Annotated in this window: 50 protein-coding genes, 1 tRNA gene and 1 riboswitch (1 of these 52 only partly in view); of the genes, 17 read left to right on the forward strand and 34 right to left on the reverse strand. The window is 63.3% G+C overall.

Features of this window, described 5'->3' with window-relative positions:
• Nucleotides 1–172, reverse strand: the start of a protein-coding gene (locus HDC29_RS09795; protein WP_179496663.1) for a 2-oxoacid:ferredoxin oxidoreductase subunit beta. 866 nt of this gene lie to the left of the window's left edge; the window shows 172 of its 1,038 coding nt (coding positions 1–172); its start codon is at nt 170–172; its stop codon lies beyond the left edge, outside the window.
• Nucleotides 169–2,034 (reverse strand): 2-oxoacid:acceptor oxidoreductase subunit alpha, encoded by a 1,866-nt coding sequence (locus HDC29_RS09800; protein WP_179496665.1) that lies wholly within the window; start codon nt 2,032–2,034, stop codon nt 169–171. The genes HDC29_RS09795 and HDC29_RS09800 overlap by 4 nt, the downstream gene beginning before the upstream one ends.
• Before the next feature lie 184 nt (nt 2,035–2,218).
• Between HDC29_RS09800 and HDC29_RS09805 the strand changes: the two genes are divergently transcribed.
• Nucleotides 2,219–3,166, forward strand: coding sequence for an alpha/beta hydrolase (locus tag HDC29_RS09805; RefSeq protein ID WP_179496667.1), 948 nt, complete (start codon nt 2,219–2,221; stop codon nt 3,164–3,166).
• Entirely contained in the window at nt 3,163–3,639 is a 477-nt protein-coding gene (locus HDC29_RS09810; protein WP_179496669.1) for an RNA pyrophosphohydrolase, read from the forward strand. The genes HDC29_RS09805 and HDC29_RS09810 overlap by 4 nt, the downstream gene beginning before the upstream one ends.
• On the opposite strand, the gene HDC29_RS09815 is transcribed toward HDC29_RS09810, so the two are convergent.
• Nucleotides 3,600–4,289 carry a uracil-DNA glycosylase gene (locus tag HDC29_RS09815; RefSeq protein ID WP_179496671.1) on the reverse strand — a complete coding sequence of 230 codons (690 nt, stop codon included), beginning with the start codon at nt 4,287–4,289 and terminating at the stop codon, nt 3,600–3,602. The two genes, HDC29_RS09810 and HDC29_RS09815, sit on opposite strands and share 40 nt — an antisense overlap.
• Before the next feature lie 23 nt (nt 4,290–4,312).
• On the opposite strand from HDC29_RS09815, the gene folK reads away from it, so the two are divergent.
• The 3 genes from folK (at nt 4,313) to HDC29_RS09830 (ending at nt 6,140) form a co-directional block, all read left to right on the forward strand.
• Nucleotides 4,313–4,834 carry a 2-amino-4-hydroxy-6-hydroxymethyldihydropteridine diphosphokinase gene (gene folK, locus HDC29_RS09820; protein ID WP_179496673.1) on the forward strand — a complete coding sequence of 174 codons (522 nt, stop codon included), beginning with the start codon at nt 4,313–4,315 and terminating at the stop codon, nt 4,832–4,834.
• A gap of 43 nt (nt 4,835–4,877) precedes the next feature.
• Nucleotides 4,878–4,953, forward strand: a tRNA-Lys gene (locus HDC29_RS09825).
• 161 nt (nt 4,954–5,114) lie between these two features.
• Nucleotides 5,115–6,140 carry an NAD-dependent epimerase/dehydratase family protein gene (locus HDC29_RS09830; protein ID WP_179496675.1) on the forward strand — a complete coding sequence of 342 codons (1,026 nt, stop codon included), beginning with the start codon at nt 5,115–5,117 and terminating at the stop codon, nt 6,138–6,140.
• Between the two features lie 6 nt (nt 6,141–6,146).
• Here the strand turns inward: HDC29_RS09830 and HDC29_RS09835 are convergent, their stop codons facing one another.
• The 6 genes from HDC29_RS09835 to HDC29_RS09860 are packed head-to-tail and all read right to left on the reverse strand — an operon-like array spanning nt 6,147 to nt 9,633.
• Nucleotides 6,147–6,794, reverse strand: a complete 648-nt coding sequence (locus HDC29_RS09835) for a DUF1109 domain-containing protein (RefSeq protein ID WP_179496676.1) — start codon at nt 6,792–6,794, stop codon at nt 6,147–6,149.
• 1 nt (nt 6,795) lies between these two features.
• Nucleotides 6,796–7,317, reverse strand: a complete 522-nt coding sequence (locus HDC29_RS09840) for a sigma-70 family RNA polymerase sigma factor (RefSeq protein WP_179496678.1) — start codon at nt 7,315–7,317, stop codon at nt 6,796–6,798.
• Nucleotides 7,314–7,772 (reverse strand): DoxX family protein, encoded by a 459-nt coding sequence (locus HDC29_RS09845; protein WP_179496680.1) that lies wholly within the window; start codon nt 7,770–7,772, stop codon nt 7,314–7,316. The genes HDC29_RS09840 and HDC29_RS09845 overlap by 4 nt, the downstream gene beginning before the upstream one ends.
• Nucleotides 7,773–7,775: 3 nt before the next feature.
• Nucleotides 7,776–8,474: a DNA-binding domain-containing protein gene (locus HDC29_RS09850; protein ID WP_179496682.1), complete on the reverse strand. Its 699-nt coding sequence runs from the start codon at nt 8,472–8,474 to the stop codon at nt 7,776–7,778.
• Nucleotides 8,467–9,330 (reverse strand): DUF692 domain-containing protein, encoded by an 864-nt coding sequence (locus tag HDC29_RS09855; protein ID WP_179496684.1) that lies wholly within the window; start codon nt 9,328–9,330, stop codon nt 8,467–8,469. Before HDC29_RS09855 ends, HDC29_RS09850 begins: the two co-directional genes overlap by 8 nt.
• 6 nt (nt 9,331–9,336) lie before the next feature.
• Nucleotides 9,337–9,633 (reverse strand): DUF2282 domain-containing protein, encoded by a 297-nt coding sequence (locus HDC29_RS09860; protein ID WP_037556955.1) that lies wholly within the window; start codon nt 9,631–9,633, stop codon nt 9,337–9,339.
• Between the two features lie 168 nt (nt 9,634–9,801).
• On the opposite strand from HDC29_RS09860, the gene galE reads away from it, so the two are divergent.
• Nucleotides 9,802–10,818 (forward strand): UDP-glucose 4-epimerase GalE, encoded by a 1,017-nt coding sequence (gene galE / locus HDC29_RS09865; protein ID WP_179496686.1) that lies wholly within the window; start codon nt 9,802–9,804, stop codon nt 10,816–10,818.
• Here the strand turns inward: galE and HDC29_RS09870 are convergent.
• From HDC29_RS09870 to HDC29_RS09895, 6 genes are all read right to left on the reverse strand, one after another.
• On the reverse strand, nt 10,815–11,387 hold the full coding sequence (locus HDC29_RS09870) for a TMEM165/GDT1 family protein (protein ID WP_179496688.1): 573 nt from the start codon (nt 11,385–11,387) through the stop codon (nt 10,815–10,817). The two genes, galE and HDC29_RS09870, sit on opposite strands and share 4 nt — an antisense overlap.
• 14 nt (nt 11,388–11,401) lie before the next feature.
• Nucleotides 11,402–11,580: riboswitch (yybP-ykoY riboswitch) on the reverse strand.
• On the reverse strand, nt 11,559–11,777 hold the full coding sequence (locus HDC29_RS09875; protein WP_179496690.1) for a hypothetical protein: 219 nt from the start codon (nt 11,775–11,777) through the stop codon (nt 11,559–11,561). Its footprint overlaps the riboswitch before it by 22 nt.
• Nucleotides 11,777–16,009 (reverse strand): translocation/assembly module TamB domain-containing protein, encoded by a 4,233-nt coding sequence (locus HDC29_RS09880; RefSeq protein WP_179496700.1) that lies wholly within the window; start codon nt 16,007–16,009, stop codon nt 11,777–11,779. Before HDC29_RS09880 ends, HDC29_RS09875 begins: the two co-directional genes overlap by 1 nt.
• The gene (locus HDC29_RS09885; RefSeq protein WP_257018138.1) at nt 16,009–18,306 is read right to left on the reverse strand and encodes an autotransporter assembly complex family protein; all 2,298 of its coding nucleotides are present in this window, start codon (nt 18,304–18,306) and stop codon (nt 16,009–16,011) included. The genes HDC29_RS09880 and HDC29_RS09885 overlap by 1 nt, the downstream gene beginning before the upstream one ends.
• A gap of 178 nt (nt 18,307–18,484) precedes the next feature.
• Nucleotides 18,485–19,678 carry a nucleotide sugar dehydrogenase gene (locus HDC29_RS09890; protein WP_218844317.1) on the reverse strand — a complete coding sequence of 398 codons (1,194 nt, stop codon included), beginning with the start codon at nt 19,676–19,678 and terminating at the stop codon, nt 18,485–18,487.
• A gap of 69 nt (nt 19,679–19,747) precedes the next feature.
• The gene (locus tag HDC29_RS09895) at nt 19,748–21,211 is read right to left on the reverse strand and encodes a YdiU family protein (protein WP_179496704.1); all 1,464 of its coding nucleotides are present in this window, start codon (nt 21,209–21,211) and stop codon (nt 19,748–19,750) included.
• Between the two features lie 174 nt (nt 21,212–21,385).
• On the opposite strand from HDC29_RS09895, the gene HDC29_RS09900 reads away from it, so the two are divergent.
• Complete coding sequence (locus HDC29_RS09900; protein ID WP_179496706.1) at nt 21,386–23,152, forward strand: right-handed parallel beta-helix repeat-containing protein; 1,767 nt, start codon at nt 21,386–21,388, stop codon at nt 23,150–23,152.
• Nucleotides 23,153–23,195: 43 nt separating this feature from the next.
• Here HDC29_RS09900 and HDC29_RS09905 read toward each other — a convergent pair whose 3' ends face one another.
• The 19 genes from HDC29_RS09905 to HDC29_RS09995 all read right to left on the reverse strand — a co-directional run bounded on the left by HDC29_RS09905 (nt 23,196) and on the right by HDC29_RS09995 (nt 47,330).
• Complete coding sequence (locus tag HDC29_RS09905) at nt 23,196–24,404, reverse strand: DegT/DnrJ/EryC1/StrS aminotransferase family protein (RefSeq protein ID WP_179496708.1); 1,209 nt, start codon at nt 24,402–24,404, stop codon at nt 23,196–23,198.
• Between the two features lies 1 nt (nt 24,405).
• Nucleotides 24,406–25,038: an acetyltransferase gene (locus HDC29_RS09910; protein ID WP_179496710.1), complete on the reverse strand. Its 633-nt coding sequence runs from the start codon at nt 25,036–25,038 to the stop codon at nt 24,406–24,408.
• Nucleotides 25,035–25,631, reverse strand: coding sequence for a sugar transferase (locus tag HDC29_RS09915; protein ID WP_306455569.1), 597 nt, complete (start codon nt 25,629–25,631; stop codon nt 25,035–25,037). The genes HDC29_RS09910 and HDC29_RS09915 overlap by 4 nt, the downstream gene beginning before the upstream one ends.
• Entirely contained in the window at nt 25,628–26,848 is a 1,221-nt protein-coding gene (locus HDC29_RS09920) for a glycosyltransferase family 4 protein (RefSeq protein ID WP_179496714.1), read from the reverse strand. Before HDC29_RS09920 ends, HDC29_RS09915 begins: the two co-directional genes overlap by 4 nt.
• Nucleotide 26,849: 1 nt before the next feature.
• Nucleotides 26,850–28,676: a heparinase II/III-family protein gene (locus HDC29_RS09925; protein ID WP_179496716.1), complete on the reverse strand. Its 1,827-nt coding sequence runs from the start codon at nt 28,674–28,676 to the stop codon at nt 26,850–26,852.
• Nucleotides 28,673–30,802 (reverse strand): bi-domain-containing oxidoreductase, encoded by a 2,130-nt coding sequence (locus tag HDC29_RS09930; RefSeq protein WP_179496718.1) that lies wholly within the window; start codon nt 30,800–30,802, stop codon nt 28,673–28,675. Before HDC29_RS09930 ends, HDC29_RS09925 begins: the two co-directional genes overlap by 4 nt.
• Nucleotides 30,799–31,347, reverse strand: coding sequence for a DapH/DapD/GlmU-related protein (locus HDC29_RS09935; protein WP_179496720.1), 549 nt, complete (start codon nt 31,345–31,347; stop codon nt 30,799–30,801). Before HDC29_RS09935 ends, HDC29_RS09930 begins: the two co-directional genes overlap by 4 nt.
• A 73-nt stretch (nt 31,348–31,420) precedes the next feature.
• On the reverse strand, nt 31,421–32,533 hold the full coding sequence (locus tag HDC29_RS09940; RefSeq protein WP_179496722.1) for a hypothetical protein: 1,113 nt from the start codon (nt 32,531–32,533) through the stop codon (nt 31,421–31,423).
• Entirely contained in the window at nt 32,530–33,675 is a 1,146-nt protein-coding gene (locus HDC29_RS09945; protein ID WP_179496723.1) for a hypothetical protein, read from the reverse strand. The genes HDC29_RS09940 and HDC29_RS09945 overlap by 4 nt, the downstream gene beginning before the upstream one ends.
• 67 nt (nt 33,676–33,742) lie before the next feature.
• Entirely contained in the window at nt 33,743–34,645 is a 903-nt protein-coding gene (locus HDC29_RS09950) for an O-antigen ligase (RefSeq protein WP_179496725.1), read from the reverse strand.
• Between the two features lie 358 nt (nt 34,646–35,003).
• On the reverse strand, nt 35,004–36,272 hold the full coding sequence (gene wecC / locus HDC29_RS09955) for a UDP-N-acetyl-D-mannosamine dehydrogenase (protein ID WP_179496727.1): 1,269 nt from the start codon (nt 36,270–36,272) through the stop codon (nt 35,004–35,006).
• Nucleotides 36,269–37,426 (reverse strand): non-hydrolyzing UDP-N-acetylglucosamine 2-epimerase, encoded by a 1,158-nt coding sequence (gene wecB / locus HDC29_RS09960; RefSeq protein WP_179496729.1) that lies wholly within the window; start codon nt 37,424–37,426, stop codon nt 36,269–36,271. The genes wecC and wecB overlap by 4 nt, the downstream gene beginning before the upstream one ends.
• A gap of 219 nt (nt 37,427–37,645) precedes the next feature.
• Complete coding sequence (locus tag HDC29_RS09965) at nt 37,646–39,577, reverse strand: nucleoside-diphosphate sugar epimerase/dehydratase (RefSeq protein ID WP_257018139.1); 1,932 nt, start codon at nt 39,575–39,577, stop codon at nt 37,646–37,648.
• A 246-nt stretch (nt 39,578–39,823) separates the two neighbouring features.
• Entirely contained in the window at nt 39,824–40,381 is a 558-nt protein-coding gene (locus tag HDC29_RS09970; RefSeq protein ID WP_179496733.1) for a hypothetical protein, read from the reverse strand.
• Between the two features lie 694 nt (nt 40,382–41,075).
• On the reverse strand, nt 41,076–43,262 hold the full coding sequence (locus HDC29_RS09975; RefSeq protein ID WP_179496735.1) for a GumC family protein: 2,187 nt from the start codon (nt 43,260–43,262) through the stop codon (nt 41,076–41,078).
• Between the two features lie 19 nt (nt 43,263–43,281).
• Nucleotides 43,282–43,917: a polysaccharide biosynthesis/export family protein gene (locus HDC29_RS09980; RefSeq protein ID WP_373562779.1), complete on the reverse strand. Its 636-nt coding sequence runs from the start codon at nt 43,915–43,917 to the stop codon at nt 43,282–43,284.
• A 170-nt stretch (nt 43,918–44,087) separates the two neighbouring features.
• Nucleotides 44,088–45,449, reverse strand: coding sequence for an O-antigen ligase (locus HDC29_RS09985; protein WP_179496739.1), 1,362 nt, complete (start codon nt 45,447–45,449; stop codon nt 44,088–44,090).
• 224 nt (nt 45,450–45,673) lie between these two features.
• Nucleotides 45,674–46,279, reverse strand: coding sequence for an FkbM family methyltransferase (locus HDC29_RS09990; RefSeq protein WP_179496741.1), 606 nt, complete (start codon nt 46,277–46,279; stop codon nt 45,674–45,676).
• A gap of 265 nt (nt 46,280–46,544) precedes the next feature.
• Nucleotides 46,545–47,330 carry a metallophosphoesterase family protein gene (locus tag HDC29_RS09995; protein WP_179496743.1) on the reverse strand — a complete coding sequence of 262 codons (786 nt, stop codon included), beginning with the start codon at nt 47,328–47,330 and terminating at the stop codon, nt 46,545–46,547.
• A 232-nt stretch (nt 47,331–47,562) separates the two neighbouring features.
• Between HDC29_RS09995 and HDC29_RS10000 the strand changes: the two genes are divergently transcribed.
• From HDC29_RS10000 to HDC29_RS10045, 10 genes are all read left to right on the forward strand, one after another.
• Nucleotides 47,563–48,369, forward strand: a complete 807-nt coding sequence (locus HDC29_RS10000) for a class I mannose-6-phosphate isomerase (RefSeq protein ID WP_179496745.1) — start codon at nt 47,563–47,565, stop codon at nt 48,367–48,369.
• Between the two features lie 55 nt (nt 48,370–48,424).
• Nucleotides 48,425–48,991 (forward strand): ATP-dependent protease subunit HslV, encoded by a 567-nt coding sequence (gene hslV, locus HDC29_RS10005; RefSeq protein ID WP_179496747.1) that lies wholly within the window; start codon nt 48,425–48,427, stop codon nt 48,989–48,991.
• A 17-nt stretch (nt 48,992–49,008) separates the two neighbouring features.
• Nucleotides 49,009–50,094 carry an FAD-dependent oxidoreductase gene (locus HDC29_RS10010; protein ID WP_373562780.1) on the forward strand — a complete coding sequence of 362 codons (1,086 nt, stop codon included), beginning with the start codon at nt 49,009–49,011 and terminating at the stop codon, nt 50,092–50,094.
• Nucleotides 50,095–50,155: 61 nt separating this feature from the next.
• Nucleotides 50,156–51,457, forward strand: a complete 1,302-nt coding sequence (gene hslU, locus HDC29_RS10015; RefSeq protein ID WP_179496749.1) for an ATP-dependent protease ATPase subunit HslU — start codon at nt 50,156–50,158, stop codon at nt 51,455–51,457.
• A 320-nt stretch (nt 51,458–51,777) separates the two neighbouring features.
• Nucleotides 51,778–52,623, forward strand: coding sequence for a helix-turn-helix domain-containing protein (locus tag HDC29_RS10020; RefSeq protein WP_179496751.1), 846 nt, complete (start codon nt 51,778–51,780; stop codon nt 52,621–52,623).
• 140 nt (nt 52,624–52,763) lie between these two features.
• Complete coding sequence (locus HDC29_RS10025) at nt 52,764–53,708, forward strand: hypothetical protein (RefSeq protein WP_179497438.1); 945 nt, start codon at nt 52,764–52,766, stop codon at nt 53,706–53,708.
• A complete protein-coding gene (gene tilS / locus HDC29_RS10030) occupies nt 53,662–54,666 on the forward strand; it encodes a tRNA lysidine(34) synthetase TilS (protein WP_179496759.1) in 1,005 nt (334 codons plus the stop codon). The genes HDC29_RS10025 and tilS overlap by 47 nt, the downstream gene beginning before the upstream one ends.
• An 84-nt stretch (nt 54,667–54,750) precedes the next feature.
• Nucleotides 54,751–56,694 (forward strand): ATP-dependent zinc metalloprotease FtsH, encoded by a 1,944-nt coding sequence (gene ftsH / locus HDC29_RS10035; RefSeq protein WP_179496761.1) that lies wholly within the window; start codon nt 54,751–54,753, stop codon nt 56,692–56,694.
• Nucleotides 56,695–56,755: 61 nt separating this feature from the next.
• On the forward strand, nt 56,756–57,145 hold the full coding sequence (locus HDC29_RS10040) for a hypothetical protein (protein WP_179496763.1): 390 nt from the start codon (nt 56,756–56,758) through the stop codon (nt 57,143–57,145).
• A gap of 38 nt (nt 57,146–57,183) precedes the next feature.
• Nucleotides 57,184–57,669, forward strand: a complete 486-nt coding sequence (locus HDC29_RS10045) for a hypothetical protein (protein ID WP_179496765.1) — start codon at nt 57,184–57,186, stop codon at nt 57,667–57,669.
• Nucleotides 57,670–57,671: the final 2 nt, after the last annotated feature.

A 57,671-nucleotide genomic window follows, 5' to 3' on the forward strand; every position in this document is an offset into this window, starting at 1 on the left:
CGATGCCGCTGACGAACACGGTATTCTCGGGCGCGGTACCGATTTCGGGCATCGTGCGCTGCACCGCCTTCAAAATCGCATAATCGCCGCAGCCGGGGCACCAGCGGACTTCCTGATCGGTTTCCCAATCCTTGAGCGTCGTCGTCCGCGCGATGGTCGTCATCTCGTTCACTTGAGTGCCTCCTCGATGGCGGCTTCGATTTCCGCGATGGTGAAGGGCTGGCCCGACACCTTGTTCACCGGCTTGGCATCGACCAGATACTGGTCGCGCAGCACGGTCTTGAGCTGCCCCGTGTTCATTTCGGGCACGATCACCTTGTCATAGCTCTTGAGCAGCTCGCCCAGATTGGCGGGCAGCGGCCAGATGTGGCGAATGTGAACATGGCTGACATCCGCACCTTCGGCGCGCTTGCGGCGCACCGCCTGATGGATCGGCCCGAAAGTCGATCCCCAGCCGACAACCGCGAGCTTGCCGCCCTCGGCGCCCAGCTCGACGACCTGATCGGGGACCTTGATGCGGTCGATCTTGTCCTTGCGGATGTCGGTCATCGCCTGATGGTTGCCCGGCGCATAATTGATGTGGCCGGTGTCGACTTCCTTCTCGATACCGCCGATGCGGTGGAGCAGGCCGGGGGTGCCAGGCTTCACCCAGGGACGCTTCAGATTTTCGTCGCGGCCATAGGGCTTGAAACCGCCTTCGGGCACGTTGGTCAGGAACTCGACCGGGAACGCCTCATAGGTCGTGAGGTCGGGCACCGCCCACGGCTCCGCAGCGTTGGCGATATAGCCGTCGGTCAGCAGCATCACGGGGGTCATATATTGCACGGCGATCCGTACCGCCTCGATCGCGCAGTCGAACGCGTCGCCGGGCGAGCGCGCGGCGATCACCGGCATCGGCGCGTCGCCGTTGCGGCCATAGACCGCCTGATAGAGGTCGGACTGCTCGGTCTTCGTCGGCAGCCCGGTCGAAGGGCCGCCACGCTGCGAATTGACGATAACGAGCGGCAGTTCGGTCATGATCGCAAGGCCCATTGCCTCGCCCTTCAAAGCGATACCCGGACCCGACGACGAAGTGACGCCAAGCGAACCGCCATAGCTCGCGCCGATCGCCGAACAGATGGCTGCGATTTCGTCCTCGGCCTGGAAGGTCGTGACGTCATATTCCTTGAGCCGCGACAGATGATGCAGGATCGCCGACGCCGGCGTGATCGGATAGCCGCCAAAGAACATCGGCAACTTGGCCAGTTGCGCCCCGGCGACGAGGCCGAGCGCGACACCCTCGGCACCCGTCAGCGTACGATAGAGGCCCGGCGCCGCCGGCGCGGGATCGACATGATGCTGCTTGAGCGGCCCCGCAAGCTCGGCGGTCTCGCCATAAGCGTGTCCGGCGTTAAGGGCCGCGACGTTCGCCGCTGCCAGATCGGGTGCCTTGGCGAACTTCGCATTGAGCCAGTCGATCAGCGGCTGGCGGTCGCGATCGAACATCCAGAGCGCCAGCCCCAGCGTCCACATATTCTTGCAGCGCAGCGCTTCCTTGTTGCCAAGGCCGAAGGGCTTGACCGCATCCATCGTCAGCTGGCTGATGTTGAGCTTCAGCAGCTGCCATTTGGCGAGGCTGCCGTCGTCGAGCGGGTTCGCGTCATATTTCGCCTTGGCGAGGTTGCGGTCGTTGAACTCGCCCTCGTCGGCGATGATCAGTCCGCCCGGCTTCAGCTGCGGCACATTTGTCTTGAGCGCCGCGGGGTTCATCGCGACGAGCACGTCGGGGGCGTCGCCCGCGGTGTCGATCGCAGAGGATCCGAAATTGATCTGGAAGGCCGACACGCCGAACAACGTGCCTTGCGGCGCGCGGATCTCGGCCGGGAAATCAGGGAAGGTCGCGAAGTCGTTGCCCGCGAGCGCCGACGAAAGGGTGAACTGACCGCCGGTCAGCTGCATCCCGTCGCCGCTATCGCCGGCAAATCGAACAACCACTGCATCCGAAAGGGGGGACTGCCGCTCGCCGTCGGCCCGGTCCTCTACCGCTGTCGCCATGTTTTCCTCTGCCTCAAATCTTGCGAACCTCTGACATGGGCGTAGGCCTCTGCGCCACAAGCCGCAATTGAGAAAAAATTGTGCGCCGCAAAGGGCGAAGCGCAAGTGGGTTTCATTTCGGGATTGAATTTGGCCCGCCGATACCGAATAGCATGGCGGAAATATCGATCAGGGAGAGACGCGAATGACCGACGGCACCACCCCTTATACGCGCCCCGATGTGGCGGCCTTCCTTGCCTTTCTGAACGCGCAGGAAGGTCCGAAGATGGAGGAAATGCCGCCCGAAGGCGGGCGCGAGATGTTCCGGGTGATGGGCCAGCTCGCCGACGTCCCGCGCGGCGACATCGCGCATGTCGAGGATCGGACGATTCCCGGCCCCGCGGGCGATATCGCCATCCGCATCTACGACGATCGCCCTACCCGAGAAACCGGACCGGTGATGGTCTTCTATCACGGCGGCGGCTGGGTGATCGGCGACCTCGACACCCACGATCCCTATTGCGCGGAAGCCGCGCGCCTGCTCGACATGCCGGTGATCGCGGTCGACTACCGCCTCGCGCCCGAGCATCCCTTCCCCGCCGCACCTGAGGATTGCGAAGCCGCGACGCGCTGGATTGCCGACAATATCCCCTGCACCGGCCTCGTGCTCTCGGGCGAAAGCGCTGGCGGCAATTTGACGATCGCGACCGCGCTGACGCTGCGCGACAAGCCTGCCTCGAAACCCGTCATCGCGATCCATCCCATCTATCCCGCCGTGACGACGCACGACGACTGGCAGAGCTATCGCGATTTTGGCGAAGGTCATTTGCTGACCAAGGGCGGCATGACCTGGTTCGGCAACCATTATGCCGCCGACCCCGCCGACTATCGCGCATCGCCGCTCGATTTCCCGGCCGAAGGCCTGCCGCCGACGCTCTTGATCACCGCGGGGCTCGATCCGCTGCGCGATCAGGGCCGCGCCTATGCGGCGAAGCTGGTCGAAGCCGGCGTCCCGACGACTTACCGCGAGGCAAAGGGGACGATCCACGGCTATATCAACCTCTCGCAGGGCATTCCGAGCGCGCGCGAAGATATTCGCGGGGCATTGACCGTATTGAAGGCGATCGTCGCCGAAGCTAACGGCGCTTCATGATCGATCACAGCAAACTCCCTTACCGCCCTTGCGCCGGCGTCATGCTCGCCAACCGCGACGGCCGCGTCTTCGTCGGCCAGCGACTCGATACGACGAGCGAAGCCTGGCAAATGCCGCAGGGCGGCATCGACGATGGCGAAGACGCCGAAACGGCGGCCATCCGCGAGCTGGGTGAGGAAACCGGCGTCCACGGCGGGCTCGTCGAGATCATCGCGCGCAGCCGCGAGGAATATTTCTACGACCTGCCGGACCATCTGATCGGCAAGATGTGGGGCGGCAAATATCGCGGCCAGCGCCAGCACTGGTTCCTGATGCGCTTCATGGGCGAGGACAGCGACGTCAACATCCACACCAAGCATCAGGAGTTCCGGGCATGGAAGTGGGCGGACCTCAACGAGGTCGAGAAACTGATCGTCCCATTCAAACGCGTGCTTTACCGCGGTCTCGTCGAGGAATTCGGCCCGCTCGTCTGACCCTTGAGCGCCAGCGCGGTACGAAAGACATCGGCAAACATATCGGGCGTCAGCCTGCCGGTATTCGTGTTATAGCGCGAGCAATGATAGCTATCGATCAGATGCCGGCCGTTGGGCAGCCTATGTACCGCTCCGTGGCCGAAACGATGAACAGATAGTCTCGCGCCGGCCGCACGTAATGTCGCGTCATGCGCGATCCGTCCGAGCGCGATGATCACGCGGACCTGTGGCAAGGCCGCCAGTTGCGTCTCGAAAAATGGTCGGCAATTCGAGATTTCCACCGGCGTCGGCTTGTTCTGGGGCGGCAGGCATTTCACGCTGTTGACGATGATCGCGCCATCAAGCGTCAGGCCATCGTCAAGCCGCGCATCATATCGCCCCCGACTCAGCCCGAACTTGGCAAGCGTCGCAAATAAGAGGTCCCCCGCATAATCGCCGGTGAATGGCCGCCCGGTGCGGTTCGCGCCATGTTTGCCCGGCGCCAGCCCCGCGAATGCAAGCCAGGCATCGGGATCGCCGAACGCGTGGACCGGCGCATTCCACCAGTCAGGATGCTCTGACTGACATTCGCGCCGCAGCGCGACAAGCCGCGGGCAGCGCGGGCAATCGCGCGGCGGCTCGGTTCCGGGCAATGGGCTGTCAATTTCCATGCGTCTGCGATAGGCGCGAGGTCATGAGCAACGCAACGCCGCTTCCGCTTTATGCCATCGGGCTCGGGTCGAACCGTCGCCATGCGCGTTATGGCGAACCGCGCGCGGTGCTACTGGCGGCGCTCGCCGCGCTCGAAAGCGACGATATCGAGGCCGTCGACGCCAGTCCGATCATCGCGAGCGACCCGATCGGCCCGTCGCGCCGGCGCTATGCAAACGCCGTCGCGCTCGTCGCTTCGGAACTCAGTCCCCCCGAAATGCTCGAACGGCTGCAGCAGATCGAGGCCAGCTTCGGCCGACGCACCGGCCAGCGCTGGAGCGCGCGCACGCTTGATCTCGATATATTGCTCTGGTCGGGGGGCGTCTGGTCTGACGCGGCGTTGACGATTCCGCATCCCGCCATGTCCAACCGCGCGTTTGTGCTCGGCCCGCTCCGCGCGATCGTCCCCGAATGGCAGCATCCGCTGACCGGGCGGAGCATCCGCCAGCTCGCCGCACGCCTGACGCGTCCGAAGCCGGTTGACCGGGGCGCCTCCGCGCACTAGGGCGACGGCTCACTTCGCGCGCCGCAAGATCCCGGCGCCGGATGGGCCCTTAGCTCAGTCGGTAGAGCAACTGACTTTTAATCAGTAGGTCGCTGGTTCGAACCCAGCAGGGCTCACCAAATTTCAATGATTTTCCGCTTTTCGACAAACCCGTAAGAGCGCGTGCGAAATTTGTGCTCCCGAGCTCGAATATCGCATGCAGCCTGACGCGTTTGCCTGTGAATCGACCGATCGGCTTGCTACGCACTGCCAAGGCTGGCGGACGAAAAGGGGAAGAGATTTGACGACGCTTATCACCGGCGCGGCCGGCTTCATCGGAATGCACGTCGCGTCGGCTTTACTCGACCGCGGCGAACCCGTCGTCGGTATCGACAATTTGACGCCCTATTACTCCGTCGAGCTCAAACATGCGCGCGTCGCGCACCTCAACGCCAACCATGGCGAGCTTTTCACCTTTATCGATGTCGATTTTGGCGATGCCGGCGCGCTCGCTGATGCGCTTTCCAGCCACCGGATCGACCGGATCGTCCATCTCGGCGCGCAGCCCGGCGTCCGCTATTCGCTCGAAAACCCCGCCGCTTACATTCACTCGAATGTCGCGGGGCACGTCAACATTCTCGAGCTGGCGCGCCACCGGTCGGTCGCGCATCTGGTTTATGCGTCGTCGTCGTCGGTCTATGGCATGCGCGCCGACGCGCCCTTTCGGGTGGCCGACCGCGCCGATACGCCAATCTCGTTATATGCGGCGACGAAACGGGCCGACGAATTGATGAGCGAAACCTACGCGCATCTCTTCAGGATACCCCAGACCGGCCTTCGCTTTTTCACGGTTTACGGCCCGTGGGGGCGGCCCGACATGGCGGTCTGGAAATTCACCGAAGCGGTTCTCCAGGGCCGGCCGATCGACGTCTATAATCACGGCGACATGCTCCGCGATTTCACCTTCATCGACGACATCGTCAACGGCGTCGTCCTGGCACTCGATCGCCCGCCCGAAGACGACCAGCGCGAGAAGCCGGGTGGTTTCACGACGCCGCACCGGCTCTACAACATCGGGAATAACCGCCCCGAACAACTCACCGAACTTATCCATGCGATCGAAATGGCATGCGGTCGCAGGGCGGAGATCAACCTGCTGCCGATGCAGGACGGCGACGTCTACCAGACGGCCGCGGATATCGACGATATCAGCCGCGATCTCGGCTTTGCCCCGACCACCCCGATCACCACCGGAATACCCGCTTTTGTCGCCTGGTACCGGGAGGAATGGATGAAGCGGCAGGAAACAATCCCAAGCAAGGCGTGACGCGTCCTACCAGCGCAGGAAACGCGGCAGGACCAGCCGCCCCGCAATCGCCGAGAGCAGGACCGCTGCGCCGTGCCAGAGCGCGATGTGGACGACGTCGTCGCTCGCGCAATGAAGCGCGACGATCGTCGCGCCCGCTGCGCCCGCAGCGATGCCGATGACCCAGCCCGCGCGCGTCGGCGACGTCGGCGCGCCGGCCTTGAGCCAGAAGAACAGCGCCGCGCCGACTCCCAAACCCGATGCCACGCCTTGCAAGAGGCAGCGCAGGCCAAAGCCGTGGCGCGCGGATTCCATCGCCGCATGGCCGTCGGTGATGCACGCGACGAGCGCCGCTAGCGGCAGCGACAGCGAGGCGCCGACCGCCCAGCGCCAACCGCCATAATCGCGCCCGACACCCGGCAACCCCATGCGCAGAGCGCTCCATGTCGCGGCAAGTCCCGTCGCCGCGGTCAACCAGAAGGCGAGCATCGAAAGCGGCGGCATTCCGCGCACCGCCAGATCCTCGCGCAAGCCGAAGATCAACAGCAACGCCGCGGCGCCCGCGACCCAGCCGGCCGCGACCCACATGGACCCGCGCGCGACGCGCCGTGGCCGCACGGGCGTCAAGTCCCCGGCGAGGTCGTCGATCAGATCGTCGATCGATGCGTCCTTCATCTCATTCGCTTTCAATCAGTTCGGCAAGCTTCTTGAGCCCGCGGTGGATATTCACTTTGACGAGCGACTCGCTCTGCCCGCAAATCTGTGATGCCTCGGCTATCGATGCGCCTTCTATCTTGACCAGCGTGATCGCCTGCGCCTGCTTTGGCGGCAACAGCGTCAGCAGATGATCGATGCTCAGCCGCGCATGGACCGCTTCATCCTCGGCGCCGACCGTGGCATCATTGTCCCCGAGTTCGGCCTCGTCACGCTGGCGGCGCAGCATGTCGATCCAGCGATAACGCGCGATCGCCGCGAGCCAGGGCAGGAACGCCCGCCCGCTGTCCCATGTCGCAAGCTTGCGGTGCATCGACACCAGCGTTTCCTGCACCAGGTCGTCGATATGGTGCGGCGCGATCCGCCGCGCGAAATAACGTTCGAGCCATTTGCGGCAATCGACGAGCAGCGCGCGATAGGCGCTTCGATCCCCCCGCTGCGATGCGGCCATCAAGCGCGCCAGCGAAGGTTCGTCGATGCTCATTTCGTGCGCATCCTAGCAATCACCGCGTCGAGCGAAAACAGCCCGCCGCCGCGCACGATCAGGATCGCGGCCATCGCCGCCCACAGCGAGTGAACGGGCCACCAGGCGTCGGGGAAAACGAAAATCTGAATGACGAGCGTCATCACGAGCAGGGCGCCCGCAGACAAGCGCGTTGCGAGCCCGAAAAGCAGCAACGCCGGAAAAAAATGCTCGGAAAAGGCCGTCAGCGGCACTGCGATCGCGGGATCGAGCGGCAGCCCTGAAAATTCGCTGCGGAACAGATCATATTGCGACGGATCGATCTTGACGAAGCTACCCTCGATCACCTTCGTCTGCCCCGATCGCCAAAAGACGCCCGCGAGCGCGACGCGCAGCAGCAACAACGCAGCCCCTTCGGCGAGCCGCGACCCCGCAATGGCTACGCCCTTGTCATAAAATCCCGTAATCGCATTCATCGCTCAAACCCTCTCGAAAGCCCCGGCCTCGATGAGCGCCGCGATTGCGACGCCGCCGTCCGGATGCTGTTCGGCAAGATGGCCGATGAGGTTACCGATCTGCTCGATTTCTTGCGCCATGCCGAGCGCGGCTGCCGCGGCCGGTTCGATCGCGAACAGGCGGACTTCGGCGTCGGGGCGCGTAACGAGCAGCGCCCGCGTATCGGACGCAAAGGCCGGGTCGACCAACGGCGCGGCGTCGCTAGAAAGCACCACGACACGCGTTGCCGGGTGAAGCCGGACCGGAAGGCTGAGTAGGCCGGCTTCGCCGAGGCCGAGCAGGTCGGCGAGGGCCAGCGGGAGTGCATCGGCTGCGTGATAGCTTTCGAGCCAAGCCCATTCGACGCGCGCGAGGTCGGCGGCGCGCGGGTCGGCGAGCAGTTCGGCAAAGGTCGCGCCGATGTCGTTCAACGAACGGTTCTCGGCCCCACCTTCATCGACAAAGCGGCGCGACAGCCGGTTGAATTCCCTCTCGCCCAGATAGTCGCGGGTGCGCGGAAACGTCTCTTCGAGCGCGACGAGCCGCGCGTGTGAGATCGTGTTGGCATGAACGCGAAGCCCGCGCATCACGGCGGCGTCGCCTCCCGCGAACAGATCGGCGGGCAGATGGGCCGGACCACGCAGCAAGGTTGCTGCGATCGCCGCCTGTTGCCGTTCAAGCATGGGCTGGCGCCCGCAGCAGCGCGTCGGCCTTGGCAGCTTCGGCGATCAGCGTCGCATAATCGGGAACGTCGGTATCCCATTCGATCAGAACGGGTTTCGGACCTGCCCGGCCCAGGAATCGCGCCAGCAAGTCCCAGCAGCTCGCGCGCACCGGCGACCCATGGTCGTCGATCGCGATCGTCCCGCCCATGCCGTCGTCCTTGACCGCATGGCCCGCGACGTGGATTTCGCCGACATGCCGCGGATCGAAAGCGTCGAGCCATGCCACCGGATCGAGCCCGAGATTGAAAGCCGAAACCTCGACATTGTTGATGTCGAGCAGCAAGCCGCACCCGCTGCGCCGGCAAAGCTCGTGCAGGAAATCGACCTCGCTCCAATCGTCACCAGCATAAGCGAGGTAGCGCGAGGGATTTTCGATCAGGAGGGGGCGGCGCAACCGGTCCTGCACGCGGCCGACTTCGGCCGTGAAATGATTGAGCGCCGGTTGGCTATAAGGGATCGGCAGCAGGTCGGGAAACTTGTCGCCGGGCCCGTTGCTCCAGCTCAAATGATCGGAGACCATCGCCGGCGCATAGCGGCGGCAGAGCGCCGCGAGCGCCTCGAGTTCGTCGCGATCGGCGCCCGCCGCCGAGCCCAGCGACAGCCCGACCGAATGAAAGCTGATCGGCAGATGCTCGGCGATCGCGGTCAGCCAGCGGTGCGGCGGCCCGCCCGCGCCGAAGTAATTCTGGGGGTGGACTTCGGCCCAGGCGGGCGCCCTTCCCTGCTCCGCCGCCGCCATCACATCGGCATAATGCTGCGGCTTGAGGCCGATGCCGGCGCGCACGGGCAGCGTCGGAAGCAGGGAAGCGGTCACGGACGGTCAGCCCTTCTTGGCGACCGGCTTGGCGTTGCCCTTGTGCGCGGCCAAGGTGCCGCCCATCTTGACGCAGCTGCCGGCGGGCACATGCTTCCAGGCGTTGCCCTGATAGTCGACGGTCGAGGTGCCGGCGCAGCTCGTGCCCGGCCCGGCGGCGCAATCATTCTTGCCCTTGAGCGCGACCCCATAGCATTTTTCCTTGGCGCCTTCGGCGGCGACGGCGGTGCCGCCGATCGCGGTGCCGGCAGCCATGGCGAGGACAGCCGAAGCGGCGAGCGACAGTTTGAGTGCATTGGTCATTATGATCTCCCTATTGAGAAACGAATGATGCGGAGGATGGCATCGTCATGGGTTCGCGGGAGGTGGTGCGAAAGTTACGCCGAGACGCGAGACAATGATTTGGCAGGCCGACTGCGATAGAATAGTCCCTCGACCGAGAGGCGACATAGGAATGGAGACAAGCGAGACATGAATATCCTGCTGACGGGCGGCGCCGGCTATATCGGCAGCCATGTCGCGGCGCCGCTGGTGTTGGCGGGCCACCGCGTCATCTGCTTCGACAATCTGTCGAACAGCGACCCCGCGGTGATGGATAGGCTCGAAGCGATCACCGGCCATGCTGTTCCACTCGTCACCGGCGACATCCGCGACAGCGAAGCCTTGCGCGAAGTGCTGCGGGACCATGCGATCGAGGCGGTGGTCCATTTCGCGGGGCTGAAGGCGGTAGGGGAATCGGTCGCCGAGCCGATGAAATATTACGACAATAATGTGCGGGGCACCCTGTCGCTGCTCGAAGCGATGGCCGATTGCGGGACCAAGAAGCTCGTCTTCTCGTCGAGCGCGACGGTCTATGGCCAGCCCCAATATCTGCCGCTCGACGAGAACCACCCGACCTCGGCGACCAACCCCTATGGCCGCACCAAGCTGATGATCGAAGAGATGCTCGCCGACGTCGCCGCCGCCGACCCCGAATGGCGGATTGCAATCCTGCGCTATTTCAATCCCGTCGGCGCGCACGACAGTGGGCTGATCGGCGAGAACCCCAACGGCATTCCGAACAATCTGATGCCGTTCATCAGCCGCGTCGCCGCCGGACGGCTCGGCGAATTGTCGGTGTTCGGCGACGATTATGACACGCCCGACGGCACCGGCGTGCGCGACTATATCCATGTCGTCGATCTCGCCGACGGCCATGTCGCGGCGCTTGAGGCAATTTCGAAGACCATGGATCCGCTGTCGATCTGGAACCTTGGCACCGGCCAGGGCTATTCGGTGCTCGACATGGTCAAGGCGTTCGAGCGCGTGAACGGCGTCAGCATCCCCTATCGTATCGCGCCACGCCGCGACGGCGATGTCGCAAGCTGCTTCGCCAGCCCCGAGCGTGCTGCGCACGAACTCGGCTGGACCGCGAACCGCGATCTCGACGCCATGTGCGCGTCGAGTTGGAATTTCGAGCGCACGCTCGCCGGGCGCAATTCGGACTAGCCGAGCCACCCCGCCGTCTGTGCCAGAACCCAAATGCCGATCACCAGGAACAGCGTGGCTGCTACGATACGCACCTTCGCGAGATCGACGCGCTTCAGCAATTCATGGCCGAGGAAAATCGCGGGCACATTGGCGATCATCATGCCGAGCGTCGTCCCTCCGGTGACCGCGACGACGTCATGATATTGCGCGCCGAGCGCGATCGTCGCCACCTGCGTCTTGTCGCCCATTTCGACGAGAAAAAAGGCGACGAGCGTGGTCAGGAACGCCCCGAAACGCGGCTTCGGGGCCTCATCGTCGTCGAATGAATCGGGAATCAGCGTCCACGCCGCCATCGCGATAAACGACGCGCCGATCGCATAGCGAAAGACCGGGCTGTCGAGAAAGGCGGCGGCCGACGCGCCGAGCAGCGCCGCTAGCGCATGGTTGGCGAGCGTCGCGACCAATATGCCCAAAATGATCGGCAGCGGCTGTCTGAAACGCGTCGCGAGCAGAATCGCGAGCAGCTGCGTCTTGTCGCCAATTTCGGCGAGCGCGACGATCGCGGTCGAGGTGAACAGGGCTTCCATGAATACTCCGGGGCCGGGCGGCTTGCGATTCCAACGGACATCTAACCCGCCGCCCGGCCCGGACGGAGGTCGATGCCATTGGTCTCGCCCAAGCGGTGCTCCCGCTTCCACCGCACCATGGCCTCTCGACCAAGTATGTTGACGCGGCGGCCCGTCCCGAAGGACGGCTGGCTACTCCCCAGATGACGGGGGCGGGTTAGACGGCTTGGCCTCGCCTTGCAAGCCTTTCGATACGGCGGCGGCCTTCTCCGCCTCGGCGATGTCGGCATCCATCGCCTTGGCACGCGCTTCGATCTCCTTTGCCGCCTTGTCATAGCGCGTGTCGAAGTCGGGCTCGTCCTTGCAGGCGGCGAGGAGCAGCAGCGGCACGAGCAGGAAGGCGGCGCGCATCAATAATCCTTGCGATATCGGATGCTGAGGTTCGACTGCCCCGAACCGCCCGCCTGACTGAGCAATGACAGTGCCCGCGTCAGGCTGATCTCAAGCTGCGTCGCGGTATAGCCCCGCGCGTCGGTGATCACCTCCAGATAGATATCCTTGGTGATATATTGCCCGGCGGCGAGCGCCGCGCCCCGCCCGACCGTATCGTCGGGACCAAGCACGCGCAGCCGGTCGATCCCTGTCGCCGACTGGAGCGCGCCGAGCGGGCTCAATCCACCGCCGCCGCTGCTCAGCGTGTTGAGCGAAGCCGCGAGTTGCACCGCCTGCAACGGCGAGAGCGTCGTGATCGAATCGCCGAACAGGATGCGCGAGACGATCTCGTCCTGCGGCAGGCCTGGAACGCTCGAGAAGGCGACCTGCGGATTGCTCGCGCGCCCCGTCACGCTGACCGTCACCGTCACCGTTTCGATCGTGTCGTCGGCAATCAGGCGGATCGCGGGGTCGAACGCGTCGCCGGTCGGGAAGGTCACCCTTCCCTCCTGAAGTTCGAACGAGCGCCCCGCAAAGCCGAGCGTGCCCCGCACCAGTTCGATTTCGCCGGTCACCTGCGGCGCCAGCGTCGTTCCGCGCAGCACGATGTCGGCGCTCCATTCGGATTCGAGCCCCATGCCCGACACATAGATTTCGTCGGGCGCCTTCAGCGCGATGTCGAGGCGGAGGAGGTCGAACAGGCTGCCTCCCACCGCGGCGAGCCCGTCACCGCTGATCCGCTGCCGCCCGGCGGGCGGTTTGCGCCGCACGCCGGTCAGCACAGGCACCTGCGCCGCGCCTTCGCGCACGATGCGATAGCGCGTTTCGGGCAGGCGAAGGCTGCCCGACAGCACGGCAGCCTGCCCCGCGACCTTTTCGAGCGTCAGATTCCCGGTCGCCCGCGCGGCGATATTCTCGCTGCGCGCGAGGCGCGCGTTGTCGAGCGTCGCCGCGATGTTCATCGGATAGCCATCGGCCGAAGCGAGGCTGACGAAACCATTCGCCTGCACCGTGCCATCGCCGGCCTTCGCGGTCAGCTGTTCGATCTCCAGCCGGTTGCCCGTGAAGCGCCCATTGACGACGATATTCGTCAGCTTGGTGCCGTAAGTCTGGTTCTCATAAGTCATGTCCTTGCCGCGCACCACGCCGTCGAGGCAGGGATCGGCGACGCTGCAACTGAAATCAGCGGCAACCGCGATCGGCCCCGCGACATGCTGATCGGCGGGGCCGAAGAAAGAGTAGAGCGTGTCGGCGGGGCCGTTGTAGCGGATCCCGCCGCCAAGCGGCGCGGCCATCAATCGCTCGGTCCAGCCGCCCGCACTGGGCCCGAGCGGCCGGAGCGACGCTTGCACCCGGCCGATGACGCTGCCGCGCTTGCGCATCACCGCGCGCGCCTCGCCACCGTCGGCGAGCAGCTTGCCGGCGAAATTGACATCGACCGGCTGGCTCACCGACGCCGCAGTAGTGCGGGTGAAACCGGTGATCGTCAGCCGCGCGTCGGCGCGGGGGAAGCTTTCGGAATTCGCCTGTTCGAAATCGAGGCTACCGGTCGCGCGGCCGCCCAGCCCCATGTCGGGATAGACGGCGTTGAGGATCGCCATATTGACCCGCTCGAGCCGGCTCTGAACCATGATGCCGTCACCGAAGCGTCCCGCGACGCGGGCGCTGCTGCCGCGGCCAAGATTGACCGTCGTCGGCAGCAATTCATATCCGTCGGCGCCGGGAATGATGCGCGCGGGCGACGCGGTGCGGAAATTGATCCCCGTCGCACGCCCCTGCACCGACGCGCGCCACAGCTCGGGCGTCAGATCGGCGTTCGCGGCAATGCGGAAGGGGACGCCGCTGGTGCCTTCGACAAGCGCCTGGGCCTTGCCGCTGCCATTCCGATAGTCAATCTTCACCCGCCCGACGGCGATGTCATAGTCGCGGATCTGCGTATCGGCGATCTGGATGTCGGCGACAATATGGGGCTGGTCATAGAGCGTGACATCGGCATCGACGATCGCCGAACCGATCGCGAGCTGCGCCGGGCCGGGAAGTACGACGTCGTTCGCCCGGACATTGATGGCCGCCGCCTGATACTGGCCTGCCGCGCTCAGCCGGACAAGGCCGCCGAGCCCCTGTCCCGACGCGTTGAGCTGTCCGGTGAACGGCCCGGCCCCGCTCTGCACGAGACGCCCGTTGAACCCGATGCCCGCGAGGTCGCCGCGTTCGACGTCGATCGTCAGCGGCCCCGCCGCCATCAGCAGCACTACGTCGGCCGACAGCGGCCCATAGTCGGTGTCGCCCGTCGCCGCGAGGCGATAGCCGTTCGGCGCCCCATTGACCCGCGCCACCAGGTTGGAAAGCCCGATGCCGAGCCCGGGCCGCTCGGCGGTTACCACCGCGCGCGGATCGCTGATCGTCCCGGCAAGCTGGACGCCGACCGGGCCATAATCGGTCGAATTCGCGCGCGCGGTCAGCCGGATCTGGCCGTTCGGCGCATAGCTCCCCCGCCCGCCGGTAATGCGCAGGCGCGGTGCGGTCAGGCGGAGACCCGAGAAACGGATGACGCCGTCGGTGCCGTAGCGCACGGCGCTCGACGCGGTCGCATTGCCGCCCAGGAAATCGCGGACCCCCGAATTGAACAATCGGGTCGAGCGTGCGCGAACGTTGCCGACGATCTCGAACCCGCCGCGCGGCGCGGTCTTGAGGTCGGCATCGGTGTTGATGTCGAAGATGCCGACGCTTTCGATGCGGTAATCGTTGATCCGCCCGTCGATTGCGCCGGTATAAAAGCCCTTGTTCAAATCCGCGATCAGTATCGCCTTCGCATCGATGCGCGGCGAGCGCAGGCGCAGATTGTCACTGAGGATACGTCCGTCCGCATAGGCAAGATCGCCGTCCAGCCGCACTTGCTCGAGCGTTCCGCCCGCGACGGTGTCGAGCCCGCGAATCCTCGCCGCGCGTCCCGCAACGGGCACCACGATCTGATCGGCATCGACGCGCGCCTTTCCGGCGAGCGTCAGCCCCTCGACAATGATGTCGTTGACCGCGAGGCTGTTGGCATTCGCCTGATAGTCCACCGTCGGCAGCGCGAATTCGCCGTCGAGCCTTGCCGTCGCGCGCAGCCCGTTGGCGCGAACACCGGGCGCGATTGCGCTCGGCCTCAGGATATTCACCGCAAGTTGAAGCGCCTCGAACCGGTTGCCGCCGAGGTCGAGCCCGCCGCTGATCCCGAGGCGCGCCGCGTCGGACGAGATCCGGCCGTCGACCGCGGCCTTTCGCTCCTGCAGCCGCGCGGTGAGGTCGATGACGGTTTCAGTACCGAGCAATTCCGCCGCCGGCCCCGTCAGCAGCCGTGATGCTTGCGCCGTTCCTTTGGCCGCAAAGGTGCCGTCGCGCGCCGTCAGCGCGACGCGTGCGAGCGGCGCGGCGCCGAGATTGGCGGTCAGATTGCCGTTCCACGCCTTCCAGTCGCCGCGCCCGGCAAGCTTTGCGGTCATTGGCTCCTTGAACCCGCCCATCGCCGCGAGCACGCCGCCCTGGGGCGCGGTGACGTCGAGCGTCATCGCGAGCCGGTTCCGTTCGGGAACCGCGTCCAGGACCAGCTTCAGCGTATCGCCCTGGCCGCCGCCACCGCTGATCGTTTCGGCGTTGGCGCTGACCTGCGCCCGCCGATCGGCGATCGCGACCCTGCCGCTGAACGTCGCCACCTGCCGTTCGCCGGCCACCGCGGGCTCGAAGACAAAGCGATCGACGCGAAGCCGTCCGACGTCGATGTCGAGGTCGGGTAGCAGTGGTTCGCCCGTATCGGGCACCGGCTTGAACGCGGGGACCTTCTCCATCACCAGCGTCTTCGCGGTCGCCGACCTGATATCGACATGATTCGCGAGATAGCGAACCGGGCGCCAGTCGACACGAAGCTCGGGCGAACGCAGGAAGACGCCGGTTGGATCGGACAGCGTGAAATCGCGAATGATCATCTGACCGTAGAGCGAGCCGTCGAGCCGGCCGATGCCGATCTTCATCCCGTTTTCGAATTCATATTTCTCGATCTGGGTGACGACGAAGCGGCGCCCGGCATCGCTGTTGAGTCCGATGAGAAACAGCGCAAAGAGCAGGATGAGCCCAAGCAAGCCGAGGCCGACCCAGCGCAGGATCGCCAGCGGTAACGACCGCCGCGTCGCCGGTGCGGCTTCCTCTCTTACCGCAGGCGCCTCCTTGGCCATCAGAAGGCCTGCCCGATCGAGACATAGACGCTGACGCGCGCCTCACCCGGCTTGCGTCCGATCGGCGTCGCGATGTCAAAGCGCATCGGGCCGAAATTGGTGTAATAGCGCGCCCCGATCCCGGCGCCGAAGCGCAGGTTCTGGAAGGTTGGCGCGGACGAACGATAGACCTGCCCCGCATCGACGAAGCCAACGACGCCGAAATTGCCGAAGCGATAGCGTGCCTCGACCGCCAACTCGTTCACGCTGCGGCCACCGATCGGGTCGTTGTTCGGGTCCTTGGGACCAAGCTCCTGATAACCGAAGCCGCGCACCGAGCCGCCGCCGCCGGCATAGAAACGCCGTGACGGGGCGAGCCGCTCGCGCGCCGCACCGACGATCGATCCGACACGTACCCGTCCTGCCAGCACGATGCTGTCGGTCACCGGATAATAGCCGCTGATGTCGGAGCGCAGGCGCGCATAGGGTGAAAAGCGCCCGGCGAGCGAGCCTTCGGGCTGGATCAGGCTCGTGATGCGAAAGCCCTTGGTCGGATCGAGCAGGCTGTCGGTGCGGTCCATCCCGACCTGCCCGGTCAACCCGAGGATCGTGTAGAAGTCGTATGACCGTTCGCCAGTCGCAAAATCATAATCATCCTCGCGCGTCGCAATCAGTTCGACGCCATAGGCATAGGTGAATTTCTTTTGCCAGATGGGCGTCGAATCATAGCTGACGCGCGCGCCGACGCGGCCCGTGATCGCGTTGAACGCATCATAGGTGCTGCGTGTGACTTCGGTCACGAGTTCGAGCGTGCGGTCGCGGCGCCCCGCGTTCGACCGGCGCAGCGTCGCACCGATCCCTAGCTCCTGCGTTCCCAGCACGCCGCGAAAGGTCAGCGCACCTTCGGGCGGGAGCAGGTTGCGGTGCGTCCAGCTGCCCTCCAGCCGGATACCCTCGCCGGTGCCGTAGCCCGCACTGGCGGCGAGCGTGCGCGGCGGGCCGGCCTGCTGGGTCACCAGCATCGTCACATATTCGGTATCGTCGCCTGCGCTCTTGCCCGTCGGCTGCGGTTCTGCGGCGACGGTCGCGAACAGGCCGGTCGCAACAAGCGCCTGCCTCAAGTCGTCAACCATTCGGCTGTCATACAGGTCGCCGCGCTTGAAGCGCGCGAGCACCTCGACATGCTCGGCGTCGAAGGCGAGATCGCCGGTCGTCTCGATCCCGCCGAAGCGCGATCGTTTGCCGATATCGACCGGCAGCGTGTAAACGCCGTCGCCCGTCGCGCCGTCGAGCAATATGTCGCGCTGACCGACCTTGGCGAAGGGATAGCCTTCCTGGGGAAGCTTGAGCGCGATCGCCGCTTCGGCGCCCTGGATACGCTGCGCGACGATCGGCTCGCCGACGCTCAGCGGGAAATTGTCGGCGATCAGGTTAGGCGGAATGGTCGGGTCCGCGTTGATGATGATGTCCGCCAATGTATAGCGTTTGCCCGGCTTCACATCGATGACCGCGGTAATCGACCGGCGCCGGCGTTCTTGTCCCTCTTCGCGTGCCCCGCGGTCGATCCGCGTATCCACGACCGCGTCATAATAGCCCTCGGACGCGAGTATCCGCTGCATCAGTTCGCCGTCGGCAGAGAGGCGTGCGCGGATCATAGCGGCATTGTCGGCCTTGCCGTCGCCGCCGTAGAGCGCCGACAGATCGCCGAACAGATCGGCCAGATCGACGTCGGTGCTGTCATCGGCGTCGCTCAGCCCGTTGACCTGTACCGTATAGGAAAGCTCGACATTGTCGCTGTCAGCTTCGGCCTCGGCGAACTCGACGGGTTCGACGTCGAAATTTTCAAGCGGCGGCAGCGGCGCGGCGAGCTCGCTGTCGCTGATCGGCGCATCACCGATCACTTCGGCCGCATCGCCATCGGCCAGCGCGGGAACGGGCACGCCGTCCACCTGCGGCGGCTGGGTTTCCGCGGTCGCGTCCGCGGCATCGTCGGAGCCGTCCGCCGCCCTCTTATTGGCCGCTTCGGTCGCCAGGCGCCGCTCGAATTCGGCGATCGATTCGATCGGCCGATCGAGTTCGGCATCGTCTTCGGCGCTGATCGGCGGGATCGATTTTTCGAACTCTTCGTCCTCGATGATCGGCTCTACCACCGGCAGTTGCGCCTCGGGTGGCGGCGGCGAAGGCGCTGCGATCTGGGCCGAGCCCGCATCGAGCGTCGGCACGACCTTCGGCGGCGCGACATCCTGTGCCTGCACCGCGCCCGCCCAAGCCAAACCGATAAGCGAGGTCGCGCCGATCAGCAGCGGGCGGCTCCGCAAGGGCGGACCCCAGCATGATCGACGGAAAATTTCAGATTGTTTCATCTGCTGGCCACCGGTCGACACTTGTGGCTCGCGAGATATGGCCGTGCAACCCGTTTCTCCCCTATTTCCAAGCTAACTCTCCGAGATCGGGACGGTTCCCGACGTTGCGGCGAGCTGCGCGCGGTGGGAGCGGTCAGGAATCGGCGCCGAACAGGTCGCGGCTATAGACCTTGTCCACGACGTCGGCGAGATCGTCGGTCACGCGGTTCGCGATAATGACGTCGGCTTCGGCCTTGAAGGCATCGAGATCGCGGACCACGCGCGAGTTGAACAGGCGGTCCTCCTCGATCAGCGGTTCGTAGACGATCACCTCGATCCCCTTCGCCTTGACGCGCTTCATCACGCCCAGGATGCTGCTGGCGCGGAAATTGTCCGATCCTGCCTTCATCGCAAGGCGATGGATGCCGACGATACGCGGGCCGCGCTTGATCACCTCGGACGCGACGAAATCCTTGCGCGTCGTGTTCGACGACACGATCGCCTGAATCAGATTCTGCGGAACATCCTTGTAATTGGCGAGCATCTGCTTGGTGTCTTTGGGCAGACAATAACCGCCGTAACCGAAGGAGGGATTGTTGTAGAAGCTGCCGATCCGGGGATCGAGGCACACGCCCTCGATCACCTGACGCGGATCGACGCCGTGCGATGCGGCATAGGTATCGAGTTCGTTGAAGAAGGCGACGCGCATCGCGAGATAGGTGTTGGCGAACAGCTTGATCGCCTCCGCCTCGGTATTGCCCGTCTGCAGGATCGCGGCATCAGGCTTCAGCGACCCTTCGAGCAGCAGTCTTGCGAATTCACCGCCGCGCGGATGCGTATTGCCGACGATGATCCGCGATGGATAGAGATTGTCATAGAGTGCGCGCCCCTCGCGCAGGAATTCAGGCGAGAAGACGATCGCATCGGTGTCGAGTTCGGCGCGCATCCGGTCGGTGAACCCCACCGGGACGGTCGATTTGACGATGATCAGCGCGCCAGGCGCCATGACCAGCGCATCGGCGATCACGCTCTCGACCGTGCGCGTGTTGAAATAATTAGTATCGGGATCATAGTCGGTGGGCGTCGCGACGATGACGAAATCCGCCCCCGCATAGGCTGCGCCGCGATCGGTCGTCGCGACGAGATTGAGCGCCCGGTTAGCCAGATAATCCTCGATCTCCGGGTCGGCGATCGGCGATTCCTTCGCATTGAGCTGCTCGACCTTGCGCGCATCGATGTCGAGTGCGACCACCTCATTATGCTGCGCCAGCAGGATCGCGTTGGAAATACCGACATAGCCCGTCCCGACGACGGTGATCTTGACGGGCGAAACGGGAATTGGTGCCAATGACTTATCCTCTGGATGATGCCGCGCCGTCCGTAGCAAGTGCGATGCACCGGCTCAACCGCGCCGGCGTCAGGTGCCGCAGAAGGTCTTGTAGGGCCCCGCGTCGACCGGCGCGGGAAGCGTGAAGCGTTCGAGCCCAGGGCGAACCTCATAGGGATTGCGGACCACGCCGAGCAATTTAAGCCACGGCGCGAGATCGCCGGCCTCGGCCGCCTCCAGCGCCTCCTCGACCAGATGGTTGCGGGGGATATAGAGCGGGTTCACCGCGTCCATCGCATCGGCATGCTCGATCGGCCCCGCGCTGTCCTGCGCGATCCGGTCCCACCATTCGGCGATCCACGGCGCCATCGCGTCGGCGTTCGGAAGCAGGCTTTCGAGCATCGCGCCATCGCCGCGCAGCAGCATGGCGAGCGCGCGGAAGAAGGAAGTGAAATCGACCTGATGCGCCTCGAGTTCATCGAACAGCGTGTCGATCAATTCGGCGTCGTCGGTGCCTTCGCCGCCCAAACCCAGCTTTTTCCTGACCCTTGCATGCCAGGTGCTGCGGAACCGACCCGGAATCGCGTCGACGATCGCCTTTGCCGCCTCGACATCCTTCGGCGACACGCGGTGAATCGCGGGCAGCAACGCCTCGGCGAAGCGCGCCATGTTCCAGTGCATGATCTGCGGCTGGCGGCCATAGGCATAGCGACCGCCCGCATCGATCGAACTGAAGACGGTGCCCACCGCAAAGCGGTCCATGAAGGCGCAGGGGCCGTAATCGATCGTTTCGCCGCTGATCGCGACATTGTCGGTGTTCATCACGCCATGGATGAAACCCACCCCGAGCCATTGCGACACGAGCTCGCATTGCAGCCCGGTCACCCGGTCGAGCAGCGCCAGATGCGGATTGGCCGCGTCGGCGATATCGGAAAAATGCCGCTTCACGCTGTAATCGGACAATTGGACGACATGGTCAGCGCCGAAATGCGCGGCGAAAAACTGAAAGGTGCCGACGCGGATATGGCTGCTCGCGACGCGCGTGAGGACTGCGCCGGGATGCGCGCGTTCGCGCTGCACCCTGTCTCCGGTCGCAACCGCGGCGAGCGCGCGTGTCGTCGGCACGCCCATTGCCGCCATCGCTTCGGACACGAGGAACTCGCGCAGCACGGGGCCGACCGCGGCCTTGCCGTCGCCGTTGCGCGAAAAGGCGGTCGGCCCCGATCCCTTGAGCTGGATATCGAAACGCGCGCCGTCGGGCGCGACGATCTCGCCGAGCAGCAACGCACGGCCATCGCCCAGCTGCGGCGAGAAATGGCCAAACTGATGACCGGCATAAGCGAGCGCGAGCGGATTTGCGCCCTCGGGTGTCTCCTCGCCCGAAAAGACGCGCGCCAGCTGATCGTCCGTCGCACCCGCGACGTCGATCCCGAGCCGCCCGGCAAGGGCATGATTGAAGATGAGCAGCCGGGGCGCCGAGGGCTTGGCGGCTTCCGCAGGCGTGTAAAAGCCCTCCATGGAATCGTGGAAACTATTCTCGAACGCGAAATCCATTTGTCGCTCCTCGGCTCATTCCAATGTCTGGCCTCGACACGCCGATTGCAAGATCAATGCGGGTGCCTACCGGGCGCCCAGTGTCACGGCCTTCGGGCGCGACCGCCGGTCGACTGGTCGCGCCTCGCGCCCGGTCCTTCGATCAACCGGGTTGACGAACCATCGGATCGCGACTTGTATGGCCCGGATCGACCATCCGGAATGGCACGCGCCATCTCTTCTCCCCCCTCGACAAACCGATCGCACAGGAACAATATGCAAAAGATCAATCGCCGGGAATACGGCCTTCTGCTGGCTGGCGCGGCTTATTCTCTCGGAAGCGAGCCGGCTCAATCGAAACAGGCGCCATCGCCGCGACGCCCAACGGCGGAATTGTCTGCAGCGAGTGGGATCCGCTTCCAGCAGTTCGACGATGGCGCGGTCCCGCGTACCGTCGAGGACAAGCTACGCGATAATGTATCGGCGAAGGATTTTGGCGTCGTCGGCGACGGAATTGCGGACGATACCAAGGCCCTGCAGACGGCCTTCGATCATGCCGCCGCAAATGATGTGGGCATGATCATGCTGCCATCGGGTAAGATCCGGCTGACCGGCGATATCATCGTTGCCCCCCAAGTCCGGCATAGCGGGATCGAATCCGCCCAGATCGCGATCATCGGGCGTGGTGCCGGGAAAAATGCCACGTGGCTCTATTTCGAAAAGGGAAGCCTGCGGGTTCGCTCGTCCTCGCATCTGCTGCGCGATTTTCGTGTCACCTCGCGGGCGGGCGACGGGATTAAAATCGAGCCCGGTTCCGACCCCGACCATAGTTCGGCGCGCGGCGCAATGGAGAATATCCGCGTCGAAAATTGCGGTGGCTCGGGCATAACCTTCGAGGACTGTTGGTGCTATCGAATGGACAATTGTTACGCGCGCTTCAACAAAGGATGGGGCATCGAAGGCAAAGCGGGTCCGCGAACAGGATTGTCGGTCAATGTCATCGAGATCAGCGGCGGCGAATATCAGGGCAACGGCAGGATCGCCGGCGCCCGCAAGAACAAGGGTGGCAGCGAAAGAGGCACGGGTGGCGGTATTTCGACCGGTCGATGTGCCCAGTTCAATCTGCGGGGCGTTACGATAGAAGGCAATGTCGGCGACGGGCTGAAGCTCGCGGAACAATCGCGCGGGATTGCCGTCGATGGCTGTTATTTCGAGAAAAACGGATCGCATCCCGAAAACAGGGACATTTGCAACGATCGGCCGGGACAATCAGTCAACGGGCCCAACAGCGTTTTCGTCCTGAACAGCAACTTCAGCCCCCAGAGTGCGAACGGCACGGTCCAGGAAAGAGCGATCGACCTGTGGGACGTCATCGATCTCAAGATCGTCCATCCGCAAATATATGCCGTCGCTGCGGATACCCTCTATTCGAGCGAGCCGATCCGTATCCGTGAGAGCGTTCCCGCAAGGGCCAGGGGTTGGGTCGAAGGCGGCTGGTACAGCTCCGCCAAATATACGCAAAAATGGATTGCGAACGAAACGCAGTGCTTTGGCTTCCCCCGAAAACAGACGTTCAGCCCGGGGCTTGAAATGAAGGTCGAGAGCGAAAGCGTTTCTAGTCAGAATTATTTTGTTCGCGTTTCGCCGACTTGCGCACGGGGAGTCGACGTCGACCTCGTCACGCGCCCCGACGGCGCCGCGGGGACGGCGCGGCTGACGCGCATCCTCCGGCGCGGCCCCACGGGCACGCGTTTCAGCACCACGAGTTTCGACATCGACCACCCGTCGGCGCTCGACAGCGTCTATACACAAACCTCATCGGCGAGCGACAAAATGCCCGGCACCCATGTCGAGGTCCAGATATCGCGGGATTCCGGGCACGAAAACGACCGGTTGCGGTCGTCCCTCTACCTCCAGTCGGTCGAGATCACGATCTACGAAGGCCGCATTTCCACGACCTAGGGCCAGCTCCGAGATCGTGATCGCGCGCGGCGAGCCGCGATCCTCAGCGGCTCGCCGCCGCGAGCACCTCGGCCGCGACGGCTGCCGTCCGTGCCATTTCGTCAGCGGTCAGCGTGGGATGAACGAGCCACATCAGGCTCGTGTCCCCCAAGTCGCGCGCGACCGGGAGGCGTTCGGCCGGGCGCCACGCGCTGCCATCGAACGCCTTTTCGAGATACACTTCGGAGCAGCTTCCCTGATAGCAGGGCACGCCCCGGGCGACGATCTCGGCGACGATCCGGTCGCGGTCCCACCCCGCCGCGAGCCGGTCTGGGCGCACATAGGCATAGAATTTATACTGGGCATGGACGCTATTGTTGTCGCCGATCACCGGGGTCCGAACGACGCCATCGGGGCCGGCGTAGGGCGCGAGCGCGTCGCGGATGATGTCGGCGTTGCGCGTTCGCGCCTCGGTCCATCCCGGCATCATCCCGAGCTGAAAGCGGCCGATCGCGGCCTGCATCTCCAGCATCCGCCAGTTCGTGCCGAAACCTTCGTGCACCCAGCGGAAACCGGGCGGGTGAGCGCGTTCATAGACCGCCTCCCAGCTTTTGCCGTGATCCTTGAACGACCACATGCGCGACCAGAGGTCGAAATCGTTGGTCGTGACCATCCCCCCCTCGCCGCCCGTCGTCATGATCTTGTCCTGGCAAAAGGACCAGGCACCGACATGACCAATCGACCCGACACTGCGCCCCTTGTAGCGCGCGCCATGCGCCTGGGCGCAATCCTCGATCACCTTGAAACCATGCCGTTCGGCCAGTGCCATGATCGGGTCCATGTCGCATGGCCACCCCGCCAGATGCACCGGGATCGCCGCCTTCGTCCGCGGCGTCCGGACGGAATCGATCGTTTGGGCGGTAATATTGCCGCTCACCGAATCGACGTCGGCGAAAACGGGGATGGCGCCGGCATTGACAACGCAGCTGGCCGACGCGAGGAAAGTCCTCGGCGTGACGATCACTTCGTCGGTCGCGGCGCCACCATTGACCGCCCCGATCCCAAGGCCATGGAGCGCAAGGTCGAGCGCGACGGTGCCGTTCGCAAGGGCAATCGCGTGCGCGCTTTCCGACCACGCGGCGAATTCGCGTTCGAAGGCTCGGCATTCCTCGCCGGTCCAGTAATTGACGCGGTTCGACCGCAGCACGGCGGCGACCGCCTCGGCCTCAGCATCGGTAAAGCTGGGCCATGGCGAGAAAGCGGTATTCAGCATGTCATTTCTTTTCCATGATACGGGCGGGGTTGCCGATAACGGTGGCGCCGGCGGGAACGTCTTTCGTCACGACGGCGCCCATTCCAATGGTCGCGCCCACCCCGACCGAAACCCCCTGCCGGATGATAGCCCCGGACCCGACATAGGCGTGGTCGCCAATCGTGACGTTGCCGTTGCAGCGGACGCCCGGCGCAAAGGTGACATAGTCGCCGATCAGGCAATCATGTTCGACATAGGAATAGAGATTGGCGTGAAAGCACCGCCCGATCCGGATGTTCGACGTCAGGGTAACGAAAGGGGACAGCACGGCGCCAGGGCCGACCTCGACATCGTCCATCATCACGACATTGGCGGCGGTCGTTCCGATCAGCGCGACCTCTGCCTCGGCGCAGCGCTGGTCGAGCGTCTCGCGGACACGCGGATTGGCGATCGCCAGCACCACCGCCCGCGTTGCGGCGGGCTCATCCATAAACCGCGCGAAAGTCCAGATGGCGTGGCCGTTGGCAGCATCCGCCTGCGGCGCGTCGTCGATGAATACCAGACGGCTTTCGCCCTTCCCGCGTTCCGCACGCAGCAGCGGCATGACCCCCCGCCCGCAACCGCTCGCTCCATAGACGCCGTAAAGCGACTTCATGGCTCGCGCGTCCCTTCGAATTTCGGCATCGTCGCCTCACCGTCGGCGCTGATTCCGTCGCGCTTGAGAACCTTGACCGCGGTCATCCACAATATCCTGATATCGAGCCAGACAGTCTGGCGATCGACATACCAAAGGTCGAGCGCGAACTTTTCCTCCCAGCTCAGGGCATTGCGCCCGTTGACCTGCGCCCAGCCCGTGAGGCCCGGGCGGACATCATGCCGCCGCGCCTGTTCCATGCTGTACCGCGGCAGATATTCCATCAGCAACGGCCTGGGACCGACGAGGCTCATCTCTCCTTTCAGCACATTCCATAGCTCGGGCAGTTCATCAAGGCTGGTCGAGCGCAGGAAGCGGCCGAACGGCGTCAGCCGGTCGACGTCGGGCAACAATTGTCCGTCGGGACCGGTCGCATTGCGCATCGTCCGGAACTTCATCATCTCGAACGGCCGACCGTGCAAGCCGGGCCGAACCTGCCGGAAAAGCGCCGGCGGCCCCATCTTTCGCCGTATCAGAAGGGCAAGCACGATGAGCAGGGGGGCCAGCAACAACAGCAGTCCGCCGGCAACGATGATGTCGATAAGCCGTTTCAACTCCGACGCCCTTCCGTCACCCACTCGACCCATTGATCGGCGAGGCGAGACCGGTCGAACCTGCGCTCCGCGAGCGCCGCCGCGCGCTTGCCCATCGCCTTGAGAGCCGCGCGGCCATCGGCCGCCTGCTCCAATGCGTCGGCAAAAGCTGCGGGGTCGTCGGGCGGCACCGCAAATCCGCAGCCTTCCTCGACGAGGATATCGGCAAGCCAACCAGGATAATTGTTCAGCACCGGCCGTCCGGCGGCAATATAATCGAAGAATTTGTTGGGAGAGGTGCCGTAGTAAAAGGCCGGGACATTCGCGAGGATCTGCAAACCCAGATCGGCGCCAGCCATCAGCCCAGCCAGCTTTGCCTTGTCGACGGGCGGATGGAAGATCAGGTTGCGCAGGCCCTCCCGATCGGCCCGTTCCTGCAAACCGGCTTTAAGCTTCCCGTCGCCGACCAGCGCCACCTTGATGTCGTCACGCCCGCGATCCTGTAGGATGCGCGCCGCATCCAGGACGGCATTGAGGCCGTTGGCTACGCCATGCGTGCCGGTGAAAATGGCCAGCAGATCGTCGGACCCAACCCCTTCGGGGCGCCAGGGCTCTGCGCCGGACCGGAATATATCGATATCGCAGCCATTGGGAATCGTCGCGATCGCCGATTCCGCAATTCCGCGCCGTGCAATGCCTTGCGTTATGCCGGGTGCGAGACCGATGCAGCGATCGGCGCTATGATAGGATGTCCATTCAAGCGCAGACATGGCGCCGAGCACCAGCGGGTTGGTGATGACCCCCATGGCGCGGGGCAGTTCGGGCCACAGGTCGCGCACTTCGAAGACGAAAGGCTTGCGCCGCAACAGGCGCGCCGCGATTGCCGGGAGGCCCGCGGTGAGTGGCGTGGTCGTGGCAAAGGCGATGTCGTAGGGCTGGGTCAACGCGATCCGTAGGCTGCCCCACGCATATTTGAGGAAGGTCGCGCTGCGCTTCAAAAAGCCGTCGCGGTTCGAATAGGACAAATCGAATTCGATCACCTCGATGCCGTCGATAACCCCTCGCCGCGCGCCTTTGCGAAAAGGGCCTTCTAGCCCCGTCGCGCCGACGCCGTAACTGCCGCAGACCATCGTCACGCGGTGGCCATGGTGCAGCAACCGGCGCGCCATTTCATAGGAGCGGATGCCAGTAGCGCCGCGCGGCGTGGAGAAATGCTGGTGAAGGTAGAGAATGTGCATGTCAGAAACTTACCCGCGTCTCGACGATCGCGGGAACCGCCACGTGGATTTCGAGGACCGGAACCGGTGTTTTTTGAAGATAATAGCGGGATTCGGTGCCTTCGACCAAGCGGAGCTCCGTCGCCGCGGCATCGCTTTCCACCGTCAACCGGTAGCGACCGTCGTCCAGCCGGTTTCCTTCCAATCGCCAGTCGCCGGGCGGCAGCCGCCAGCGTATGACCGCCGTCGCGGCACGGCCATCGATCTCGTCGCGGCAAAGCAGGCTTTCGTTGTCCAATTCGACCGTTCGTCGATGGCGCGCGCCCAGATGATCGCGATAGGCTGCGCCCGCATGGGCGACATTGCCCTTCCCCGAGACCGGGACCACGTCCGCCGCTTTCGGCCAGGCGCCGAACAGGAACCGGCCGAGGCGCGGCATCTGATCGCGGCCGTCGAACTGCGCCGTGTTATGTGAGGCCGTGCCGCCGAAATAATCGAGATCCTCGTCTACGCCATTATAGCTGTACGAACCGCCGTCGCGCAGGACATTCTCGCCCCGAACCCACAGATCCAGATGCAGGATGTCGCTCTGTCCGGGGCGAAAGGCGAAACGCGGATAACGCAGATAGGCGGTTGCATCGTCGGTGCGCAGGACATGCAAGCCGCCATCGTCGAAACTCGTACCCAGGGGCCGCGACAAAACCGGCTCCGGCCGCGGCATGCCGAGCCAGTGCAAAGGCTGGTCCCACGCCCCGGGTTCAGCAATGGCCCGCGCGCCGAGAAACAGGGTAGAGGCCCACTGGAGCGATGGGCGAAAATCCCGGTAGTCGCCGTCGGTCAGCGCCATGAGGCGCGCGCCATCATTGGCGCCGAAATTCGGTCCGTCGCCCGAGCGCGGCTCGACCATTTGCTGCATCCACCTGACGGCCGCCTGCATTCGAGCGCGCAGTTTCGATGAAAATTCGGGCAGGCCAAGCCGACGTCGCCAGGTTTCGGCAAGCGAATAGCTGTCGAGCATCACGCGGTGATAGACGAGTGAATATTGGCTGAAGCTTCCGTCGGCAGCGATCAACGTCCGCGCGCGTTCCTCCAGCCATTTGCGTCCCGTTCGCGCCCAAGTCGCACCATCGCGGTCGCCGGCGAACACAAGCCAGCTGCCGCCGATGAACAGCGCGGCGGCTTCGGAGGTGCCGTGGTTGTTCTGTTGCCCGATCGCATAACCGATCGTCGGCGCGATCCGCTCGAGATGCAGTTTCACCAGCGCGAGCAGCGCCGGTGTCGCATCGCCCACCTGATCGAGGAGCAGCGCGGTCAGCGCGAGGTGCATGACCCGGATCGACGCTTCCTGACCGCATTTCCAGTTGGCGCCGCGATAGGGCGGATTGTGGCTCTGCCAATCATCCAGCCAGAAATTCAGCCGATCGAGTTCGGCGGCATCACCCAGGGCGGCGCGCTGCGCCATGGCGAGCAACCAGTCGAACCGCGACGCTTCCCATACCGTTTTGATGTCGCCCGCCCCGGAGTCGAAATCGGCAATTTCGAACCAGTTCCGTAAATTGTCGAAACGCGCGCCCGAGAAGGGATTGGCGTGCCAATCGGGCGGCAACGTTGCGGGAAAGGCATGGATGCCGAACCAGTTTCCTTCGTCCCGCCACTCGTCGCGCGCCACGCCCCCCGCTGGAGGAGGCGACGGTCGCGCCACGAAGAACGGCCCACGCGGCGCCTTTGCCGTCAGGCGCTGGACCGGATGCACACCCGCGCGCAGCGCCAGCCGATAGGCGGCAACCCTCGCTAGGTTGGCGAACCCCAATGCTCGATAAGTGGAAAGCTGGACGCCGATTGCGGTCATTTCTGGTGGCGCAACCGCTCGGACGCCGTGATCGTGGCACGCGCCACTTCAAAGAGTTCGTCGGCGGCGATCGGCGACGGGTCGCCCCGTTCGACCGCTTTCAGGAACGCGGCGGCACAGCCGGTCTGTCCCTTGTCCTGGCGCCACAACTTCTGCTTGCGGAATCCCGGCCAGTTGAAGCCACGCAGGCTCAAGAAATTGTCGAGCTGAAGCGTGCGGCCACCAACGAACACTTCGACCCGCTCCTTTGGGAAGGACGCTCCGCCATTCGCGAGATAATGGATCGTCCCGAACGAACCGTCGGCGAAGCCGAGCGTGATGCTCGCCTTGTCCTCGGTCAGTTTCACGGCGTCATTGTCACCCATCCGCCGCGCTTCGACCGACGTGATCGGAGCCCCGGCAAGGAAGCGCATCAGGTCGACGAGATGGCAGGCCTCGCCGATGATGCGGCCGCCGCCGAATACCGGACTCTGTGTCCAGTGGTCGGCCGGTATGACGCCGGCATTCATCACCATGACGAACGCCTTCGGCTCACGCGTGCCGCGCAGCAGCGACTGCATCCGCTCGACGAGCGGTGCGAACCGGCGATTGAAACCCACCATCAGCCGCTGCCCCGACGCGGCATGCGCCTCCTCTACTTCAGCCAGTTCTTCGAGAGTCAGCGCCAACGGCTTTTCGACGAAAACATTCTTGCCGGCGCGCAGCGCCTCGACCGTCAAACGCGCATGGCTATCGTGGCGCGTTACGATCGCCACGGTGTTGATAGCGGGGTCGGCGATCAGCGCGGCCGTGTCGGACGTGGCATGGGAAAAGCCCAATCGCTTGCCGTGAACGACGCCGCTCGTTCCGCCCGCCGATGCGATGCTGTGCAATTGCGCGCCGGCGGCGCGAAACGCCGGGATCAGCATGCGTGAAGCATAGTTGCCCGCGCCGACGAAGCCGACGACGGGCTTGCCGGCCGGGGACGCTTCCACCCTGCCGGCGAGCGGCACCGACGCGATATGCCGCGGCTCGACCGCGTGCGAATAGTCGAGGAGAATGCCGAGCGCGCCCTTCTCGTCGGTCAGCGTCTTGTAGGCGTCGGTCGCATCGGTGAAGGCATAGCGGTGCGTGATCAGGCTCGACGTGTCGAGATGACCGGCCGCCATCAGGTCGAGAACCGCCTCGAAATTGCGCTGCTCGGTCCAGCGGACGAAACCGATCGGATAGTCTTGCCCGCGATCCTCATAGGCGGAGTCGTAGCGACCCGGGCCATAGGAACAGGACACCTGGAAGCTCAGTTCCTTTTCGTAGAAATCGGCGCGATTGAGTTCGAGGCCGGTCACACCGACCAGCACGATCCGCCCCCGCTTCCGGCACATCCGTGCCGCCTGGGTGACCGGATCGGAGCTTTTGGTCGACGCGGTGATGATCACGCCATCGACGCCCGTGCCGCGCGAAAAAGCCATGCCGGCGGCGACCGGGTCCTCGCCCGCGCCGGGATTGCAGATCTCGGCACCGAATTTTCGGGCGAGTTCCAACTTGGCGGGATCGAAATCGATGGCGAGGACGCGACATCCCTGCGCGCGCAGGAGCTGCACGGTCAACAGGCCGATGAGGCCGACGCCGGTGACGACGAAAGCCTCGCCCAATGTCGGATTGGCGAGCCGCAGTCCCTGCAGGCCGATCGACGCCACGACGGTGAAGCTCGCGGCCTCGTCGCTGACATTGTCTGGGATGCGGGCGCAGAGATTCTTGGGCACCGAAACGACGTCGGCGTGCGGGCCGTTCGACACGACGCGGTCGCCGGCAGCGAAACCCGGAACATTGCCACCCACCTCGCGTACGCGCCCGACGTTCGAATAGCCGAGCGGGATCGGTTGCGCGAGTTTCGAGCGCACCGCATCGAGCGTGGTCAGCAGCCCGTCGGTGCGGACCTTGTCGAGCACCTGCGCGACCTTTTCGGGCTGCTGCTTCGCCTTGGACAACAGGCCCGCCTTGCCGAAATCGACCAGCATCCGCTCGGTCCCGGACGAAATGAGCGAGATGCTCGTGTCGATCAGCAACTGGCCGCCGCGAACGGACGGCGCCGGGGCATCGATCAACTGCGTCGTGCCGCTACCCAAATCTTGAAGGATTTGCTTCATACTGCCTTCTCGTTCGCGTCATCCGCCAGCTTCGCGAGCTGCCGGCCGACAAATTCCTCGGTATTTCCGATGATCACCCCTGGGCTCCCGATAATGATCGAATGGTCGGGAACATTTCCGCGCACCACCGTGCCCGCGCCGATCAAACAACCGCGACCGATAGTCGTTCCCGGCATGATGATGCTGCCCGTGCCGATGAAACTATACGCGCCGATCGACACGGCCTTGATCTTCCCGATCGGCCGATCGCTGAAATGGCCGTGTGCCTTCGCGATTGTGTAGAGTGACCAATCGTGCGTAAGGACGCGAACATAGGACGAAATGGTTACGCCCTCGCCGATCGATATCAGCGAATAATCGGTCCCGTCGAAATTCACTCGCGAGGAAATATAGTTGGGGCGGCCTTCGAACCGCATCCCCATCTTTCGATAGATCCGGATGATGAATCGGGTCGACAGCCCGGGACTGAAAAGCGGGATGACGACGCTGTTGATCTGAAGCGCGATGCGCAGCAGCTTCATCTTGAGCTTTGATCTTTTGGCCATGATCAAATCCTTTGCCAAATTCTGGTGCCGAATTCCGGCGATGGGGCGCAATAGGGGAGGCTGGCGTGCATCATCAAGCACCAAGGGCCGCAGACATCAGATCGCCGAAGCGCCGATCGAACGGTCCATACTCCTCGCGAAAGAGGTCTAGCGCCTTGCCATGCGCTGCCACTTCGTCCGGCGCCTTCGCCAGCCGGGCGACGAGCACGAACAGGGCGTCGACATCATGATAGGGAAGAGAAAAGGCGGCACCGGACGATATGAAAGGGTTGGCCGTCTCCACCTCGTCATTGACCACGAAGGGCACCCCGAAAAATACGCAATCGCCCCATTTGTTCGACTCGGCCAAGCGGTTGATCGGAACGGCGGGGTCGTAATAAGTCAGCGCCAGATCCACCTCGCGATAGATTTTCAACGCATCGACCTGACCCAATTCACCGCGATAGCTGACATACGGGTGCGCGATCAATTCGCGCCCCGCCTTGCTGTCCACGCGGCCGGCGACGACCATTTTGACGGGAAGCCGCGATGCCTCGACCCGCTGCATCAGGGCCAGGAAGACTGGCGCACCCCGGGTCTCACCGACCCACCCGTTCGCATAAAGTGTGAACGGTTCGGTTCCGCGATCAGGCCGCACCGCGCCAGCTTTCGCATAGTCAGCCGTCGAAGGCGTATTTCTGAGCACGACCATATTGGCGCCGTTCCACTCATACCGGCTCAGGCTGGGCACGATGTGCAGCAAGACCTTGCGTGACGTCCATTTCTCGAGCGCCTGGACGATATGATTCAAGCCGCCCGGAAGCTTCATCACGAGTGAGAAGCGATCGGCATCGTCGAAAATGATGCGCGCACCGGTGATATAAGATGCGAGCAAGGCGGGAAAGGCGGTTTCCCAGCCAAGGCAAAAGAGATCGGCCTTGCGTCCGAGCCCGAGCACGCGAAAGAAAACGGCCGCCATCCAGAGCGGGTACATGAGGCGCGCGCGCGCCGACGCATAGCCGCCGCCGCGCAGGATGACACGCTCGTCCAGTCCGTCGCTTTGCCACTCCGCGGCTTCGCCTTTGTCGCGCTCCCAGCCGTGGAAGAATACCCTTATACCGAGCGATTGCAGGACAGGCACCATCTTCGCCAGCCGGGTGCGTCGCCTGACCGCCGGCAGCGGCGCCAGCATGAACAAGCGATTCATGCCGCCACCTGTCGCGACGCGAAGGTGCCGATCAGTTGGAGGCCAAGCCCCGTCCGCACGACCCAATTGCCGGCGCTAGCGAGCGCGACCGCATAGATTGACGGGAGGTCCAAGAGCAGGAACAGGCCAAGAAAAACCAGTACCGCCAGGCCCAGCGAGCCGATCTGACGGAGGATCAGGTCGTTATAGGAAAGCTTGTCGCCGAACGCGCCGAAATAGGATGCCGGATAAGTGTAGACGAGGCGCGAGATAGACGAGATCGAAAAGAGCGAGAGCAGGACGAAATCCACATTCCCGACTTTGGGCGTCAGGACATACCATAAGCCATAGGCGAGCAACTGGAACAACAGGACGAACACCACGCACAGGCCGATGGCCTGCCATTTCTGTTCATGAAATATCCGCATGAAGCGCGCTTCGTTGCGGATCGCCCACGGAACCCCGATGAAGGCGAGATAGCCGGTGACCAGCGACGATGTGAAAAGAAAATAGATCGTGTGAGTGAAATATTTCGCGGCCGCGAAGTCGGAACCCACGGCGTTGACGAGTACCTGTTCGGCATAAAGCGACAGGGCGGTGAAAGAGGAGATCGCCATCAGCCGGAACGAAATCCCATAGACGTCGCGCGTGCCGCCGGAAAAAAGGACCGCATTCTGCCGCGCTGGCAGGTCCGCGCCGCCGCGCGCGAGCAAATTGAGCAACGCCAGCGCGGCAAGCGAGACGAGGGCGCAAATCTCCACGACGTTCGAAAAGCTCAAGTCATGCGGAATGACCGCATAGAGGACGACCCCTACGAGGAATATGCCCTTCCAGCTCTGCTGACATATCTGCGCCAGGATGAACATGTTCCTGCCGCGATAGAATTGGAACATCGAGATCGACACGGCCGAAAAGACCCCGATCGATGCGGCGACGAACCAGGGGCGCAGGAAATCCGTCGCGGCGACGACGGCGGCCGATGCCAGCGCCATCAACGGGATCTGGACGAGGAGCAATCGCTTCACGTTGGAAGCACGCTCCGGAAACCGGGCCAGGAACTGCTCAAGGCCGAGCAGGCACGCGATCGCCAGCAACCCGTTGAGCGCGCGGACCTTGGACCAATAAGCGACATCCTCTACGCCGAACGCCGATGAAATGATCATGTCGCAAAGCATCAGACATCCCAGCCCCCCCGCATAGATGAGGGGCGGAAGCAGCTTTTTGGCAAATTCAGATCCCGGCATGATGATATCGGGCGGGTAATTCCCTTCGTGCTGGTCGCGGCGACACCCCGCGGCCGAGGCCCCAGAGATAGCCGGTGGAGATATAGAGCAACGCCGACGTCAGCGTCACCTCCCCGCTGATCAAGGCCAATATCAGGTTGGTCAGATACAGGAGGACGAAGAAATCGGTGTACTGCGAATTACGGGCGACCGCTTTGGACAATCCGATGAACGGGCTGAAGATGATAACAGCGTAGAGAAGCGCGATGGCGACACCGACCTCATAAGCCATCTCCAACAGGACGTTATGCGGCGCCGCCAGGAAGGTGATGGCGGAGAAATTACCGAGGCCATATCCCGACCAGGAATAGCGAATGCCGTTAAGCGCGATTTCCCAGAGAAATACGCGATCACCCGAATCCGAGTTCGATTCGATCGACAGATTATCGGGCAAAAACCGGTCGGCGATTTCCTCGGGCATGAAATATAGCGCGACGAAGAAGGTCAACAGCATGAAAGGTGCATAGATCGCGAACTTGCCGAATCCCTTGAGGCCATTCTTCAGGTAGAGAAAATAGACATAGGCGACGATCAGGCACAGGATTGGGCCGCGACTTCCGGTGCGGATTGTCGCCCACGACGCCAAAGCGAACATAGCAAAAAGAATGGCTTTCGAAAAAAAGCCCTTCCGCAAGAATGTCAGAACGAAGATGCAAGGTATGATCGTGATCTTTGCCATCATGGTAGGGCTCAGGTCGATGGCGCTGTAGCGAATATTTTCTTTTGTCGACGAATCAAAGAAACTGAAGACGCAGAACATCAGCGAAAAAATCAGAACGGCATACAAAAGAAATTTGTCGCGATCGCCCTTCACGAAAACAGAAGGCACAATCAGCAAAAAGAACAGCAAGGAAAAAACCAGATTCCTGAGCTTTGTTTCAGCATATTCCGTCAAAGGCGGATTATAAATCTGATGAAAATATACAGATATAAGAAATATAACTGACATAAGAATAAGAAAAAGAAATCTCTTATTATATAGTACATCGGTTATATTAACGAATACGGTATAAGATAGCGTAATCGAAAGGACGATAAGTATGTTAAGCTTCAGCTCGGTATCTTCTATGGGGTAGTATGACACACAGAGGGAAACCAGGACGGCAAACGCAGCCGTCCAAATCGACAATTCGACGCCACTGACTTTACGAGCAATCACCAAAAATACTTTCTCAGCCGTCCGGCTATCCTGTCCTCCCGACCCGGCGTCAGGCAGCTTTCCAAGCGTTTCTCGTATCGATCGCTACACCTTCCGGCCGTTCTTGCGAACGAAATTCCGAGTGATCGACCAACAAAATATGGATGTCGCCCTGCGCTCGCGCCTCGGAATCGGCGCACAGGATGATGCCGTCCGTTCCGGTCGGCAAACTGCGGATATTTGGCTCTACCGCCAACACTCGGCCCGGATGCGCCTTCGCCAATTGCTTCACAATGGCAAGCGCCGGGCTTTCGCGCAGGTCGTCGATGTCGGGTTTGAATGCCAGGCCGTAACAGGCGATCGTCGCATCGCTTATGGATTTGCCGGGGTGCTCCGCAAGCCACTGGTCGATCGCCGCCTCGACCTTGGCGAGAACCCAACCGGGTTTGCCGTCGTTGACTTCGCGCGCCGTGCGGATCAGTCGCGCCTCGTCGGGAGCTTTGGATACGATGAACCAGGGGTCCACGGCGATGCAATGCCCGCCCACACCTGGGCCGGGCTGCAGGATGCTGACGCGCGGATGCCGATTGGCAAGCGCGATCAATTCCCAGACATCGATGGCAAGCTTGTCGCAGATTATCGACAGTTCGTTGGCGAAAGCGATGTTCACATCGCGAAAGCTGTTTTCGGTCAACTTGGCCATTTCGGCGGTCCGCGCATTGGTGATCACGCACTCGCCTTCGACGAAAATCCGGTAAAGATCGGACGCCATCGCCGAACAGGTTGCGGTCATGCCGCCGATAATTCTGTCGTTCAGGACCAGTTCCTGCATGACCTTGCCGGGCAGGACCCGCTCGGGGCAATGGGCGACGCGGATATCGGACGCTTCGCCGGCCTGTTGCGGAAAGCTGAGGTCCGGCCTTGCGTCCGCCAGCCAGGCGGCCATTTGCTCGGTTGCCCCCACGGGCGAGGTCGATTCGAGGACAACCAGATTGCCGGGCCGCAGAACCGGGGCGATCGCCCGCGACGCCGCCTCGATATAGCTGAGGTCGGGCTCGTGATCGTCGCCCTTGAACGGCGTCGGGACGGCGATAAGGAATGCGTCTGCCGCCTCGGGCTTCAACGTCGCCGAAAGATAGCCACCTTCGACGGCGGCATGGACGACCGTGTCGAGATCGGGTTCCACGATATGGATGGCTCCGCTGTTGATTGTCTCAACCGCGGCCGGGTTCACATCGACGCCGATGACCTTCAACTTGTGCGATGCGAACATCGCGGCTGTCGGCAGGCCGATATAACCCAGGCCGATGACGGAAATCACATTGAACTGATAGGTCATTTATTCGTCTTCGCCTCTGTCGTCTCTGCCGCCCATTCCCTGATTGTCGCCAGAATGCGCTGCGCCGCATGTCCGTCGCCATAGGGGTTGTGAGCAAAACTCATTTCCTCATATGCCTTCTGATCGTCGAGGAGGCGGGATACCCAGTCGACGATCAGTGCGGTATCGGTGCCGACCAGCCGCACGGTGCCCGCATCGATCGCCTCCGGACGCTCGGTTGTGTCGCGCATCACGAGAACCGGCTTGCCGAGCGAGGGCGCCTCTTCCTGAATCCCGCCGGAGTCCGTCAAGATCAGCGACGCGCGATTCATCAGATATACGAAAGGAAGATAGTCCTGCGGCTCGATCAGCCGAACATTAGAGAGGCCGGAAAGCAACCGCTCGACGGGCTCTTTCACATTCGGATTCAGATGGACCGGATAAATGATTTCGACATCGTCCCGCTGAGCGAGCTGGGCGAGAGCGGCGCAAATCCGTTCGAAGCCACCCCCGAAGCTTTCTCGCCGGTGTCCCGTGACGAGGATCAGCCGCCGTTCGGGGTCAAGATTGAAGCGCCCTGACAAATCGGCATTCAACTCGGCATCGGACTCGATCCGCGCGACCACCTCCTGCAGGGCGTCGATGACGGTATTGCCGGTAACATGGACATGGTCGCCGGGCACGTTTTCCGCAACGAGATTGGCTGCCGATCGATCCGTCGGAGCGAAATGCAGCCTGGCGATCGTTCCGGCAACCTTCCGGTTAACTTCCTCGGGCCATGGCGACAGGATATTCCCGGTCCGCAGCCCCGCCTCGACATGGCCGACCGGAATGCGCTGATAATAGGCCGCAAGCGACGCCGCCAAGGTGGTCGAGGTATCGCCGTGAACCAGCACGAGATCGGGCTGGGTTTCGGCGAGCACCGGTCGCAGCCCGCCAAGCACATTAGCCGTCACGTCGGTCAGATCCTGCCCTGGTTTCATCAGGTCCAGATCATAATCGGGGACGATCTCGAACAATTCGAGAACCTGGTCGAGCATCTGCCGATGCTGGGCGGTCACGCACACGCGCGCGTCGATATCCTCGGCCTTGGCGAGCGCCCGGACGACCGGCGCCATCTTGATCGCTTCCGGTCTCGTGCCAAAGACAGTTAAAACCTTAATGCCGCTGGGCATGGGGGCGGAAACTCCCTTCCTTCAAATAGGGTGAAATCGATGGGGCGCGGAGAATGACGTAGGGGCAATCTGCTTCCGGCCTGAGCGGGCGAAAATCAAGTTCGAAGAGCCGGGGGCCTCCACGCCTCGACAGCAAACGAAGATGGCATCCGATCCGGACGCGTTGCGTTATCCTCGGCGTTATTGAAGTCAAGCATGATCGGAATCGGGTTCGCTGACTCAACTCGCCGTTTTTGACGTCGGCACCGCGAAGTCGTCGAGGGGGCGAAAATCGGGCACCAACTCGCGCAGTAGCGAAAGAGCGCTCGCGGCATCGCCCGCGCCCAGGCTTTCATCCATTTTGTCGAGTTGGGCGTCCAATACCTCCCATGGCATCATTGCTTCATTGGCTTTCATAATGCGCTCGTGGCCCGTAGTTTCGGGGTTGTCGCCGATCAGCAGCTCTTCATAAAGCTTCTCTCCCGGCCGCAACCCGACCTCCCGAATTTCGATATCCCCGTCGGGATTGGCCTCGTCGCGGATTGTCATGCCTGAAAGATGGATCATGCTGCGCGCCAGATCGATGATCCGAACGGGCTCACCCATATCCAGCACGAAAACCTCCCCGCCCTTCGCCATCGCGCCGGCTTGAATGACGAGTTGCGCGGCCTCGGGTATTGTCATGAAATAGCGCGTAACATCGCAGTGGGTGAGCGTGACCGGTCCCCCTTCGCGTATCTGCTGCTGGAACCGCGGGACAACCGAACCGCTCGAACCCAGGACATTACCAAAACGCACCATCGTAAAGACGGTGCGGCCCCGCTGGGTCCCGTGGAGCGACGCCCGCGCCTGAAGCACGAGTTCGCAAACGCGCTTGGACGCACCCATCACATTCGTCGGGCGAACCGCCTTGTCCGTGCTGATCAGCACGAAATTCTTCACTCCGCCTTCTTCGGCGGCCCGACAAGCGTTGAGCGTTCCGAAAATATTGTTGCGCATCCCCGCCACGGGATTCACTTCGACCAGCGGCACATGTTTATAGGCTGCGGCATGAAACACGGTTTCGGGCCGCCACTGCGAAAATATCCGCCGCGTGGCATTGGGATCGGCGACATCGCCCAGCACCGGAATGATCCGGATCGACGGGTCGAGCGCCGCTGCCAGCGCGCGCAATTCTATGTCGATATCGTAAAGCGCATATTCGGATCGTTCGAGCAGGATCAATTGCGCGGGATGCGATCGCAGGATCTGACGGCAAAGCTCGCTTCCGATCGACCCCCCCGCCCCTGTCACCATGACGCGTTTGCCTGCGATTGTCCGGCCGAGAAGCAGTTCGTTGGGCCTCACCGGATCGCGGCCGAGCAGGTCGTCGATCGAAACATCCCGCAAGTCGTTAAACGATACCTTGCCTTCGATCACATTGCCCATGCTCGGCAAGGATCGGACCGTCACCGGAAAATTCTGCAGCGCCTTGATGATTTCCTTGCGCCGCGATCGCGTCGCGCTGGGAAGGGCAAGCAAGACTTCGTCGATCAAACCGTCATTCAGCAACAGGTCGAGCGCGGTCGAATGATGGACTGCGATGCCGTCGAGCTTTTGCCCGGCGAGCCGTGCGTCGTCGTCGATGAAGGCCGCCAGACGCAGCAAGGGTTCATGCCGCAAGGAAAGCGCGAGCTGTTGCCCCGCGTTACCGGCACCATAGATCGCCACGACGCGGTGCGCCCCATCGGACCAATAGCCGCTGATCATGTCGATCAGAACGAAACGGATAGCGAGGCGGTTGACCGCGAGCAGCGCGAGGAAAACGATGGGCTGGATCAACGCGACCGTACGCGGAATGCCCGAAAAGCTATTGGCCAGGAACAGGACCGCCATGGGGAGGGTATAGACGGCAACCGCGGTGCCAAGGCCTGCCATCGTCCGCCCACCGGAAAAGCGGATGATCGAGCGATAGACGCCGAACCACAGCGCCACGAGGAACCAAAGCGCGAGCGACGCTCCCATAACGAGCAGGGCGGATGAATCGATCGGGTAGAATTCGCCGAGGCGCAGCGAAAAGGCTACCCAAACGGCAAGAACGCACAAGATCGCATCGACCAGCGCGACCATAAACTGGCGGACCGACCGCCGCATCTCGCCCAAGCGCACGAGTAAGGGAATTATTTTGCCCATAATCATCCGCTGCAGCATTATCACCTCGGTCCAAACAGGTTCGCGCAAACCTGGATCGGCCTCCAAGCGGCTCGACATATACGCGCTATGACAGAAAAGGCTTCACAGTAAGTAAGGTTTCTCCATTCGGGTGACCCCATATACGATGGAGCCCCCCGAACAAGAAGTTGTACGATGGCTGCGACGATACGAGCGAAGCGCGTGTCGAGATGCCTGCGGGGCGGCGTGATCGAGCGCCCTTCTCCGTCAGCGGAGGCGGGTGAGCGAAAGCTTGCTCAGGAACGCGTCGAAACCGGCCGAATCGTCCGGGACATGGGCGTCGATCGAGAACCAGTACCAACGGCAATCGCCCGTCGGCACCACGATGTCCTGGTGATGCGTCCCCATCGCGAGATTCATCTGCGGTATGGCGATATTGGGCACCCCCTTTTCCGCGCAGGCCAAGTTGACCGACAGCGAGTCATCGCCAATGGCCTCATTTGCCTCGATCGTCCATGCGACGCGATAATTTCCCGGCTCCAGATCGATCAGTTGCCGCGCGGCATTGCCGAAAGCGCCCGCAATTGCCGAAATGGTCAGCCGCTTGCCCTTCGCATCGATCGAGGATCCCAGATGGCCCGACGTCGCCAGCGCCCAATCCAGCGGTGGAAGAAGTGGCTGGCGCGCAAAATTTCCGTTCACCAACAGATTGTTGGTCGACGAAATATTCGGGGCACTCTTTTCGAACATCCGCGCCAGCTGGCGCGCATTGTCGAACTGCCCGGCCCCGACGAGGCGCCACGCGAGCGCATAATCGGTGTCCATGATTTCCGCCTGGTTCCACGGAGGTCGCGAAACCGCGACCCGCAACGTCGCCGCATTGGCAAGGCTCGGCGCCCGCGACGCGACAGCTGCCCAGTAATATTTCGCCCATGACGGCTTGGATCCGAGCACGGGCAACAGTGCTTCCACCGCGCCATTTCGGGCTGTCGCCTCCGCCATCGCCCCGACATAGGATGCCCGCAGCCTGGAATCGGTGAGTACCGCGCGCGACAACCAGTTGAAGAAGAGATTCTGGTCGTCTTCAAGCGCTGCCGCCTCAATCGAGGCCGAGGTTATGAGCGAGCTGCGCCGGCTGAGTTTCCCGGCCAGACCAAGCAATTTTCGTCTGGTTCCGACGGGACTTTTGTCTTCTTTCGAAACGATGATCAGCCCGAGCGCTGCTGACGACAGTGGTTCGACGCGATACGCTTGTTGCGCGAGGCGAAGTTCACGGGCGCCAACCGATGCCTGGGGATCCCTGGCCCTCCTGGCGGCAAAGCCCGCATATGCGAAATTCGCCTCGGACGTCGCGGTGTGCCACGGAAAGGACGGGCTCCGCGCCGACGGTGCCCGCACCTGGTTGACGATGACGTAACTCGCATACGCAACGAAAATTGCCAGGACCGCGCCTGCCGACCATATCGAGAAACGACGAAAATTCACTCTCAACCTCTATCCCGGCGATGCGCGTAGCGCATCAATCCTTATTCTGTTCGCCGCCGTAGCTGTAGCCATAACCATAGCCGTAGCCATAACCGTAAACCTGGTTCTTGGCGCCGACCTTTGTCACGATGGCTCCGAACAGCTTTGCGCCGGACATGCGAAGACGGTTGAGCGCCGTCGAGATGACGCGGCTCTTGGTCGAATTCGCCTCGATCGTAAACAGAACACCCTCTACGCGGCGCGCGATCAGCGGCGCATCGGCGAGACCGAGCAACGGAGCCGAGTCCACAATGATATGATCGTAACGCGTCATCAGCGTTTCGATCAGAAGCGCGAACCGGTCGCTGCCCAAGAGTTCCGCGGCGTTGGGCGGCGTAGCGCCGGCGGTAACCACGTCGAACCCGAATTTGGGCAAGGGCGCGATCATGTCGGCAAGTGCGTCATCGCCCGCAAGATAGTGGCTCAGGCCGCGCTTGTTCGGAATGTCCAGATAACGATTGATCGACGGATTCCGCACGTCGGCATCGACCAGGACCACGGACTTCCCATTCCCAGCCAGAACCGTCGCGAGGCAGAGCGAAGAATTGCTCTTTCCTTCCTGCGGCCGCGACGATGTCACCATGATCGACCGCGGCGCGCCGTGCGCCGTCAGGAAGCTCAAATTCGTCATCAACGAGAAATAGGCCTCGTAGATCGCCGACTTCTTGTCGATGACCGCATCGGCGACCGCCTGGTCGTGAATCTCGGGAATCGCGCCCAGCAACGGCAGGCCGAACTGGCTCGTCACATCCTGCGGATTGCGGACCGAGCTATCGAGCTTCTCGATCAGGAACACCAGCCCCGCGGCGAGTGCCAAGCCCAAGATCAGCGCGATCGCCAGGTTCAGGATCAGATTGGGGCTCGACGGCCGGTCCGCCGCCTTCGCGCGATCGACGATCGAAATATTGTTGGTCCCCACGCCGGCGACGCCGATTTCCTTGTAGCGTTGAAGCAGGCCTTCGTAGAGCTGGCGATTGGAATCGACCTCTCGCTGCAGGATGGTCATCTGGATGGATTCGCGCTGCTGCACGTTATAAAGCCCCGTCAGTTCATCGAGCTGCGACTGCAATTGGCGCTCGCGCTTGACGGCGGCATTATAGGCTTCGCGGTTGCCCTGCGATGACCGGCCGGTTTCGGTCTTGATGCTCTGGTCCAGATTGGCAAGTTGTGCCTTCAGGGCGACGACCGCCGGATAATCTTCTTCGAAGCGCGTTCGCATCTCGGCGAGTTCGGCTTCGACTGACGCGCGCTTTTCGCGCAAGCTGCTGATCGTCGGCGCATTGACTTGCGCGCTCCCGGTCATAGTGTTTGCAAGCTCGGATTCCGCAATAATCCGGGCTTCCCTCGCCTTTGACAGCGCGTCGCTGACCGCGGCGATATTTGTCCCGACCAGCGTCTGAGTCCGCGTCCGGCCCTCCGTATCGGTTTCGGAAGACAGCGTGACGATCCCCTTGTCGGTCGCATAGCTGATCAACGCCCGTTCCGAAGTTTCCAGATTCTGGCGCAAGGTCGTGAGACGCGCTTCCAGATATTCGCGCGCGTCCGACGTGGCCGCAAATCGGCGATCGATGGTCGAATCCACGAACTGGCTCACCCAAAGATCCGCCAGTTTGGCCGACAACTGCGGCGACGGTGTCGAAAAGCTGATATCGACAAGGCTCGACGTCCGAACCGGCGAAACGCTGACCCTGTCCAGCAGAAGGTCGATCACGCTGGCCGCCTGCTCACGGCGATCGGCGCTCGTCATGTTCGGATCCGGACTTTCCAGCTTGAAAGCTGCAATAAAGTCCTTGTCGGCGGTCAGATTGCCCGCCCGCAGCACGCGCTCGGCGAGCGATCGCGAGCGAAGAAGTGAATATTGGGTGTTATAGAATGCGAGCTCGTTGATCAGGGCACGATCGCGCTGACCTTCGACCGAAGTGGCGACGGGGGCATCGGGAAGGATCTCGATCCTTGATGTCGACGTATATTGTGGCGTCGCCAGGAAAGTAAACACCAGCCCCAGCAGCAGGGCGCCAGCGATCGAACCAATTACCCAATTCCGGTGATTGATGATCGCTGTGAATATCTGTTCAAGCGCCGGCAAGCCCGACGCGCCCGCGGCCTCCCCGCCGTCGCCATAGCCATAAGGCGACGGATCGGCGGCCAACGGAACCCCATTGCTGTTAACCATTTCGTTCATCCTGCGATCCATCCCCGCCTTAAAATTCTCTGGCCAGAAGGACCAACGGCGACAGGAATGCCGGCGCGGCGCGCAATATTTCCTTATACTCGCGGCGCTGGGGCGAATCGCCGACAATCACGACATCGTTCGGGAATATCTCCGGATCGGCATAATTGCCGCGGCGTATACCCTCGAGATTGTAGATGCCGACAAATTGCTTGTTGCCGATGTTGCGGAACACCACGACATCTTCGAGCTTCGCAAACTCGTTCAACCCACCGGCGAGTGCGACGGCGCGCATCAGCGTCATACGGCCGACGACCGGATAGGAACCGGACTTGTTGACCTGCCCGTCGACGGTCACCGACATCGATTGCAGCGCCAGCGGGTTGCTCGTCGATTTGAAGTTGACCGAAACCTGCGGGTCGCGAACATAACGATGCATCAGCTTTTCGCGAATTTCGCCGGCTACGACGTCGGGCGTCTTGCCTGCCGCGGCGATCATGCCTGCCAAGGGGAAGGAGAAATTGCCGTCCCCATCGGTCATGATATCACGCTGCATTTCCTCGACGCCAAACACCTCGACGCGGAGTTCGGTGAATGGCCCGATAAAGGACGAGCGGGTCGAACGGACCACGTCGCTGGCTTCCGGCATCGGCAGCGATGGCAGCACCGTGATGGGCGTTCCTGCCCGGCTGCCGACGGGCGCCGGGTCCTTTGCGCATCCGGTTAAGGCGGCTGCGATGAGTGCAACGGAAAGGTAGCGATGATTCATAGGAAATATATCAGGTCCAAGATGTGGGCTGGGCAAAGGCTATAGAGGCTGTCGAATTGCCTGCAAGCCTAATCCCGAGAACGCGCGGTCCGTGGGCAACAAAGCAACAGGACGGCCATAATGCCCAATATTTGCAGCGACGGCACCCGCAACGGATAGTCAACAGCGCTTGCGGCAACCAGCAGCAGAATTACGCCCAGCAATGCCAGACGATTATCGCCGCGATGCCCCTTCACCAGATTGCGGAGCCCGTGCGCGACGGCCCGGCGGGCGATCCAGGCCGCCGCAACCAGTGCGATGAGGACGAAGGGCAAACCGCCCGTAATCACCATTTCCGCCAAATCATTGTGCGCGTGGTTGAAATAGCTCGGCAAAAGGAGCGAATCGGGTTCGAACATCTTGTATGCGTCGGGAAAGGAGCCGAAACCGCTGCCGGTCGTCCAGAAAAGGGCCATCATTTGCTGCACGGCCGGCCACGCCAGAACGCGCAAATCCTCGGCGACGCTCTGCTCGGCGAGGCGACTGATCGACGTGCTGCGGTCGGCGAGGCTGATGATCGTCACCGAAAGCACGCCCAGCAGAACCGGCGGCGCCCAAGCCCAGACGAGCGCCATGCGCGAAACGGATACGCGTCGCGGATCGCCGTGTCGTCCGACGGGACGCGTGCGCCAGGCCGGCACGACCATCGCATAGCCCAGGACAAAGGCGACGAAGCCGGCCACCAGTCCTGCGCGCGATCCGATCATGACGGTCATCGCCGTGGACAATAAGGCGGCCAGCGCGAGGAGGAGCTGGGCCGACCGCCGTTGCCGCTTGCGCATGAGTTCGTCCCGCAGCAACGCCGCGGCTATGAGCACCGCACAAGCCTGCATGACGGCATGGTGATTGCGGTTCGCGAACAGGCCGACCATCGCGTTGGAATTGGTGATGCGATAAAGATAGGCCGCATTCCCCGTCCCCAGCAGTACCTGCATGAATCCGAGCATGGCACTCACGGCTGCAATTGCGACGAATGCCGCCAGCAGCCTGGGATAGTCTTCGGCATCCAGTCGCGCGATCAGGCAAGCCGCGGCAAGCGGCACGGTCATCCCGAGCAGGCTGTTCCAGGTATCCGACGGCGTCAGGCTGATCGGCCGCCACAAATCGGCTTGTCCAAGCAACCTGTCGATCGCAACGATCGTCTCGCGACCGGGCAGGCCATGCCAGATATCCGGCGGCAGCGGCACGAGTTGCAACGCGATCCAAACGGTCAATGCCAGAAGCAACACCAGCGGCACGCGAACTCGCCGCCAATCGGCGCTTTGCATCCCCGCAATCGCCCAACACATGAACATCACCGATGCGGCGCGCAGCAATGGCAGGGAAGCAATATCGCTGCGCGATCCGCCGCCAAGCAGGAAAACCAGCACGACAAACAGGATGACGATCAAACCCGGCGTCGCCAGATTCTGCCCGCTCTGCCTCGATCGGTGCGCTCTGGGTTTGCTAGCCCTAGGATTTCGTATTTCTTGCATATGGCCCGGTGCGAGGTTGTGAAAGAGCGGAGCGCTTAAACTTTCCGTCGATAGGAGGCAAGCGACGGGGCTGAAACTATGGCGAACCGGGCAGGACGCCCGACCACAAGCTTTTGCCGATCCCGATTTAGCGGTGGCGCTCAGCTGCGCTCGAAAACGGCGTCGAAAATCGTGGAGCCATCCGACCGTTGCCGCTCGCTCCATCCTTCCTTGTTCAGGAAGGCGACGATCTCCGATCCATGGTGCTCTCCGCGGATGTTCGAACTGATCTCGATGATGATCACGTCGATTTTCTGAAGGAATCCGAGATTCTTGAGCACACCGAGTACGATCGTCTCGGCGCCTTCGACGTCTATCTTGGCGATGATGCGCGATCCGCGGCTCGAATCGAAGGCCCGGGCCATATCGTCGGAAGAAACCGAGGGGACGGTGATGCGGGTGCCTGTCCCGAACATGCTCGCGGCGCCGGAATGCTGGTCGGGAACGGAGAGTTCGACCGACGGCGTTTCCGCGATCGCGGCGTTGAAAGCCGTGACCAGGTCGCGACGCCCGTTGGCCTCGATATTCCGCGCGAGATAGGCGAAAGTCGCAGGATTCGGCTCAAAGGCGAAAACGCGCTCGCAATTCGGATTTGCGGACGCGCAGAGCGCGTACAAGCCCTGATTCGAGCCGATATCGAGGAAGGTGAACGGCTGGTCCTGCGATGCGATAACGTCGCTGATGAAGCACCCGTAGGCACCCACCATGCAGGCTCTATAGGTCGAATCGGTGGGGTTCCATGCCATCCGCGGTCCGTAATAGGACCGCCCGAACTCGCACGGCAGGGATCTCATCGCCTTCAGCCCACGCTGCTTGCCCCGAAATCGCGGCAAGCTTCGGCAATAGAATGTCACGATATTGTCTAGCATTGCGACGGGCTACGTGGCCCGGGCCGAAAGATCAATCGGGAACGGAACGCGGTCGAAGCCCTCTTCAGCGGCCGGGATGCGAAACGGCATCGGCCACCGCCGTTCAGGCGGCATTTTCCATCTGTTCCCCGCGCGCGAAAAGAAACCATCGTTTCCGGCCCTGCAGGCCGAGCGCCGCGAGCGTACCGCTACGAAAGGCCCCCACGTCGATGCCGATGCGATTCGCCTGTTCGTCGGGCTGCAACGTGATACTGTGCCCATGAACTATCATTTTGCCGTGATCGCCCAGATCGTCGAGGAAATCGTCGCGGATCCACCTGAGGTCGGACAGCGACTGTTTTTCGAGAGGGACGCCTGGGCGAATTCCCGCATGCACGAAAGCATAATCGCCAATCTCGATGACATCCTCTCCCTGCCCCAGGAAGTGGACATGGTCCGGCGGAACGAGTTTCGGCAGGCGCTCCGCCACCTCCTCGAAAGATGCTTCGGCGAAACCTGAATCATCCTTCCAATAGCTACGGACCGTCGCTTCCCCACCGATCCGCATGAAATAGCGCAGCCGCCGGACGTCACCGGTCAGCGCGGCGAGAAAGCATTCTTCGTGATTCCCGATGATCAGGCGCGTATCGGGAAATTCGTCGCCGAGCCGCATGGCGCGATCGACGACTTCGGCTGACTGAGGGCCGCGATCAACCAGATCGCCCAGCAATATGAGGGTCACATCGGCAGGGTCCCGAGCGGCATTGTCCGTGCGAATATGATCTACGATCTGACCGAACAGATCGTCGCGGCCGTGAATGTCGCCGATTGCGTAAACGCGCTGGCCTTCGGGGATGGAAAAGCCGCCGAGCGCCGGTTGGGCTGGCCGGCTTTTGCGCTTCCAAAACATGACAAGTGGGACCGATCTACCTAAATTTAATCAACATCGATGCGGAAAAACTGGGCTTTCCAGCGAAAGCTCGCCCTTACCCCCCCATAAGGAACGTGGCAATATACGCCGGGCAAGTCGAAGCGTTGCATTGCTCGTGCGCTGCTGCTGGCAATGGTGTGGCTATGTAGCCAAGAGAGTCGCACCTGGCGCTTCTCTTGACCCCGGTGCGGCGACGTCACAAGGCAGGGACATGTTCGTTCGACTGCAAACATCCGTCGTCGAAAAGCCATGGGGCCGCACCGACATTCCGACCGATTTCGGCGATTTCAGCGGGCGTCGCATCGGCGAAATCTGGTTCGCCCATCCCGACGGCGACGACGCGCCGATCATGGTCAAGTTCCTCTTCACCTCGGAGCGGCTCTCGATTCAGGTCCATCCCGACGACGAAGCCGCGCGTGCCGCCGGCTATCCGCGCGGCAAGGAGGAATGCTGGCTGATCCTCGATGCGAAGCCGGGCGCCGAACTCGGGGTCGGCCTGAACCGCGAGATCAGCCGCGAGGAACTCCACGACGCCGCGCTCGACGGCGGCATTGTCGATATGGTCGACTGGCGCCAGTCGCAGACCGACGATTTCGTCTATAACCGCGCCGGCACGATCCACGCCATCGGCGGCGGACTGACCGTCGTCGAGGTGCAGCAGAATGTCGACTGCACCTATCGCCTCTACGACTATGGCCGCCCGCGCGAACTGCACCTCGACGAAGGGCTGAAGGTCGCAAGGCCCGGCCCGGTCCACGACCCGCGCGACACAGTTGTCGATCCGCATGCGAACCGCATGCTCGTCAGCGGCCCGCACTTCTTTCTCGCGCATCTCGCCGCGCCGGTTGATTCCGCCCTGCTCGCACAGGCACAGGGCGAGCTGACCTTCGTACCGCTGGCGGCGGGCTGCCGTGTCGCCGGCGAACGCGTCGCGCTTGGCGAAGCCGTGCTGCTCACAGACCCGTCGGCGATCGAGATCGACGAGGGGGCCCGCGCGCTCCTGACCTGGCCCGCCTGACCACCAACCAGCCCTCCCCTTGCGGCCCCGGCGCCCATCGCCCATATCCCGCCGCATGACCAATCCTCATGCGCAAAGTGCCGCGCCCTGGCACGGAACCACCATCCTTTCCGCCCGTAGCGAAGACAAGGTCGTCATTATCGGCGACGGCCAGGTGTCGATGGGCCAGACCGTAATGAAACCCAACGCCCGCAAGGTGCGGCGCCTCCACGACGGCAGCGTCATCGGCGGCTTTGCCGGCGCGACTGCCGACGCCTTCACCCTCTTCGAGCGCCTCGAAGCCAAGCTCGAGCGCCACAACGGCCAGTTGCTGCGCGCGGCCGTCGAACTCGCCAAGGACTGGCGCACGGACAAGTATCTGCGCAACCTCGAGGCGATGATGATCGTCGCCGACAAGGAGGTCACGCTCGTCATCACGGGCAACGGCGACGTGCTCGAACCGCTGGGCGGCATTGCGGCGATCGGCTCGGGGGGCAATTTCGCGCTCTCGGCGGCGCGCGCGCTCGCCGATTATGAAAAGGACCCTGCGGTGCTGACGAAGAAGGCGATGGAGGTCGCCGCCGACATCTGCGTCTACACCAATGACCAGTTCACGGCCGAGACCATCGACATCAAGGGCTGATCCTCTATGGTCGCGGGGTGATTCAACCGCTCCCCCGCCGCCATTTCGTCGCCGCCTCCGCCGCCCTCGCCCTCCCCGGCTGCGCGACCACGACCGCGCGAACCCCTGCCACCTGCCTGATGCCGGTGAAGGCGTCACCCGACCGCGTCATCCGCACCGTCGCGGGCCTCCGCCCCTATCGCCCGGGCGGCTTCGTCGTGCGCGCCGACACGCTCGGCACCAAGCGCCTCGTCCACAACTACGGCCACGGCGGGTCGGGCATCACGATGAGCTGGGGCACGTCGAAGCTCGCGATCGAGATGGGCGCCCCCGGGCACAGCGGCCCCGTCGCGGTGATCGGCGCCGGCATCGTCGGCCTGTCCACCGCACGGCTGCTTCAGGAAGCGGGCTTCCCGGTCACCGTTTATGCCAAGGCGCTGCCGCCCGACACCACCTCGAACATCGCAGGCGGACAATTCCACCCCTTCGGCCTGTTCAAGGCCGATGCCGTCACCCCCGAATGGCGGCGACAATTCTCCGCGGCGCTCGATTACAGCTGGCGGCGTTTCCAGATCATGGTCGGCGACGATTATGGCGTTCGCTGGCTCACGACCTATTCCGAAGGCACTCCCGAGGAGCCCAAGCTTCCGACCTTCCCGCCCGCAACGCGCGCGCTTCGCCGGGACGAGCATCCCTTCCCGATCGAGCGGCTCTGGCAATATGACACGATCTATGTCGAAACGGGTCGCTATCTCCGCCAGATGATGCGCGATATCGAGGGCGCGGGCGGCCGCATCGCGGTACGCGGCTTCGCTTCGCCCGCCGAGATCGCGTCGCTGCCCGAAACGCTCGTCTTCAACTGCACCGGGCTCGGCGCGCGCGACCTGTTCGGCGACACCGAATTGATCCCGATCCGCGGCCAGCTCGCCATCCTGATCCCCCAACCCGAAGTCCAATACGCCTTCACCGGCGACGCCGGATATATGTTCCCGCGCCCCGACGGGATCGTCATCGGCGGCAGCTACGAACGCAATATTTGGGAGGCCGAGCCCCAGCCCGAGCGCATCGCGCGCATCGTCGCCGCGCATCAGCGGCTTTTCTCCGGATTCCGCTGTCCCGCTTGACTTGAACCGACCCCTTCCCATCTAGCGGTCACATGAATTTCTTTCTGGAACTCTCCACAAAATGAACAAAGACCTGACCCCGAAGGCGATCGTCGCCGCGCTCGACACGCATATCATCGGCCAGACCGCGGCGAAGCGTGCGGTCGCCGTCGCGCTCCGCAACCGCTGGCGCCGCCAGCAGCTTTCGCCCGACCTGCGCGACGAGGTCAGCCCCAAGAATATCCTGATGATCGGCCCCACCGGCTGCGGCAAGACGGAGATTTCGCGCCGCCTCGCCAAGCTCGCCGACGCGCCTTTCATCAAGGTGGAGGCGACCAAGTTCACCGAGGTCGGCTATGTCGGCCGCGACGTCGAACAGATCGCGCGCGACCTTGTCGAGGAAGCGGTGCGGCTCGAGAAGGATCGCCGCCGCGAAGCCGTGCGCGCCGCCGCCGAGGAGGCCGCGATGGAGCGGCTGCTCGACGCACTCACCGGCAAGGGCGCCAGCGAGGCGACGCGCCAGAGTTTCCGCCAGCGCATCCGTGAGGGTCACCTCGACGAGAGCGAGGTCGAGATCGAGGTTGCCGACACCCCGAGCATGAACTTCGAGCTTCCCGGCCAGCCGGGGCAGATGAGCATGATCAACCTGTCGGACATGCTCGGCAAGGCGATGGGCGGCCCGCCCAAGAAGCGCCGCAAGCTGAAAGTCATCGAGGCCGCGACGCGGCTGATCGAGGAAGAGCAGGACAAGCGGCTCGACCAGGACGATGTCGCGCGCGTCGCGCTCGCCGATGCCGAGGCGAACGGCATCGTCTTCCTCGACGAGATCGACAAGATCGCGGTCAGCGACGTGCGCGGCGGCTCGGTGAGCCGCGAGGGCGTCCAGCGCGACCTGTTGCCGCTGATCGAGGGCACGACGGTCGCGACCAAATATGGTCCGATGAAGACCGACCATATCCTTTTCATCGCGTCGGGCGCATTCCATGTCGCGAAGCCGAGCGACCTGCTCCCCGAACTTCAGGGCCGCCTCCCCATCCGCGTCGAGCTCGGCGCGCTCTCCGAAGAGGATTTTGTCCGTATTCTCAGTGAGACTAAGGCCGGACTTCCCGAACAATATGCAGCGTTGCTCGGCACCGAAGGCGTGACGCTGAACTTCTCCGACGACGCCATCGCACGCGTCGCGAAACTCGCGGCCGAAGTGAATGAAAAGGTAGAGAATATCGGCGCGCGCCGGCTCCAGACGATCATGGAGCGGCTGGTCGAGGAAATCAGCTTCACCGCCGAAGACGCGGGCGGCACGACGCTCGACATCGACGCCGCATATGTCGATAGCCAGCTCGCCGACGTCGTCGGCGACACCGACCTAAGCAAATATGTACTTTAGGGTGCAACGGCCAACCGGCGGTTGCGGCCTCTCTTTTCATCGTCATCCCGGACTTGATCCGGGATCCAGAGTCGCGCCGTCATAAGGGCTCCCGGATCAAGTCCGGAATAACGAAGCCAAATAAACGCCTGATCGCTCACCTCAAAGTCCCCCTCCCTCAAGCCGCCACACACTCGAATCCACCCCCGACCAGCAAACCCAAATCCCGCTTCTTTTCAAACCGTCCATTTACCGAACTTCATTTGACTTTCGCGCGCCGTCAGTGCGATGAACGAGTGACACGGTCGAACCTGGGTCAAACGGCCGGCACGGAGACAGCAATGACGGATGAGGACGTCGCCCCCGAACAGGGCGAGTTGGCGATCACGCGCACCGGCGATCGGCTTCGGCTGGCGCGGGAAGCGGCTGGTCTGTCGCTCGCCGACGTGGCGACGCGCACGCGCATTACCCAGCGTCATCTCGCCGCGATCGAAAAGTCCGATTTTTCGGAACTTCCGGGCCGGACCTATGTCACCGGTTTCGCGCGCGCCTATGCCCGCGCTGTCGACCTGCCCGAGGCCGAAATCGGTGCCGCGGTGCGTCAGGAACTCGAAGACGACGAATATGGCTCGCGGCCGCTTTACGAAGCCTATGAGCCGACCGATCCCGCGCGCCTGCCCACCGCGCGGCTGACCTGGACCCTGGTTATCGTCACGCTGCTCCTCGCGTCGGCCTATGGCGTCTGGCGCTTCCTTTCGGTCGAACCCGACGAGGCATTGATCGCCGCGCAAAACCGTGCCGCGGATGAATCCGAAGCGCCACAAGCCGACACCGCCGCGGCGCCTGAAGCCAAAGCGGGCGCCGCCGCCGTCGCGGCGAACGCGCCGGTCGTGCTGACCGGCCTTTCGGAAGTCTGGATCGGCTTCGACGATGCCACTGGCAAAACCGAGAACTGGCGCACGCTCGATGCGGGCGAAGTGTATCAGGTTCCGCCCGCCTATATCGAGCAGTTCACGCTGCGGACCAGCATCCCTCAGGCGCTGCGGGTCACCGTCGGCGGCCGCGATATCGGATCCATCGGGCCGGCCGACACGCTCGTGAAGGGCGTTTCGCTGAAACCCGCGGACCTTGTCGCGCGCACCGAAGGCGGCGCAGCAATCCCCGCGGGACCGCGCCCCAAGGGCTGACCAACAGGGACAATCGGGACCGAAACCCGGTCATTCGGGCCGGTTCGAGCGGCAGCGCACCGAAATGGGTTTGCGCTGGCGCCGATTGCCGCGTTATGGACGGCGAAATTGGTTAATCAGTGGGAACCTAACGGCAGATGATGATGACGCGTCAGATCACTTTCCTCGGAGCCGCAACGATCGCGCTCGCCGCGGCGATGCCGGCGGCCGCGCAGGACACGAATATCGGCAAACGGGTCGAACGGCTTGAAAAGGAGATGCGGGCGGTCCAGCGTTCGGTCTTCCCCGGCGGCAGCCCGACCTTTTTCGAAGGCGAGATCGCGCCCGACAATACGCCCGGCGAACGCTCGCGCGCCAACGCCCCGGTGATCGACCTGACCGCACGCGTCGACGCGCTCGAGGCCCAGTTGCAGACGCTGACCGGCCAAACCGAGCAGAACGCGTTCCAGCTGCGTGAGCTCGAAAAGGCGTTCACCGCCTACAAGGCCGAAATGGATAAGCGCTTCGCCGATCCGGCGGAAGTCGATCCGGCCGCAACGCCCGCGGGCCTCGCACCCACCGTAAGGCCGCTCACGACCGTATCGACCGCGGCAGCGGCGCCGGCGAAAAAACCGGCTGAAAAGCCGGCGGCGAAGCCCGGCGCTGCCGATGCCGCGCGGCTCGCGCTCGTCAAAAAGGTCGAAGTGCCGTCGACCGGCAACGAAACGCAGGATGCCTATGACTATGGTTTTCGCCTGTGGGGTGCGAAACTTTATCCCGAGGCGCAGGCGCAGCTGAAGAGCGTCGTCGCCAAATGGCCGAAGACCAGCCAGGCGAGCTTTGCGCAGAACCTGCTCGGCCGTGCCTATCTCGACGAGGGCAAGCCGAGCCTCGCCGCGGTCGCCTTCTACAATAATTACAAGGATCGCCCGAGCGGTCCGCGTGCGCCGCACAGCCTGATGTATATGGGTGTCGCGCTCGACAAGCTCGGCCGCAAGGCCGACGCCTGCAAGGCGTTCCGCGAACTCGACGAAGTCTATGGTGACAAGGCGCCACAGGATGTCCGCACCGATGCTGCCGCCGCAAAAGCAAAAGCAGGCTGCTGATCGCGACATCGCCGGCCGGCTCGCCGGCGATGTCGCGGCGCTTCTGGGCCCCGACTGGCACCGGCTCCACTATGGCGTGGCGGTGTCGGGCGGACCCGACAGCATGGCGCTGCTCTGGCTGATGACCAGCCTGCTTCCCGGACAGGTCTGGGCGGCAACGGTCGATCACGGCCTGCGCAAGGGGTCGGACGACGAAGCGCGGATGGTCGCGGGTTTTTGCGACCGCGAGCATATCCCGCACTCAACGCTGCGCCCGCCGACGCCGATCACCGGATCGCAACAGGCGGCGGCGCGCGCCGAACGCTACCGCCTGCTCGAACAATGGCGCGAGGCGAACGCGCTCGACCATATCGTCACCGCGCATCACGCCGACGACCAGCTCGAAACGATCGTAATGCGCCTCAACCGGTCGAGCGGCGTCGGCGGCCTCGCCGCGATCCGCGCGAAAAACGGCCTGATCCTGCGTCCGCTGCTCGACTGGCGGCGGCGCGAACTCGTGCAGGTCGCGCTCGAAAACGACCTGCCCTTCGTCGACGATCCGTCGAACAGCGACGATCGCTTCGATCGCGCGCGGCTGCGCCATGCGCTGCAATCGCAGACCGCGCTCGATCCCGTGGCCTCGGCGCGGTCGGCGGCCTGGCTCGCCGAGGCTGACGAAGCGCTCGACTGGGCGGTCGAACGGCTCATCGCCTCATGGCCCGACGCGTCGGATATCGCGGTGATCCGCGACGAAAGTTATCCGCCCGAAATCTTCCGTCGCATCGTCGCGCAGCGCCTGCGCGCCAACGCGCCCCAGCTCGTCCTGCGCGGCGCTTCGCTCGAAGGCGTGATCGCCGCGATGCACGAGGGTCGCCGCGCGATGGTCGGCGCGCTGCTGATCGACGCCGTGCGCGGGCTCGAAGGGACGATCTGGCGCATTTCCGCGGCACCGCGCCGGAACACGACGAAAAAGGCCTGATTGCCTCATTGTCATTTAACCCGATTATCCTATCTTGATGGGATCAGTTTCGCGATGTTCGCGGGCGACAGGAAAGATTTCCGAATGCAGGACGACAAGGAACCGCAGGGCAACCCCTGGATGAAGAGTGTGATGATCTGGAGCGGCATCCTGCTCGCCATGCTCCTTGTCGCCTCGATGTTCGGCGGTGCTACGCAGCCCGCGGGCAGTCCGCTTGCCTATTCGGAATTCCGTCAGAAGGTGGAGGAAGGCAGCGTCAAGGACGTCGTGCTCTCCGAAGACAAGGTCACCGGCACGCTGTCGAACGGCGACCGCTTCACCGCGAACGTCGTGCGCGATCCCGAACTGTTGAAGATGCTCAACGACAATGGCGTCAAATATGACGGAAAGGCGGCCGAAGTGCCGAATTTCTGGATGTATATGCTCGTCCAGTCGCTGCCCTTCCTGCTGATCCTCGGCATCGCCTTCTTCGTCTTCCGTCAGGTGCAGAAGAACAACGGCTCGGGCGCGATGGGCTTCGGCAAGTCACGCGCCAAGATGCTCACCGAAAAGCAGGGCCGTGTGACCTTCGACGATGTCGCCGGCATCGACGAGGCGCGCGAGGAGCTCGAGGAAATCGTCGAATTCCTGAAAGACCCGACCAAATTCTCGAAGCTCGGCGGCCAGATTCCGAAGGGCGCCTTGCTCGTCGGCTCTCCCGGCACCGGCAAGACCCTGCTGGCGCGCGCTATCGCGGGTGAGGCGGGCGTTCCCTTTTTCACCATTTCGGGCTCGGACTTCGTCGAAATGTTCGTCGGCGTGGGTGCATCGCGCGTCCGCGACATGTTCGAACAGGCGAAGCGCAACGCGCCGTGCATCGTCTTCATCGACGAAATCGACGCGGTCGGCCGCCATCGCGGTGCCGGGCTCGGCAATGGCAATGACGAACGCGAGCAGACACTCAACCAACTGCTCGTCGAGATGGACGGCTTCGAGGCGAACGAAGGCATCATCATCGTCGCGGCGACGAACCGGCCCGACGTGCTGGACCCCGCCCTCCTCCGTCCCGGCCGCTTCGACCGCCAGGTCGTCGTACCGCGCCCCGACATCGAGGGCCGCCAGAAGATCCTCGAGGTCCACACGCGCAAGAAGCCGCTGGCACCCGACGTCGACCTCCGCCGTATCGCACGCGGGACGCCGGGCTTCTCGGGCGCCGATCTGGCTAATCTTTGCAACGAAGCCGCGCTGCTCGCGGCGCGCAAGGGCAAGCGCCTGATCGCGTCGAACGAGTTCGAGGAAGCCAAGGACAAGGTCATGATGGGCGCCGAGCGCCGGTCAATGGTCATGACCGAGGACGAGAAGAAGGCGACCGCCTATCACGAGGCGGGCCACGCGCTCGTCTCGCTCCACGTCGAGCACAACGACCCGCTGCACAAGGTGACGATCATCCCGCGCGGCCGCGCGCTGGGCGTGACGTGGAACCTGCCGGAGCGCGATCGCTATTCGCAGAATATGAAACAGATGAAGGCGCGCCTCGCGCTCTGCTTCGGCGGCCGCATCGCCGAGCAGCTGATCTACGGCAAGGACGAGCTCAATACCGGCGCGTCGAACGACATCCAGCAGGCGACCGACATGGCGCGTTCCATGGTCATGGAATATGGCATGTCCGAAAAGCTGGGCTGGCTGCGCTATCGCGACAATCAGGACGAGGTCTTCCTTGGCCACAGCGTGTCGCGTGCGCAGAATATGTCCGAGGAAACCGCCAAGCTGATCGACGCCGAAGTGCGTCGCCTCGTCGAGGAAGGCGAAAAGGTCGCGCGCAAGGTGCTGACCGACCATATCGACGAATTGCACCTGCTCGCGGGCGCGCTGCTCGAATATGAAACGCTGTCGGGCGAAGAAGCGAAGCGCGCGATCAAGGGCGAGGACATCGGGCGCGAGGACGATGCCGACAAGCGCGGCACGCCCGTTTCGGGTCATGCGGGCGGCATTCCGCAGATCAAGCGCAAGCCGCGGCCGTTCGGCGACGCCAATCCCCAAGGCGCATAGGCTTTCCGGCCTAGCCCTTCGATTCAGGGACTATTCATTGGCGGGGGACAGGTTGCGGCGCATGATCAACGCGAAACATGCGCGCCGCCTCCTGCCCGTCCTGCTTGCCGTTCCGGTGCTGTGCGCCATGAGGCCGGGCGACATGAGCGTGGCGGCTTTCCTCGCGCGCGCGGCCTCGATCGAACGGCTCGGCCCGCTCGCGCTCGCGACGCCGCAGGGCAATGAGCTCAAGGGCGAAGTCGTCGCGGCGGGCAAACGCTACAAGGCGCGGATCGACGCCGAACGCCGCGTCGGCCGCAAGACGACAAGTTGCCCGCCCGAATCGGGCAGCCTCTCCCCCGATCAATGGCTTTCACACCTGCGCAGCTATCCGGTTGCCGTGCGGAGGAAGGTCAGCATCTATTCGGCCTTCGACGCGCTGATGAAGAAACGCTATCCCTGCCCCGCCTGATGCGCCAAAGATCCGGGCAAGGACCAGGGGAGAAAGCGATGACAGGCAAGAGGTGGGGCGTTCTGGCTGCGGCAACGCTTCTGATCGCCGGCGCGCAGCCGGCTCTGGCGCAGAACGCCGGCGCGCTGACGAGCAAAGTAGAACTCGAAAAATCGGTCCCCGGCAGGGACGGCCAAGCCGCGACCAAGACTTACCTTACGCCTGACGTCGTCGTTCCGGGAGACCGGGTGCGCATCTCGCTCGCCTTCACCAATAACGGCTCGAAGCCCGCGTCGGGCGTCGTCATTGCCAATCCGATCCCGAAGGCGCTGCTGTTCGACGGCACGGACGACCCGGCGGGCTTCGGTGTCTCGATCGACGGCGGCAAGCAATTTGCGCCTCTTTCCGAATTATCGGTGCCGATCGACGGCGCGGTGCCCCGCCCCGCCACGGCGGCGGATGTCACGCACGTTCGCTGGAAGTGGACCGACGCGGTCGCGCCTGGCCAGACCCGGACGGTCGCCTTTTTCGGGCGCGTGCGGTAACC

This window comes from Sphingopyxis sp. JAI108, from assembly GCF_013410105.1.
GTDB classification, from domain to species: Bacteria; Pseudomonadota; Alphaproteobacteria; order Sphingomonadales; family Sphingomonadaceae; genus Sphingopyxis; species Sphingopyxis chilensis.

Excerpts from the sequence above, each read along its gene's own strand:
- HDC29_RS09800 (WP_179496665.1), bottom strand. The coding sequence starts at position 2,034 with ATGGCGACAGCGGTAGAGGACCGGGCCGACGGCGAGCGGCAGTCCCCC.
- HDC29_RS09805 (WP_179496667.1), top strand. The coding sequence starts at position 2,219 with ATGACCGACGGCACCACCCCTTATACGCGCCCCGATGTGGCGGCCTTC.
- HDC29_RS09810 (WP_179496669.1), top strand. The coding sequence starts at position 3,163 with ATGATCGATCACAGCAAACTCCCTTACCGCCCTTGCGCCGGCGTCATG.
- HDC29_RS09815 (WP_179496671.1), bottom strand. The coding sequence starts at position 4,289 with ATGGAAATTGACAGCCCATTGCCCGGAACCGAGCCGCCGCGCGATTGC.
- folK (WP_179496673.1), top strand. The coding sequence starts at position 4,313 with ATGAGCAACGCAACGCCGCTTCCGCTTTATGCCATCGGGCTCGGGTCG.
- HDC29_RS09835 (WP_179496676.1), bottom strand. The coding sequence starts at position 6,794 with ATGAAGGACGCATCGATCGACGATCTGATCGACGACCTCGCCGGGGAC.
- HDC29_RS09840 (WP_179496678.1), bottom strand. The coding sequence starts at position 7,317 with ATGAGCATCGACGAACCTTCGCTGGCGCGCTTGATGGCCGCATCGCAG.
- HDC29_RS09845 (WP_179496680.1), bottom strand. The coding sequence starts at position 7,772 with ATGAATGCGATTACGGGATTTTATGACAAGGGCGTAGCCATTGCGGGG.
- HDC29_RS09850 (WP_179496682.1), bottom strand. The coding sequence starts at position 8,474 with ATGCTTGAACGGCAACAGGCGGCGATCGCAGCAACCTTGCTGCGTGGT.
- HDC29_RS09860 (WP_037556955.1), bottom strand. The coding sequence starts at position 9,633 with ATGACCAATGCACTCAAACTGTCGCTCGCCGCTTCGGCTGTCCTCGCC.
- galE (WP_179496686.1), top strand. The coding sequence starts at position 9,802 with ATGAATATCCTGCTGACGGGCGGCGCCGGCTATATCGGCAGCCATGTC.
- HDC29_RS09870 (WP_179496688.1), bottom strand. The coding sequence starts at position 11,387 with ATGGAAGCCCTGTTCACCTCGACCGCGATCGTCGCGCTCGCCGAAATT.
- HDC29_RS09875 (WP_179496690.1), bottom strand. The coding sequence starts at position 11,777 with ATGCGCGCCGCCTTCCTGCTCGTGCCGCTGCTGCTCCTCGCCGCCTGC.
- HDC29_RS09880 (WP_179496700.1), bottom strand. The coding sequence starts at position 16,009 with ATGGCCAAGGAGGCGCCTGCGGTAAGAGAGGAAGCCGCACCGGCGACG.
- HDC29_RS09895 (WP_179496704.1), bottom strand. The coding sequence starts at position 21,211 with ATGGATTTCGCGTTCGAGAATAGTTTCCACGATTCCATGGAGGGCTTT.
- HDC29_RS09905 (WP_179496708.1), bottom strand. The coding sequence starts at position 24,404 with ATGCTGAATACCGCTTTCTCGCCATGGCCCAGCTTTACCGATGCTGAG.
- HDC29_RS09910 (WP_179496710.1), bottom strand. The coding sequence starts at position 25,038 with ATGAAGTCGCTTTACGGCGTCTATGGAGCGAGCGGTTGCGGGCGGGGG.
- HDC29_RS09920 (WP_179496714.1), bottom strand. The coding sequence starts at position 26,848 with ATGCACATTCTCTACCTTCACCAGCATTTCTCCACGCCGCGCGGCGCT.
- HDC29_RS09925 (WP_179496716.1), bottom strand. The coding sequence starts at position 28,676 with ATGACCGCAATCGGCGTCCAGCTTTCCACTTATCGAGCATTGGGGTTC.
- HDC29_RS09930 (WP_179496718.1), bottom strand. The coding sequence starts at position 30,802 with ATGAAGCAAATCCTTCAAGATTTGGGTAGCGGCACGACGCAGTTGATC.
- HDC29_RS09935 (WP_179496720.1), bottom strand. The coding sequence starts at position 31,347 with ATGGCCAAAAGATCAAAGCTCAAGATGAAGCTGCTGCGCATCGCGCTT.
- HDC29_RS09940 (WP_179496722.1), bottom strand. The coding sequence starts at position 32,533 with ATGAATCGCTTGTTCATGCTGGCGCCGCTGCCGGCGGTCAGGCGACGC.
- HDC29_RS09945 (WP_179496723.1), bottom strand. The coding sequence starts at position 33,675 with ATGATCATTTCATCGGCGTTCGGCGTAGAGGATGTCGCTTATTGGTCC.
- wecC (WP_179496727.1), bottom strand. The coding sequence starts at position 36,272 with ATGACCTATCAGTTCAATGTGATTTCCGTCATCGGCCTGGGTTATATC.
- wecB (WP_179496729.1), bottom strand. The coding sequence starts at position 37,426 with ATGCCCAGCGGCATTAAGGTTTTAACTGTCTTTGGCACGAGACCGGAA.
- HDC29_RS09965 (WP_257018139.1), bottom strand. The coding sequence starts at position 39,577 with ATGGGCAAAATAATTCCCTTACTCGTGCGCTTGGGCGAGATGCGGCGG.
- HDC29_RS09970 (WP_179496733.1), bottom strand. The coding sequence starts at position 40,381 with ATGGACACCGATTATGCGCTCGCGTGGCGCCTCGTCGGGGCCGGGCAG.
- HDC29_RS09975 (WP_179496735.1), bottom strand. The coding sequence starts at position 43,262 with ATGAACGAAATGGTTAACAGCAATGGGGTTCCGTTGGCCGCCGATCCG.
- HDC29_RS09990 (WP_179496741.1), bottom strand. The coding sequence starts at position 46,279 with ATGGTGGGTGCCTACGGGTGCTTCATCAGCGACGTTATCGCATCGCAG.
- HDC29_RS09995 (WP_179496743.1), bottom strand. The coding sequence starts at position 47,330 with ATGTTTTGGAAGCGCAAAAGCCGGCCAGCCCAACCGGCGCTCGGCGGC.
- HDC29_RS10000 (WP_179496745.1), top strand. The coding sequence starts at position 47,563 with ATGTTCGTTCGACTGCAAACATCCGTCGTCGAAAAGCCATGGGGCCGC.
- hslV (WP_179496747.1), top strand. The coding sequence starts at position 48,425 with ATGACCAATCCTCATGCGCAAAGTGCCGCGCCCTGGCACGGAACCACC.
- hslU (WP_179496749.1), top strand. The coding sequence starts at position 50,156 with ATGAACAAAGACCTGACCCCGAAGGCGATCGTCGCCGCGCTCGACACG.
- HDC29_RS10020 (WP_179496751.1), top strand. The coding sequence starts at position 51,778 with ATGACGGATGAGGACGTCGCCCCCGAACAGGGCGAGTTGGCGATCACG.
- HDC29_RS10025 (WP_179497438.1), top strand. The coding sequence starts at position 52,764 with ATGATGACGCGTCAGATCACTTTCCTCGGAGCCGCAACGATCGCGCTC.
- tilS (WP_179496759.1), top strand. The coding sequence starts at position 53,662 with ATGTCCGCACCGATGCTGCCGCCGCAAAAGCAAAAGCAGGCTGCTGAT.
- ftsH (WP_179496761.1), top strand. The coding sequence starts at position 54,751 with ATGCAGGACGACAAGGAACCGCAGGGCAACCCCTGGATGAAGAGTGTG.
- HDC29_RS10040 (WP_179496763.1), top strand. The coding sequence starts at position 56,756 with ATGATCAACGCGAAACATGCGCGCCGCCTCCTGCCCGTCCTGCTTGCC.
- HDC29_RS10045 (WP_179496765.1), top strand. The coding sequence starts at position 57,184 with ATGACAGGCAAGAGGTGGGGCGTTCTGGCTGCGGCAACGCTTCTGATC.